Raw genomic sequence first — 55,166 nt, 5'->3', positions numbered from 1 at the left:
GGATTCGCCGTGGGGGCGGCGGTCGCCGGACCGCTCGCGGCCCGGTCCCTCCCGGGCGCCCTGGCACTCGCGTCGGGCGTGGCGGCCTCGGCGGCACTGGCCGCCCTCATCATCCCCTCGGCTCCGGTCAACTCCCGGAGGGAGGAACCAGCTGACCGTGTTCGGCGCTGAAGGGCCGCTGGCCTGGGCTGGGCCGGTCAGGGTCGGCGATCCTCCCGGGGCGGGAGGTAGGGGCGGAAGTGGTCGGCGACGATGTCGGCGACGGCGCCGGCGTCGCGGGTTCCGTCGACCTCGATGACGCGGATGCCGTGGCGCCGGGCGGAGCGGACGGCGTCGTCGGCGACGAGGCGGTCCCGTTCGAGCCGGTTGCGTTGGGCCCGGGCGGGGTCGCTGACACGGCCGCCGAAGGCGGCGGCTCGGGGGAGTTCGCGCAGTTGCCGGTCGCGGAACGCTTCGGTGGGAACCATGACGACCATCCGCCGGGGCGAGTCGATGAGGGGTGCGACCAGTTCGGGGCGCAGTCCCCAGCCTTCGGCGATGACGGGCCGTCCGGGGATCAGGGCGCGCAGGTCGTCCAGGGCCCACTCGAAGCGGGCCGGGAAGCCGGCGAGGGTGTCGGCGGCCATCTCCTGCGGGGTGGTGTTCACCCAGACGGCGTCGGGGTCCGGGGCGTCGGGCGGGTGGCCGAGCCTGATCCGGCGGGCGATCCGGCGGTCGTTGTGGCCGCGCGCGTCGTGGTAGTCGTAGTTGTAGGCGGTGAGCCCGTACCGGTCGGCCAGCAGCCGGGCCACGGTGGACTTGCCGGCCCACTGCCCGCCACCGATCCAAAGGACCCTGCGAAGCGTGCCGAACGGATCCCAGACCTCGCCGCCGTCGGCACCCATGTTCCCAGACCTCCTTCTCGAGTGCGGCTGATGCGATCAAACGCAATCGTCTGAAGGGTGCAGCACGCAAGCGGCAGGCGCATCGTCACCGCCTCCCGTTACCGGCCTGGGTGCTCGACCGCTCAGGGGGCGCCGGCCTTGGCTGCCCCGGGGACGTTTTGCGGGTGGTGCTGGGTGGGTGGCCGGTCCAGCGGATGCAGGCGCGGCGGAACTCGCGGGCGTCGCTGAAGCCGACCTCGTGGGCGATGGCGTCGACGGGGAGGGCGGTCTCGAGGAGGAGGAAGGTGGCGCGGCGTTCGCGTACGCGGTCGCGGATGGTGCTGTAGTGCTCGCCTGAGGCGGCGAGCTGGCGGCGCAGGGTGCGTTCGGTGATGTGGAGGTGCCGGGCCGCCTCGGCCATGGTGAGCGGGCGGCGGAGGTCCTGGTCGAGCAGGGTCTCGACGGTGACGGTGATGTCGGAGCGGGCGGTGCCGAGGTCGAGGAGGCCGCGGCAGGCGGCGATGGCGGCGGCACGGGTCGGTTCGCTGTGGGTGGGGAAGGCGAGCCCGAGCAGGGCGCCCGGGTAGACCATGCGGTTGGCGGCGGCGTCGAACAGGATGGGGCAGCGGAAGAAGCGCCGGTACTCCTCGGCGTAGGGCGGGGCGGGGTAGGCCAGCTCGATGCGGGTGGGCGACCAGTCCGCGCCCAGCATGGAGCGGAGGAGGACGAGAGTGCTGCACATCGCCTCCTCGCAGAGGAAGGCGATCAGTTCGGGGTCGGGGCGCCGCTCATGGAACCGGAGCGCGGCCGTGTCGCCGAAGGCCTCGGCCTCCACGTCGAGCAGGCTTCCCGCGGCCTGGTGCAGTTCGAGGGCCAGGGAGAGGGCTTCCTTCGCGGTGGAGCAGGAGCGCAGGGCGACGCCGAGCATGCCGAACGACAGCAGGACGTCCCGGCCGCCGACCCGCATGCCGAGCGGCTTGCCGGGCATCGCCCGCATGGCGCGCCGCAGGACGGTGCTCGCCTGCCGGAAGGAGACCTTCAGGGTGCCCGAGGTGAGCAGTACTGCCGGCTCCAGCCCGGTGCCGGCGAACCAGGAGACGATCGGAAGGCCCTCGCGCTGCCCGATCTCGACCAGCCCGACGAGGACGCTCGGGGGGATGACCGCCTCGTTGAGCCGTGCGTCGCCGCTCACACGTCCCCCTAGGTGTCCGGTCTGCCCCCCACGCTAGCCCGGATTCGCCCTCCCGGGCTCCCGAGCCTGGACGTTGGATCGAGCGTAGTCACACGTCCAGAGGAGTGTTCATGGCGGGGAACGGATCGGAACCCGAGAGGGTGTGCGTCGTCGGCGCCGGGCCGGCGGGCCTGTCGGCCGCCCGTGCCCTCCAGCGGCTCGGCATCGCCTACGACCAGTACGAGCGGCATAACGATGTCGGCGGCATCTGGAGTCTCGACAACCCGGGCACGCCGATGTACGAATCGGCGCACTTCATCTCCTCGCGGAAGACCTCCGGGTTCTTCGACTTCCCGATGCCCGAGGACTTTCCCGACTACCCCGGCCACCGGCTGATCCTGCAGTACACCCGGGACTTCGCCGACGCCTACGGCCTGCGCGAGGCGATCCGCTTCGGCACCGCCGTCAGCGCGGTGGAACGGTCCGGCGACGCATGGGCCGTGACCGCGGAGGACGGCTCGCGCCACCGCTACCGGGCGGTCGTGTGCGCGACCGGCGTGACCTGGACGCCGCGCATGCCGCGGCACCCCGGCACGTTCACCGGGGAGATCCGGCACTCGTCCTCCTACCGCAGCCCGGAGGAGTTCCGCGGCAAGCGCGTGCTGGTGGTGGGCCTGGGCAACTCTGGCGCCGACATCGCCTGCGACGCCGCCGCCAGCGCGGAGGCCGCCTTCGTCAGCGTCCGGCGCGGCTACCATCTGATCCCCAAGCACATCTTCGGCGTCCCCAGCGACGAGTTCGCCGCCAAAGGGCCGCGGTTGCCGCTGCGCTTGGAGCGCCCGCTGTTCGCCGCGACGCTCCGGCTCCTCCAAGGCGATCTCACCAGGTACGGGCTGCCCAAGCCCGACCACAAGCTGTTCGAGTCGCACCCGCTGCTCAACAGTCAGCTGATCCACCACCTCCAGCACGGCGACGTCGCGGTCCGGCCGGACATCGCGAGCCTGGACGGCGACCGGGTCCGCTTCACCGACGGCACCGGCGAGCGGATCGACCTGGTGCTCTACGCCACCGGCTACGACTGGGACATCCCGTACGCCGAGAAGTACTTCACCTGGAACGACGGCCGACCCGAGCTGTACCTGACCGCGTTCAGCCGCGAGCACCGCAACCTGTTCGGCCTCGGCTACCTGGAGATCAACTCCAGCGCGTACACCGTCTTCGACCACATCAGCAACATCCTGGCCCAGTACCTCCACGACCAGGAGCACGCGCCGGCCCGCGCGGCGCGGTTCGACCGCATGATCGCGAAGGACCGTCCCAGGCTCGACGGCGGAATCCGCTTCCTCGACTCGGCGCGTCACCGGTCCTACGTCGACGCCCACGCCTACCGCGGATACCTCGGCACGATAGGCGGACACATGGGCTGGACCGGCCTGACCCCCGGCATGTTCGACCGGCAGCGGAGGTCGGCATGAGGGTCGCCGTCGTCACCGGCGCGGCCGGAGCCATCGGAACCGCGATCACCCTCCGCCTCCAGGAGCGCGGCTTCCACGTCATCGCCGTCGACCTGGACGCCGCCGGGCTCGACCGGCTTCCCCGTCCCGTGACACGGCTGCGCCTCGATCTGACCGAACCCGGCTTCCACCAGGACGTCGTGGCGGCCGTCGAGGCCTCCGGCGGCCGGTGCGACCTGCTCGTCAACAACGCGGGGATCGTCGTCACCCGGCCGTTCGAGGAGGTGACCGTCGAGGACAGCCGCCGCGAGCAGCTGATCAACCTCCAGGCGCCCATGCAGCTCAGCCGCGCGCTCTACCCGGCCCTGCGCCGGGTCCCCGGCCGGATCGTCTCCGTCGTGTCGCTGGGCGCGATGATGCCGCTCGCGGAGAGCGCCGGCTACTGCGCGTCGAAGGCGGGGCTGCGGGCGTTCATGCTCGCGCTCGCGATGCTCGAACGTGAGACGGGCGTGCGCGTCGGCATGGTCCACCCCGGCGCCGTGGACACCCCGATGCTCCGCCACGAGGCCGCCAACGGAGGCTCCGCTCTCAACTTCCTCAGCGAACCGCTCAGCCCCGACGCCGTCGCCCGGGCGGTCGTCGCCAACCTGGACCGGCCCCGCCTGGAGACCAACCTGCCCCGGCACGACGGGTGGCTCCTCAAGACCGCCGGCCTGACCCCCGGCGTCCTCCCTCGCATCCGGCCGCTGCTCGAACGGCTCGCACAGCCCGGGCTCCGCAAGTACCGGCGGGACCACGGAATGTGATGAGGGCGGGGGCGGCTTAGCCAGGATTTGACGGTTTCGGTGACGACTCGATAGCGCCGGACGTGGCGTACTGCTGTGGCGACAATGGACGATTCCTTTGTCGTTCGGGCGGTGGCCACGGCCGGGCCCGTCCGCGCCGGAGGAAACGCGCACCGCCGGCTCGGGGGCAGAGGCAGTACCTGCGGCATGGAGGAATCCGAATGTCGGACCAAGGCGACCTTCCGGCGCCGAGCCAGGGGCTCGTGGTCACGCACTTCCTGACCGTCCGGGACGTGGCCGTCTCCAGGGAGTTCTACGCGAACGTCCTCGGCGGCAAGGTGGTGCTCCGTGAGAACCCGGCGATCGTGCAGGTGGCCAACACCTGGATCATCATGAACCCCGGCGGCGGCCCCACCCCGGACAAGCCCGACGTGGTCCTCAGGCCGCCCGAGCCCGGCGATCCGGTGTCGGCCTTCCTCAACGTCCGGGTGGCGGACATCGAAGCGTTCTACGCCGAGGCCACCGCCCAGGGTGCGGAGTTCCTGACCGAGCCCCTGGACCGCAAGGCGGAGATCCGCTGCTACATGCGCGACCCGGACGGATATCTCATCGAGGTCGGGCAGGCTACGGGCATGCTCCGCGGTGTCTTTGCCGACCGTTCGGCGCCCGATTAGCGGACATATTCGGCTGCCTGCCCCGCGTCGGGGGCAAGGAGGCGGCGGATGCGCTCATGCTCGGCGGCCATCTCCGGTGTGGCGAGGAAGTCGTCGAGATCGGCGGAGACCTGGTGGTCGACCTCCTCGATGGCGCGCATGGCGAGTTCGTAGAGCTCGGTGACCGTCTCCTCGCCGAAGGCGCGAGCGTCGTCGTCGGCGGCTCCGATGATCAGGCGGAGAACGTCCGCTTCGAGCTCACTGTGGTTCACCCCCGAAGCCTAGCGGTCGTCTCCGGAAGCGGACCATTCCTTCGGGAACGGCTCCGCCTTTCGGTATACCCGCGATTTCATGTGCCGGAATGGTTCCGCAGGGTGAGCGAGGCTCGCCGGCCGGCCATCTCATGCGTTCGTGTCATGCCTCGCCTCCATGGACCGGGGAGGGTGAGGGGGTGTCATCGACACCACCGCATTGAAGGCGTGCGGGTGCGTCGCACGTCCGCAATGGAGTCACCGGTCCAATGATCACGCAGAAGCCCCTCCACCCCGTCCGACGGGGACTGACATCAGACGAGGCCGCCGTACGGCTGCGGCGGGACGGGCCGAACCTGCTCCCGGCGGAGCGGCCGCCCTCTCCGCTGGTGTCGCTGGCGAGGCAGATGGTGCACTTCTTCGCGCTGCTGCTGTGGGCGGCCGCGGTCCTCGCCTATGTCGGCGGCCTGCCGGAGCTCGCGGCGGCCATCGTCGTGGTGGTCGTCCTCAACGGGGTCTTCGCGTTCGCCCAGGAGTACCGGGCCGAGCGGGCCGGCAGGCGGCTGCGGGAGCTGCTGCCGGCCCGGGTGACGGTCCGCCGGGACGGGCACCGCACGGTGATCGACACCAAGGACCTCGTGGCCGGGGACATCGTCCTGCTGGAGGCCGGCGACCGGGTCTCGGCCGACCTCGAACTCCTGGAGACGCACGCCCTGGCGGTCGACGAGTCGACGCTCACCGGCGAGAGCGTCCCGGCCCGGCCGGAGGCGGGCGGCCGCGCGCATGCGGGCACGTTCGTGACCGAGGGGGAGGCGGAGGCGAGGGTCACGGCCACGGGGGCGCGGACCCGGCTGGCGGGCATCGCCGCGCTGTCCCGCACCGCCGGGCGGCGCCCCAGCCCGCTGACGAGGCAGCTGCACCGGGTGGTGCGGGTCGTCGCGCTGACCGCGGTCGGCGTCGGCGCGGCGTTCTTCGGGGCCGCCGTGCTGCTCGGACTGCCGCCCGGCAAGGGCTTCCTGCTGGCCGTGGGCGTCACCGTCGCGCTGGTACCGGAAGGACTGCTGCCGACCGTCACGCTGTCGCTGGCCCGCGCCGCGCAGCGGATGGCCGGGAGCAAGGCCCTGGTGCGGCGGCTGGAGGCGGTGGAGACGCTCGGCTCCACCACGTTCATCTGCACCGACAAGACCGGCACGCTGACGTACAACGAGATGACTGCCGTCCAGGTCTGGACGCCGTCCGGAGAAGTGCGGATCGAGGGAAGCGGATACTCCCCGGACGGCCGGCTCATCGGCGGGCCGGACGCGGTGGAGGCCGTCCGGAGGCTCGCCGTCACCGCCTACCGCTGCTCCACCGGGCGGACGCGGCGCCAGGACGGCCGCTGGCGAGCGGTCGGGGACCCGATGGAGGCGGCCCTGCACGCGCTCGGGCTCCGGGCCGGGGCGGATCTGTCCGACGAGCCCGAGCGGCGCCGCTACCCCTTCGACGCGAAGCGGCGGCGCTCCTCCTCGCTCACCGCCAGCGGACTGCACCTGAAAGGCGCTCCCGACTCGGTGCTGCCGCGCTGCGCGCCGGTGCCGGGAGCCGAAGAGGCCCTCGCCGCCATGACCGGACGAGGCCTGCGCGTCCTCGCCGTCGCCGTCCGCCTGCCCGGCGACCTGCCGGACGACCTGCCCGCCGACCCCGACCAGGCCGAGCGCGGACTGGCGCTGCTCGGCCTGGTCGGCCTCCAGGACCCGCCCCGTGACGACGTCGCCGACGCGATCGCGTCCTGCCGCCGGGCGGGCATCCGGCTCGCCATGATCACGGGGGACCATCCGGCGACCGCCCACGCCATCGCCGCCGAGGTCGGGCTGTCCGAGCCGGGGAGCCCGGTGGTGACCGGGGCCGACCTGCCTCGGGACGAGGCCGAGCTCGGGCGGCTGCTGGACGGCGACGGCGTGGTCGTCGCCCGCGTCACCCCCGAGGACAAGCTGCGGATCGCCCGGGCCCTGCAGGGACGCGGGCACGTGGTGGCCATGACCGGCGACGGCGTCAACGACGGCCCGGCGCTGCGGCAGGCCGACATCGGCGTGGCGATGGGCGCGTCCGGCACCGACGTCGCCCGCGAGGCCGCCGACCTCGTCCTCCTGGACGACCACTTCGCCACGATCGTCGCGGCGGTGGAGCTGGGCCGGGCGACCTTCTCCAACATCCGCCGGTTCCTGACCTACCACCTCACCGACAATGTCGCCGAACTGGTGCCGTTCGCGGCGTGGGCGGTGACGGGCGGGCAGCTCCCGCTGGCGCTCGGCGTGCTGCAGATCCTCGCCCTGGACGTCGGCACCGACATCCTGCCCGCGCTCGCGCTCGGAGCCGAACCCGCCGGGCGGCACACCCTGGAGGGGCGCGCCCGCGACGACCGCCTCATCGACCGCCGCCTCCTCGGCCGGGTCTTCGGCGTCCTCGGGCCCGTCGAGGCCGCCGCGACCATGGCCGCCTTCGCCGCCGTCCTCGTCGCCGGAGGATGGAGCTGGGGCGAGACGCCCTCCGCCGCGCTGCTGTCCACGGCGTCCGGCACCGCGTTCGCCGCCATCATGCTCGGGCAGATGGCGACCGCGTTCTCGTGCCGCAGCGAATCGCGGTGGGCGGGCCGGCTCCGCTGGAACGGCAACCCGCTGCTGCTGTGGGCGGTCGCGACCGATCTGGTGCTGATGTTCGTCTTCCTCGGGGTTCCGCCGGTGGCCCATCTGCTCGGCGGCGGCCTCCCGTCCGCGCTCGGCTGGGCGGTCGCCCTCACCGCCGTGCCGGCCGTCCTGCTGGCCGACGCGGCCGCCAAGGCCGTCCGGGGACGCGGAGCCGCAGCGGCGGGCCGGACCAGGCCAAGCCGGAGCGTGCTCGACCGGCTGACGATGAGAAAGCGCGGAACCCAGCCGCGGTGAAGAAGGCTGCCATGAGCGTGCCCCCCGGCCCAACAGGGGCCGGGGGGCGGACGGCGGTCGGTGCACGCCCCGCTACGGACTGCCTCCCCGCCAACTGATGAGCTCGTCCTTGGTGACGCCGTACCGGGCGAGGAAGCTCTCCGCGAGGTCGTATTCGACAGGGTCCGGCAGTACTCGCTCGGCTTCGTCCGCCACGCCAGGCAGGCCCGCTGTCAGGAGCATCTGAACGACGTGCCGCTTGGGGACTTCCAGTTCTTCCACCGCATCTCCTTTCCTGCGCGGTCCCGCCCTTCCATGGGGAACCGCTTGCCCTCGTCAGTGAGGGGGTGTCGACGCCGGTGGTCGGCGACGCCGCCACTGCCGAGTGGCCCTGCTCGCCGGGGCCTCCATCGCTCCTCGGTCACCAGTTACGACAGGGCGGCCTTGCGTCCTGTGACAACTCCGGCCCGCGCCGGTGCCTGTCACAGATGCGGGGGCGGCCCTGTCTTAGCTGGCGGACCCCCTCCTGGACGAGGCCGGTCCGGGTTCATCGTGGAGGTGCGGCGCAATGGAGAGTGTGATCATCGGCGCGGGGCCCGGCGATTCCGATCGCCGGCTGACGACATGAGCATCCGGTACGCGACGGCGCAGGGGCGGTGGGTGATCGCCGCGACCGTCCTCGGATCGGCGATCGCCTCGCTCGACGCGACCGTGGTGGGCATCGCGCTGCCCGCCATCGGCCGCGACTTCGGCACCGGCCTGGCCGCCCTGCAGTGGATCGTCACCGCCTACACCCTCACCCTCGCGGGTCTGCTCCTGGTCGCGGGCGCCCTCGGCGACCACTACGGCCGCCGCCGCGTCTTCCTCGCCGGGGTCGTCTGGTTCGCGCTCGCGTCCACCCTCTGCGCGTTCGCGCCGACCCCCGGCACCCTCGTCGCCGCACGTGCCCTGCAGGGCGTCGGCGCGGCGCTGCTCACTCCCGGCAGCCTCGCGATCCTGGAGGCCTCGTTCCATCCCGACGACCGCTCCCGGGCGATCGGCGCGTGGTCCGGGCTGAGCGGCGTCGCCTCCGCGGCCGGCCCGTTCGTCGGCGGCTGGCTCGTCCAGGCGGCGAGCTGGCGGCTCATCTTCCTGATCAACCTGCCGGTGGCCGCGGTGGTCATCGTCCTGGCCGTGCGGCACGTCCCCGAGTCCCGCGACCCGGACGCGGCAGGCCGGATCGACATCGCCGGCGGCGCCCTGGCCACCCTGGGCCTGGTCGGCCTGACCTACGGACTGATCACAGGCGCGGCCGGGATCCCGGCGATCATCGCGGGGACGGTCCTGCTCGCCGGCTTCGTGCTGCTGGAAGGCCGGATCCGGCACCCGATGCTGCCGCTCGGCCTCTTCCGCTCCCGGCAGTTCAGCGTGACGAACATCGTCACCTTCGTCGTGTACGGGGCGCTGGGCGGCGCCTTGTTCCTGCTGCCCATCCAGTTGCAGCAGGTCTCCGGCTACACCGCTTTCGAGGCGGGCGTCTCCCTCCTGCCGGTCACCGCGATCATGCTCGCCCTCTCGGCCCGTTCCGGCGCCCTCGCCGCCCGCATCGGACCCCGGCTACAGATGAGCCTGGGCCCGATCGTCATCGGCACCGGCTTCGGCCTGTTCGTCCGCATCGGCCCCTCGGGGGACTACCTCACCGAGTCCCTGCCCGCCGTCACCGCCCTGGGCCTCGGCCTGGCGATCACCGTCGCGCCGCTGACGGCCACGGTCCTGGCCGCCGTCCCCGCCGAGCACGCGGGCATGGCCTCGGCCGTGAACAACGACGTGGCCCGAGCCGCCTCGCTCGTCGCCGTCGCCGTCTTCCCGGCCCTCGCCGGGATCACCGGAGACGCCTACATGCATCCGGCGGCGTTCTCCACCGGCTTCCACACCGCCGCGCTCCTCGCCGCGGGCCTGTGCGTCTTCGCCGGGATCCTCGCGGCGGCCGCCGTCCGCAACCCGCCGGGACCGGCACAGGCCCCGGGCTTCCACTGCGCGGTGGACGCGCCACCGCTGCGCGAAGGTCGCGGCAGGTGGAGGGGACATCCCTCTGGCGCAGGGCTGCGCGACCGTTCCTGAGGCGCCGCGGCATCGCCTATCGAGGTCAGGGCGGGGGCGGGGTGGTGTGGTACAGGTGCAGCAGGCCGCGGGTCACGGCGGCCGACCATACGGTCGCGTGCTGCTCGCCTGGGATGATCTCGCTGCGCACGTCGATCTCCTCATGGTCGCGCAGCCGCTCGGTGAACGCGGCCAGATCGGCCACCATGTCGAGCCCCGACAGGGATCGCCGCATCGCGGCGGGCATGACGGGCCAATGCTCCATCCTGCGGGCCGGGTGGAGTCCCGGCCTGGCCGCCGGCGTCGCCGACCAGGACCGCCGGCCGTCCTGCCACCTCAGCCGAGCAGCCCGGCGATGAGCTCCTCGCGCGCGCGGACGCCGGTCTTGCGGTAGATCGATTTGAAGTGGTCGTTCAGGGTGTGGGGGGACATCTCCAGACGCCGGGCGATCTGCTTGGCGGCCATGCCCTGCAGCACGTGGCCGACGATCGCGCTCTCCCTGGGGGACAGGCCATGCCACAGTGCCATCGCCGGCAGCAGCTCGGTACCGGTCGCCGGTTGGATCGTCACCGCCACCGCGCCCGGTCCCGCACCGGTCATGGGCTGGGCGCGCAGGACGATCCATCCGCGGCGGGTGGGGACGCGGGTCAGGCAGGGCGCCCCGGTCCCGCGCGTCGCCTGGGTGAGGTTCCAGACGGTGCTCTCCAAGGGCGCGGCAGGTGCGGCGAGCGCGGCGGCGGAAACGCCGGCGGGAACGGTCCCCAACTCGGCGATCCGGTCGCGCACGGACGGAGTGGCGGCCACGACCGTCTCGTCGGCTCCGACCACGAGCACGCCCGGTGGCCGGTCCAGACTGCTGGGCTCCAGCGGCCCGCTGGAGACATAGCGCTTCATCGCGGCGACGACGGCCCGGCCGAGCCGCTGGGCATGCTCCGCCTCGACGGCCGAGAACGGCCGGCTCCCCCGTGCGCGTACGAGGACCAGGCCGCCCCAGGTGACCCCTGCACCGGCCAGTGCGACGCGCAGCTCACTGCCGACGCCTTCGCCGGCCATCACCGCGCGCATCGAGGGACTGCGGCAGGGCCCGGGGCCGTCGGTGTTGAGCACCATCGAACGGCGCGGGCCGTTGACCAGCTGTTCGAGCGTGACGGGATCGTCGCCTTCCGCCCGGGCGCCCAGAGTCAGCCGGCGGGCGGCCGCGGGGCTGTAGCCGTGCTCTCTGGCAAGGAAGGACCCGGCGCCGGTGACCGGGTCCACGGCCGCGAGCATGTACCCGTCGTGCGGCACCACTCGTCCGATCCACTGTGAGATCGCCGCGCCCAGTTCCGCGTTGGTGCCGGCCTCCGCCGCCGCCCCGATCAACGCGGCGCGGGCCCCGATCGCCACCCCGGTCACCCGGTCAGTATCACCCGAGAAGCCGATTCGCATCGCCGCCCGGGGACCCGTCTCTCCGGCAGGTGGCGGCAACGTCACCATGGCGATCGGACGGGTGCCGGACCCCGCGCCGGCCAATCAGAACAAACCGCGCGAACCGGGGGAGAAGTAGTCGACGCGTCATGGCAACCCCCTTGGTCAGGGGGCTGCTGCGGCCGTCCGGGGTGGGTGAACGTGGCAGTGCACGAAGCCTTTCACCGAACAGGAGGCATCATGATCATCAAACTCGCGGCCGCCGCACTCACCCTCGCGGGCGGTCTGGCCCTGGCCCCCGGCGCCGCCCTGGCCGCGCCCGCGGTGCCGGCGTCCGCGCAGAGCGCGGCGCTCGCCGCGCCCGGCTTCAACGCCGGCGGCACCTACCGGCTCTTCCAGAGCAACGGGGCCACCCCGCAGGTCAACGTGACGCAGGACGGCAGCGGCAGGCTCTTCGGGACCGCGTCCGGCGACAACGCGGTCGGGACGATCGAGGAAGGAGCGGTGGAGGGCACCAGCATCTCCTTCACCATCGGATGGTCCAACGGGTCCCGGGGACGCTACATCGGCTCGCTGGGCTCCGACAGGCGCCTGACGGGCACCACGTTCGACCTGGCCCACCCCACCAGTCAGGCGACCTGGTTCACCGACCGGACCTTCTGAGCCCGGTACCGGGCACACCGGGGTCCTGGACGAACGGGGTCCCGGACGGGCCAGAAGGACCTGCCAGCGGCCTACCGGGCCGGCGGAGCGGTTTGCCAACGCCCTGCTCCCGGTAGGCCGTCCGGCAGAGGGCCTTGCTGCCGGCCTCGCCCGCGGCGGGGTCCAGTGCTCGATCACGGGCCGTCCGGAATCGGACGGCCCGTCCTCGCACCGGGGCGGGCATGTGACGTAGGCATGGATTGAAGAATTATTCAATTTGCTATCCTTGCAAGGCAGGGTCGAGTCGTGCGGGGAGCGCGGTCGCGAGCGAGGGGAGCGGCGTCATGGGGCGTGGGCGGGCTAAGGCGAAGCAGACGAAGGTCGCGCGCCGGCTGAAGTACGGCGGCGCGGGCGGCGATCTGGAGCGGCTGCGGCGGGAGCTGGGGGTCGACGCCTCCACGGCGCAGAACGCCGACGCCCCCGAGGAGGCGCAGAGCGGTACCGACGACCAGGACGGGGAGCGCTGATGCCGGTTCCGCTCTACCAGGCCAAAGCCGAGCTGTTCAAGACGCTCGGGCATCCGGTGCGGGTGCGGGTGCTGGAGCTGCTGTGCGACCGGCCGATGCCGGTGCGGGACCTGCTGGCGGCGATCGAGGTCGAGGCGTCCAACCTGTCCCAGCAGCTGGCGGTGCTGCGCCGGGCCGGGATCGTCACCGCCCGCCGCGAAGGGGCGACGGTGACCTACGAGCTGGCCGGCGGGGACGTGTCGGAGCTGATGCGCGCGGCCCGCCGGATCCTCACCGACCTGCTGGCCGACCAGGGCCGGCTGCTGGCCGAGCTCAAGGCCGAGGCGCAGTGACCGCCGCCTCCATGGTCCGGCGGCTGGGCGGGCTGCTGCCCCGCCGGTCGGACTGGACGCCCGCGCGCCGCTCGCCGGGCCGGGACCTGACGGCCGGACTGATCGTGGCGGTGGTGGCGCTGCCGCTGGCGCTGGCGTTCGGGATCAGCTCCGGGCTCGGCGCCCAGGCAGGGCTGGTCACCGCGATCGTGGCGGGCACGCTGGCGGCGGTGTTCGGCGGCAGCAACCTGCAGGTGTCCGGGCCGACCGGCGCGATGACGGTCGTGCTCGCGCCGATCGTCGCCCGGCACGGGACCGACGGCGTGCTCATGGTCGGGCTGATGGCCGGGCTCATCCTGCTGGGGATGGCCGCGCTGCGCGCGGGCCGGTTCGCGGCGCTGCTGCCCACCCCCGTCATCGAGGGGTTCACCGCCGGCATCGCCGTGGTCATCGCCCTCCAGCAGGTGCCCGCCGCGCTCGGGGTGACCGGCCCGCACGCGGAGAAGGTGTGGCGGGCCGCGGGGCAGGCCGCCGTCGAATTCGCCCAGCACCCCACCGCCGCGGCCCCGGCCATGGCGGTGGCGGTCGCCGCGCTGATGCTCGTCGGCGCCCGGGTCCGTCCGGCGGTGCCGTTCTCGCTGATCGGCATCGTGGGCGCCACCCTGGTCGCCGAGGCCGCCTCCCTGGACGTCGCCCGCATCGGGTCGCTGCCGGCCGGGCTGCCCGCGCCGAGCCTGGGGTTCCTGGACGCCGGCGCGGCGATGGCGCTGCTGCCCTCGGCGATGGCGGTGGCGGCGCTGGCCGCGCTGGAGAGCCTGCTGTGCGCCACGGTCGCCGACGGCATGAGCGTCGGCGAGAAGCACGACCCCGACCGCGAGCTGTTCGGGCAGGGCGTGGCCAACCTGGCCGCGCCGCTGCTGGGCGGGGTGCCGGCGACCGCGGCGATCGCCCGCACCGCCGTCAACGTCCGGGCCGGCGCCCGGTCGAGGCTGGCCGCCCTCACCCACGCCGCCGTGCTGGCCGCGATCGTCCTCGCCGCCGGAAGCCTGGTCGGCCGCATCCCGCTGGCCGCGCTCGCCGGGGTGCTGCTGGCCACGACCGTCCGCATGGTGGAGGTCGGGTCGCTGCGCGCGATCGCGCGGGCCACCCGCGGCGACGCGGTCGTGCTGGTCCTGACCTTCGCGGTGACCGTGGTGTTCGACCTGATCACCGCGGTGGCCGTCGGGGTCGCGCTGGCCGTCGTGGTGGCGCTGCGCGCCGTCGCCGCCTCCGGCCGGCTCGACCAGGTCTCCCTCAAAGACGGCGACCGCGACGGCGACCACACCGCCGAGGAGCGGCGGCTCCTGGATGAGCACATCGTCGCCTACCGCTTCGACGGCCCGCTGTTCTTCGCCGCCGCGCACCGCTTCCTGCTGGAGCTGTCGGAGGTGAGCGACGTCCGGTTCGTCATCCTGCGGATGTCGCGGATCTCCGCGCTGGACGCGACCGGCGCCGGGGTGCTCGGCGACGCCATCACCCGGCTGGAGGACCGCGGCATCACCGTCCTGGTCTCCGGTGTCAGACCCGGCCACGACCAGATCCTGGCCGCCCTCGGCGTCGCCGAGCACCTGCGCCGCGACGGCCTGGTCTTCCCGACCACCCCCGAAGCGATCGCCCATGCCCGCGCCCGCCTCCGGGCCGCCGGGGTCCTGCCGCCCGACGGCCCCGCGGAACGGCCCAGCCTCACCCCTGAGCCGTCCACCTGACCCGGGCTTCGAACCCCTCGCCGGTGCTCGGGGTTCATCACCGGGAAGGGCGGTCCGCGCCTCCTGCCGGTCTGGTCCGGGCCCTGTACTCGGTCGGGGTCAGCCCGACGAGTTCACGGAAGCGCCGCGCGAAGTAGGTCGGGTTGTCCCATCCCACGGCCGCGCCGACGCGCGCGGCGGGGAGGTCGGAGCCGGCGAGCAGGTCGACGGCCCGTTCGGCCCTGATCCGGGCCAGGTGGTTCAGCGGGGACACCCCCACGTGCCGGACGAACAGCCGCCCCAGGTAGTCGGGATCGAGGCTGACGGCGCGCGCGAGGTCGTCCAGCCGCCAGGCTTCGGCCGGCGCCGCCTCCATCCGGGCGATGGAGGCGGCGACCGCCGGGTGCGGGGCGGGACCGGCGGCCTCCGGAACGCTCGCGTCGGCCAGGATGCCGAGCACGGTGACGAGCCTGCCCAGCGTGCGGCCCGCGTGCGGTCGCGCGCTGGACAGGTCCGCTTCGAGCCGCCGGATCTGGTCGATGGCCTCGTCGGCGGCGTCCGGCCCGAGGACGGTGACCGCCACGCCTCTGGAGCCGGGGGCGACGGGCTCGGTCCACAGCAGGCGACGCAGCACCGGGACCTGGTAGATGCCTCCCAGTTCGGAACGCAGCGCCTGCGCCGACAGGCAGCAGTTGGCGACGACGAGGTCCGCGCAGTCCTCGAAACCGTGCCACGCGCCCGGCCGGAGCACGACGGCCTGGCCATGCCGCAGCCGGTGCTCCCCTCGGGCGGTCACGTGCGTCCCCTGTCCGGGCCCGATGACGGCGATCTCGATGAAGTCGTGCGCGTGCGCTTCCACCTTCGAGGAGAGCCGGTGCAGGCCTCCCCAGATCGGCCCGTCCGCGAACAGCCCCTGCTCGTGCAGCACGGTCGCCATGTCGGAATCCTACGAGTACCGGACGGGATCGGCCTAGCCGCGGTTACGCGCCGTTGGAAGGCTGGCGGCATGAGCAGAAACTCAGACATCGGCCCGGACGGACGCCTGCCCGACGACCTCGTCAGCAGCTACCGAGAGCACGGTTTCGTACGAGTCCGCGGGGTGCTCGGGCCGGGGCAGGCCGACCGTTTCAGAGCCGCCGCGGAGGCGTACCTCGACACGCATCGCGGGGACAGCCTGGAGAAGGGCGGCACCTTCAGCCAGTTGGTCAACGTCTGGCAGCCCGACGAGACCCTGCGGGACCTCACGTTCGACCGGCGGCTCGGCCGGATCGCCGAGCAGCTGGCCGGATTCCCGCTGCGGCTGTGGCACGACCAGATGCTGGTGAAGGAACCGCACAGCAACACCGCCACCGAGTTCCACCAGGACCGCCCGTACTGGCCGCACGCCGATGACCGGCTCCCGCTCTCGGCGTGGATCGCGCTGGTCGACGTGCCGCCCGAACGGGGATGCATGACGTTCCTGCCCGGCACGCAGGACCGCAGCGGCCTGCGCGCCCAGGACCTCCATGACGCGGACGACCTGTTCGCGGCGGATCCCGAACTGCGATGGATCCCGCGCGTGACCGTCCCGCTCCGAGCGGGCGACTGCACCTTCCACAGCGGCTACACCGCCCATATGGCCCTGCCGAACTCCACCGATCTGGCGAGGCTCGCGCACGTCGTCATCTACATGGACGCGGACACCGTCTTCAGCGGCGACCCGCACCCCGTGACCGACTCCCTGGGCCTCGTCAAGGGAGCGCGGCTGGACGGCGACGCCTTTCCGCGCCCGTGGGCGTAGCCGCAACCGGCGCGGAGTGAACGGGCCGCCCCGGCGTCCGAGAAGCGGCCTTAGCGGCCGCCTTGGTGTTCCATCGTTCGTGCGATGTCCCGGGTCAGGGCCGCCGCGTCGTCGAGATCGTCCAGCCGGAGGCAGCGGTCGCGCCAGTCGGTGGGCACGCCTGCGGTCAGGGTGTCGAACTTCTTGAGCACCGCCTCCTCCGGGAGGGGGCGCGCCGGGGAGCCCAGGGCGTCGACCACGCGCCGGGAGACCTCCCCGGCGGGCGTTTCGACCGTCACCCGCGCGGCCCAGTGGTCGGGGAGGAGGGCGTCCAGGGCGGGGTCCGGGACCAGCGTCACGGGCGGGACATCGGCGGCGAGGCGGGCTCGGCGGAACGTCGACACGTCCTCGGTGGTACCGGAAAGGGCGGCGGCGACTGCGAAGGCCGCCCCGGCGGACGCCTCGGCCGGGCCCGGGACCTCCCTGTCCGCGTTGACAAACGGCATCAGAGCGGACGGAAGCGCCACCTCGACGTGGGTGGCGTCGCGGACGCCCAGTTCGAGCAGCGCGTCGATCACGGCGTGCAGGGGACGGGCACACGGATACGGCTTGAACCCGCAGTGCTCCAGATGGACACCCGCGACGGGAGAGGCCGGTGCGGGTGGGCGGGCGAGCGCGAGCGCGGCCGGGCGGTCCAGCAGGGCCGGGCTGCCCGTCGCTCCGGCGCGGGCCAGGTACGCCGCCTCGACGCCGTCCGCGGCGGCCCGGCCGGGGAGCAGGTAGTGCGCCTCGCCGAAGCGCCCGGACGAGAGCAGCCCGCCGAGCCCGGCCGCCGCAACCGCGAGCGCCGAGGCCGTCCGCTCCTCGTCCAGGTCCAGCAGGACGGCCGTCGCGGCGGCGGCGCCGAGCGGCCCGAACAGGGCCGTCGGCCACCAGCCGGACGCGTACAGCGCGGCGCCCCCGAACCGCAGGCCGGCCTCCACCACCGCCTCGTACCCGGCGAGCACCGCGTCGACGACCGCGGCGCCCGGCCGCCCTTCGCGCTCGGCGACCAGCAGTGCCGCGGGGACGACGACCGCCGCGGGGACGACGGCGGCTCCGGCGTGCAGCGCGTCGAACTCGTCCAGGTGCGCTTGGGCCGACCAGCGCAGCACACGGTCGCGCAGGGATTCGCCGAAGTGCGAGGCCAGGGGCCCGGCGATCGGGTGGGCGGCGCCGGAGACCACGCAGCCCGTCGTGTCCAGGACGTGCAGGGCCGCGAGCCGGCGGGCGTCCTCCGCCGCCGCCCGGGGAGCCCGCGCGGCCCGGGCGGCGAGGTCGCCGAGCGTGCTCACAGGCGGGGCAGGACGTCGCCGCCGACGGCCTCGATGAGGTCGTGCGGCGGATCGTAGGAGCCGACGTGCTGGAGGAACACGCCGGACGCCCCCGCCTCGAACGTCTCCCGGAGCCGGGCGGCGACCTCGTCGGCGGTGCCGACCAGGCAGAAGGCGCGGGCGAAGGCGAGCGCGTCGTCGTCGGACACCCAGCGGCCGGCGACCTTGACGGCGTGGTCCCAGTCCTCGGCGTGCCCGATGTCCGGGTAGACCTCGTCGATCCGGTCCGGGACGGACAGCCGGATCCCCGCGAGGGCGAGGAAGGGGGCGCCGCCGTTCTGCGCGATCGACGCGCAGATGGGCTTCAGCTTCCGCGCGGAGGCGAGGACGTCGTCGGTGACCTCGCAGAACGCCGACACCGTCAGCGGCACGTCGCCGGACCGGCCCGCCTCCCGCGCGCCCTCGCGGACCTGCGCCGCCGCGGCGGCGAGGGTCTCCGGCGAGACGCCGCTGAGCAGGACCACACCGTCCGCGACGGCGCCCGCCAGCCGCAGGTTGCGCGGCCCGCTCGCGGCGAGGTGGACGGGCACGGCCGGCGCGGGGTCGCGCAGCCGCGACCGCACCGTGCCGTAGTCCCACTCCTCCCCGGCGAGGAGCGCTCGCAGCTGGGCGAGCCCCTCGCTGAGCTCCGCGCGAGTGCTGGCGCGCAGCCCGATCGGCACGACGGAGCTGTTCCCGACGCCGAGGCCGAGGGTGAAGCGTCCGGGCGCCAGTTCCGCGACGGTCCGCGCCGCGGAGGCCACGACGGACGGGTGCCGGGTCGCGACGTTGGTGACGGCCGTCCCGAGCCCGATCCGCTCGGTGCGCAGCGCGGTCACCGACAGGACGGAGAAGACGTCCCGCCACAGCAGCTGCGAGTCGGGGAACCAGACCTCGTCGAACCCGAGGCTCTCGGCCCTCGCCGCGACGGACGCGAGCCGGTCCGGGCGGTCGCAGGCCGGGACGCGGATGCCGACCTTCACCGGGCCTCCCCGAGGAAGTCCAGGTTGAGGCGGTTGAAGCGGGCGGCGTGCTCGTGCTGGGGCCAGTGCCCGCACTCGCCGAAGACCTCCAGCCGGGAGCCGGGGATGCTCGCGTTCATCCGGTGCGCCTCCGGGACGTCGCCGAACGGGTTCTGCGCGCCCCACACGATCAGCGTGGGCGCGGTGATCCGCCCCATCTGCTCGGCGGTGAGGAGGTCGGGCTCGCGGTTCTCCATCTCCTGGAGGCAGAGCAGGTTGTCGACCCGCTTGACGAACTCGGGCCGGTGGTAGATCGCGTGCCGGACCTCGACCAGCTCCTCGGACACGTCCTTCGCCGGGTCGTGCATGAGCAGGTGGAGGCGCTTGCGGGTGAGGTCGATGTCGTCCTCGGCGACGGCCTTGCGGGTGCTGGTCTTGATGCGCTCCATGACGGCGGGGTTGGCGACGGTCCCGCCGGGGGCGACGAGCGTGAGCCGCCCGACGCGGTCGGGGTGGTCGGCGGCGAGGCGGCCCGCGACCCAGCCGCCCAGCGACTCGCCGACGAAGTGGGCGCGCTCGATGCCGCAGGCGTCCAGGTAGGCGAGGACGTGCTCGACGTAGCGGGGGATGCGGTACGGCTCGTCCACCCCCTCGGTGTAGCCGTGCCCGAGCATGTCCACGGCGTGGCAGGCGTACCGCTCGGCGTGCGCCGGGATGTTGCGGACGAACGCCTCGAGGTGGCCGCTGGTGCCGTGCAGGAACACGACGGCCTCTCCCGTCCCGGCCTGGAGCGCCCGGGTGCGGACGCCGCCGGCGTCGATGAAGCGGACGGCGTGGTCGACGCCGGTGAGGTCGGTCCAGATGCTCATGCGTTCTCCATGGTCGCTGTGGGCTCCTCGGTCGCTGCGGGCTCGACGACGGCGACGCCCATTCCGGTGAGCCATTGGGGGACGGCGGCGTAGGCGAGCGTCTCGCCGCGCGCGCCGGGTCCGAGGGCGGCGAGCATGGCGATCCAGGACCGGATCTCCTGCGCGCCGTTGCCGGCCTCCGCGTCGATGTCGGCGGCGGTCCGGTCGAGGACGGGGCCGAGGTCGCCGTGCTCGACGAGCTTCAGGAACGCCGCGTCGAACGAGGGGTTGACGTCGGCCTTGGCGGCGCGGATGATCTGCCGCCGCCGGACCTCGTAGTCGCCCCACGAGCCGCGCCCGTTCAGCCATGCCTCGACGAGGAAGCGGTCGTCGTCCGAGAGGGTCTCGAACCACTTCGGCCACGGCAGCCGGTGCGACAGCCCGCCGGACGCGACGACGGCGACGCGCTTGCCGGCGCCGTCAGCGGCGATGGCGCGGCCGAGCGCCGCGCCGAGGTCGTGGCAGCGCCGCAGGGACGGCAGCGGCGGCGCGAACATGTTGATCACGATCGGGACGATGGGCACGTCGATGCCGGGCACCAGGTGCTGGAGCCCGTGCGTGATGCCGTGGTCCACGGTGAGCCGCAGGGAGAAGGCCGGGTCGAAGCCGCCGTCCACGAGGGAGGCGGTCAGATGCCGCGCCAGCTCCGTGTCGGCGGGCAGCGGGCCGGCCGGCGTCCCGGCCTCGCCGGCTCCGAGCACCTCGCCGACGCCGATCGTGAACGCGGGCATCATGTCGAGGAAGAACCCGCGGAAGTGGTTCGACCCGATGACGACGACGGTGTCGGGGGCGGCGGCGAGCAGCCGGTCGCGGGCGCGCTCCAGCCCGTCCCGGAAGCGGTGGGCGTCCTCCAGGTGGTCGACCTTGTCCCAGTCGGTGTTCATCAGGGTGCTGTGGGAGGCACCCACGCCGAGCACGATGTCGCTCATCAGCTCCTCCAGCGCAGGACGGACGAGGCGACGGACCGCCCCGTCCTCGGGGTGGTCGTCGCCGCCCGCCCGCGGTGGGCGGCCGGAACGCGGGTCAGGGGCGCTCGGCCGCGAGCCCTCTCAGCAGGACGTCGAGTCCCGAGTGGAACTGCCGGTCCGTGGGCAGCCAGGCCAGCTCCGGGGACAGCTCGACCATGTTCGGGAACTCGCCGGCCGGCAGCGCCGAGTAGAAGTGGGCCCGCTGCCGGCGCAGCTCGGCGGCGTCCTCGTCGTCCCCGCCCCACGGCCGCGGCATCTGGTAGGCGGCGAAGCCGAGCGTGTACGTCAAGAGGAGCCCGTAGACGCAGACGGCGTCCGCCGGGGGCAGCCCGCTCCGCCGGAGCCGCGCCAGGACGCGTTCGAACGCGCCGCTCAGCGAGCCGCGGCTCGCCGTGGTCCGGGTGGACAGCAGCCGGACCACGCTCGGGTGCTCGCGCATCATGGCCAGCAGCGCCTCGGCGATGCGGCGCGCCTCGGTGACCGGGTCGGGCCCGATCTCCTCGGGCAGCCGCAGGTTGCCGAGCACCTGGTCCGCCATCGCGTCGAGGATGTCGTCCTTGTTCTTGAAGTGGCGGTACAGGGCCATCGTGCTGAAGCCGAGCTCGCCCGCGAGGCGCCGCATGGTGAGCCCGTCGAGGCTCTCCCGGTCGCCGATCTGGATGGCGGCGTCCACGATGTCCTGCGCCGTCAGCGCCTTGGCCGGACGGCGTCCTCGGGGCGGGGGCCGCCGTGTCGTCACTCTTCGCTCCGTCTCGCCCAAGATCCTGAACTCTTCTCCACTCGATCTTCTCCCGGATCACAGGCCCACGTCCGCCGTTGTCCGGGTACAGGTGTTGATCGTGGTGCGCATCACGTGCCGGGTGAGGCGGCACATCTCCCTGAGGTCGACCACGTTCATCCCCATGGGGAAGTCGACGGGCAGCGGCGCCTCCGCGCCCGCCCTGGTCATGCCGATCCGGGCCGTGGGCACGCCGCGGTTCCGCAGGATGTTGGCGTCGGTGGCGCCGCTGTTGCCGAGGATCGGCTCGTGCGCGCGCCCCTCCTCGGCCTCCCACGCCTCGACCGCCGCGCGGACGATCCACGAGCCGGGGTCGGTGGCCGTGCCGGGGATCGCGAGGGTCATGTCCCAGCCGATCTCCAGCCGCGGGTGCGCGGCGGCGATCCGCGCGACGGCGGCGGCGAACTCGCGCTTGACGCTCATCGGCGTGGACGCCGGGGACGTGCGCAGGTCGAGGACGAACCGGCAGGACGCGGGGGAGACGGCAGGCATCCGCATGAAGCCGCCCTCGATCGCGCCGATGTTGCCCTGGGGGGCGACGGTCCCGGACGTGTGCCGGGCGGTGTACTCGGCGAACCACTCCTCCAGGGCCGCGGCGACGGTGCCGGCGCCGAGGATCGCGTTGCGGTAGTCGATGCGGTGGCGGCTGCCCGCGTAGGAGTAGGTGCCGCCGACGGTGACCTCGAACCAGCACAGGCCGACCTCGTCCCACGACACGGCCCATCCGGGCTTGGCGATCAGCGCGTAGTCGGCCCACACGCCCTGCTCCAGCATGAACGAGCATCCGCTGCCCTGCCCCGCGTTGTACCGGCGGACGTGGGGGGCGGTGCGCTTGTTCGTCGGCATGCCGCCCGCGCCCAGCCCGAGGACGACGTCGCCGCGCAGCGGCGTGCCGGCCCGGTGCAGGATCTCCAGCGCGGCGACGAGGCACGCGGCGTGGCCCTTCGGGTTGCTCGCGCCGAGGCCGATGACGTAGTGGCCGTCCCGGACGGGTTCGGGAAGCATGTCGTAGCGCAGCGACGTGCCGACCCGGGGCAGGTCCTCTTCGGGGTTCCCGGTCGTCAGCGTGTCGATCGGGGCGTAGAGGAGCAGGTCGGGTCCCGTCCCGTCGCCGCGCAGCCGGGCGACGGCGTTGCCCTGGGCGTCGTCGATCGGCTGGTAGGCGGCGTCGATCCCGGAGGCGGCGAGGGTGTCGACCGCCCAGCGGGCCAGGGCGCCCTCCTCCCCGGTGGGGCTGGGGATGGCGGTCATGCCCGTGATGATCTCGGCGAGGCGCTCGGGGTCGACGAGCTTCTCGGCGTCGCGCAGCAGGGCCAGCCGCGCCTCGTCCAGCGCCGTCATGCGGACTCCTCCGTGTCGTGGGCGAGGCGTTCGGCGGCGCGTTCGGCGAGTCCGGCGGCGGCGTCGAGCTTCCACGCGTTGCCGGGCAGGGGGTGCCCGTACCGGGTGAGTTCGGCGTCCACGGCCTCGCGGAGCGCGGCGGGGGTGAACGGCCTTCCGTCGAGGGCGCGTTCGGCGCGGGCGGGACGCCACGGCGTGGGGGCCAGCGCGCCGAACACGATGCGGCAGTCGTCCCACCGGTCGGCCGACCGGCTGGACGCGGCGACGGACACCACGGCGAAGTCGCCCTGCCAGAGTGCGAGCTTCTCGAACACGCAGGCCTGGCGAGGCTCCGGGATCCGGACGGCGACGACCAGGTCCGTCTGCTCCAGGGCCGTCTCCCCGGGTCCCGTGTAGAGGTCGCCGATCGGGATGCGGCGTCCGTCCGACAGTTCGACGGAGGCGTCCAGCGCCGCGAACACCGTGGCCAGGTCGGACGGCGTGACCGCCTGGCAGCGGTGCCCGTCGACGGCCGCGTGGTAGAAGCGGTGGTCGCCGAGGATCGCGTAGCAGGGGCTGGTGGCGCCGTTGCGCTTGTAGCAGGGGAAGCCGTTGCGGAAGAACCAGCAGCGCTTGGCCTGCAGCAGGTTGCCCGCGACCGTCGCCGCGTTCCTGACCTGCGGCGACGCGATCGAGTCGGCGGCCTCCGCCAGCGCCGGGAGCGACTCGGCGAACCGGGCGGACACCTCGGCCAGCGTGGCGGCCGCGCCGATGACCACCGTCCCGTCCGGCTCCTCGGTGATGTCGCGCAGGCCCGGGAGCAGGGCGGTGGAGACGAGGCGGTCCGCTGTGCCCAGCCGCTGCCGGCGCTGGAGCAGCACGTCGGTGCCGCCGCCGATGGCGGTCCCGTGGCGCAGCGCGGCGCGCGCCTCCGCGATGCTCTCCGGACGGGCGATCTCGGCGATGTCCGGGACGGGCGGCGCCAGGTCCGGGTACCGGCCCTGCCGGCCGAGGCGCGTCCCCCACTGGTGGAGCAGCGCGTGGACGCCGCGCGGGTACGCGGCGCGCATCAGCGCGATCCACCAGCGCGAGGGCCGCCGCCGCAGCCGGTGGTCGCGGACCCGGCCCTCCTTCTCCGCCAGCGCCCGCAGCACCTTGTCCGGGGTGATCGGCAGGTCGCGGATGCGGACGCCGACCGCGTCGTGGACGGCGTTGGCGATCGCCGCGCCCGGCGGGATGATCGGGATCTCGCCGACGCTCTTGGCGCCGTAGGGCCCCGCGTCGTCACGGCCGTCGACGATGAACGGCCGGACGCTCGGGACGTCGGCGGCGCGCGGCATCGCGTAGTTGATGTAGGCGGGGTTGACGACGCGCCCCTCGGTGCGGATCAGCTCCTCGCCGAGCGCCGCTCCCAGCCCGTGCACGGCCCCGCCGATGATCTGGCCCTCGACCATGACGGGGTTGATCGCCCGCCCGACGTCGTGCGCGGCGACGTAGTCGAGCACGGTGACCTCGCCGGTCCGGAAGTCGACCTCGACCTCCGCCCCGTGCGCGGCGAAGGAGTAGGTGGGCGACAGGTTGGCCTTGTCCTCGCCGGGCGTGATCGTCTCGGTGCCCTCCAGCTCGTAGCGGGACTCCAGGCTGAGGCCGCCGTGCGCGCCGGCGAGGTCGCCGAAGCTCATCGAGTGGCCGCCGTGGCGGGCCTCGCCGTCGCGCAGTTCAACGTCCCTGGGGGCGCAGCCGAGCTTGTCCGCCGCGAGGCCGCGCAGCCGGCCGGCCATCTCCCGGGCGGCCTGGCCGGTGGCCATGCCCGACATGTGCGTGGCGCGGGACGACCAGGCGCCGAGGTCCAGCGGCGTCAGCTCGCCGTCCATCGACAGCACGTCGACGTCCTCGGGGGCGACGCCGAGCTCCTCCGCGGCGATCTGGGCGAGGATCGTCTTCTGGCCGGTGCCCGCGTCCGCCCCCCCGAACCGGACCCGCACGCGGCCGTCGCCGTCGACGTCCACGCCCGCCTCACTGACGTTCGACAGCGGGTAGGCGTAGGCACCGGACCCGTGCGCCGCGCTCGACACGCCGAGGCCGCGGCCGGGGGTTCGCGCGGCCCGCTTGGCGTCCCAGTCCAGCTCCCGCCGGACGGTCTCCAGGCAGTCGACGAGCCGAGCCGTCGTGACCCGGTACCCGCACAGCGTCTCGGTGTCCGGCTCGACGGCGTTGCGGACGCGCAGGTCGATCGGGTCCATCCCGAGCCGCTCGGCGATCTCGTCGAGCTGGGACTCCATGGCGAGCGCCACCTGCGGCGTCCCGTACCCGCGGTACTGCCCGCCGGGCTGCGTCGCGGTGTCGACGAGCCGCGCGTCGTACCGGACGCCGTCCGCCCGGTACACCGACCCCAGGGCGATGACGCCGACGCGCATCACCGACGAGCCCATGTGGGAGTAGGCGCCGTTGTCGACGTTCACCTCGGTCTCGAAGGCGCGCAGGTTGCCGTCCGCGTCGGCGTAGGTGCGCAGCCGCGTCTCGAAGCGGTGCCGGGGCTTGTTGGAGGCGAACTCCTCCTCCCGCGTGAGCGAGATCAGCACGGGCGTCCCGGTCTTGCGGGCCAGCGCCGCCGCCAGGATCTCGTGCTCGGACGCCTTGGACTTGGAGCCGAAGCTCCCGCCGGTGGCGACCTCGCGGCACACCACCTGGCGGTGCTCCAGCCCCAGCAGGTGCGAGACCTCCTTGGCGATGAAGTAGGGCGCGTGCGTGGAGGTCCACAGCTCCATCACCTCGCGGCCGGCGTCCCACCGGGCGAGCGTGACGTTGGGCTCCATGCAGGCATGCGCGACGCTCGGGTAGACGAAGTCGCCCTCGACCATCACGTCCGACGCCGCGATCCCGGCGTCCGGGTCGCCCCACACGCTGTTCCACCGGATCGCGACGTTGCGTTCCGAGGGGCGTCCGTGGAGGGCGCGGGCCCGCGGCGCGAGGGCCTCCGCGATGGTGAGCGGCGCCCGGAGCGGGCGGATGCGCAGCCCGATCGCCGCGACCGCCGCCCTGGCCTGCTCGACGGTGTCGGCCGCGACGGCCGCGATCTCCTGCCCGACGTAGCGGACCACGCCAGTCGCCAGCGGCGGCCGGTCGGACATGTGCCCGCCGCGGTGCAGGTACGTGATGCCGGCCGGGAAGTCGTCCGCGGTGATGACGCCGCGCACCCCCGGCATCCGCAGCGCGGGCGCCGTGTCCAGGCGGGTGATCCGCCCGTAGGGGACGGGGGAGCGCAGCACCGCGGCGTGCAGGTGCGGCGGCCCGGCCAGGTCGTTGACGTAGGGGACGCGTCCGAGGGACCGGTCCCGCCAGTCCAGCGGCCGGACGCTGCGCCCGATCCGGTCCGTCATTCCGCCTCCCTCCGCGCCTCTGCCCGCGCGCGGGCCGTCGCGCACACCGCCTCGACGATCGCCGCGTAGCCGGTGCACCGGCAGATGTTGCCGGACAGCTCCCTGCGGACCCTGGCCCGCGCCTGCTCCGCGTCGGCGGGGAGGCCGGAGCGGAGCAGGGCGGTGGCGTGGACGACCTGGCCGGGCGTGCAGAAGCCGCACTGGAACGCGCCCAGGTCGGCGAAGGCCGCGCGCAGGTCCTCGGACTCCTCCGCGAGGCCCTCCGCCGTCGTGACCTCGCCGTCGACCAGTTCGACGGGCGTCACGCAGGACAGCCTGGGGCGTCCGGCGACGAGCACGGTGCAGGCGCCGCACTCGCCGCGCTCGCACGCGAGCTTGACGGACGCCGCCCCGAACCGCTCCCGGAGGACGGCGGCGAGGACGGTCCCGGGAGGCGCGGCGGCGTCGCCGGCCCGCCCGTTGACGGTGATGTTCATGAAGGACCCCAGACGGTGGAGGTGCGGACGGACGGCGTGCTACTCCAGGTCGGCCTCGGTGAGGTCGCCGGCGTCGCTCTTGTCGAACGGGCGGGTCTCGATGTTGACCACGCTGGGGGTGTCCTTCCCGTCCAGCTCGCCGACCATCGTCTGGAGGGCCGTGGCGCCCCACTTCTTCGGCTGGAGCGCGATCTCGTAGCCGACCCGCCCGTCCCGCACCATCGCGAGGGTGGCGGGGATGCCGTCGAAGCCCGTCACGGTGATCTGGCCGGTCTTGCCGGCCTCGTTGATCGCCTGGACGACCCCGGTGAGGAAGTCGTCGAGGTTGGCGTAGACGACCTTGGCGTCCGGCACCGCCGACAGCGACGCCTTGGCGGCCTTCAGGCCCTCCTCGGAGGTGAGGGCGGTGACGTTGACCTCGTGGGCGACCGTCATGTCCGGGCAGGAGGCCGAGCCGACGACGGCCTTGTAGGCCTTCGTCATCTCCTGGACGTAGGGCGCCGCGGACGGCCCCTTGATCATGATGATCTTGCCCTTGCCGACGTTCTTGCACGTCCACTCGGCGATCTGCGTACCGGACTTGCCCCAGTCGTTGCCGATGTAGGACGCGCGGCTGGACTTGTCCTCGACGTCGCGGGCGACGGTCATGACCGGGATGTGCGCCGCCTTCGCCGCGTTGAGCGGCGCGACGACGGCCTTGGAGTCGATCGCGGAGACGAGGATGCCGTCCACGCGCTTGGCGATGAGGTCGTTGATGTCGTTGGCCTGCTTCAGCGGGTCGCCGCCGGCGTCGGTGAAGACGACGTCGACGCCGAGCTTCTTCGCCTCGGCCTGGATGCCCTTCTGGATCCCGGCGTACAGGGCGATCCGCGGCGCGGCGAAGCTCACGCCGATGGTCCTCCTGCCCTTCTCGGACGCGTCCGAGCCGGTGCATCCGGTGGCGGCCAGGCCGATGCATAGCGCCGCCGCGGCGATCCCGCGAAGTCGGGTCATGCGCATGGTGGGTCTCCTCGTGCGGATCTTGCGGGGTTCGGTGGGAGGCGGGGGGCCGGGGGCGGTCGGGTGGCGGCGGCGCGGTCAGGTGACGGTCGCCTTGGCCGGGACGTCCGCGGCGCTCGGGCGCGGCGGTGCCTCCTTTCTCCCGGTGCGCAGGCGGGAGAACCGGCGCAGCAGCTCGGCCGACATCGCGAGGATGAACACGACCCCGACCGCGACCTCCTGCCAGGCGTCGCCGACGCCGTTGAGGTTGAGGCCGTTCTGGATGACGGAGATGACCAGGACGCCGAGCAGGGTCCGCCACATCGCGGCCCGCCCGCCGTGCAGGGCGCTGCCGCCGAGCACGACCGCGGCGACCGAGAACAGCTCCAGGCCCTCGCCGACGGTCGGCTGCGCCGACTGGAGCCGCGCGGTCGTCGCCATGCCGGCCACGGCGGCGAACGTCCCGGCGAGCACGAAGGTGGCGACGATCGTCCGCTCGACGCGCAGGCCCGCGAGCCGTGCCGCCTCCCGGTTGCCGCCGCTGGACAGCACGCGCAGCCCGAACGGGCTCACGCTCAGCAGGAACGCCGAGACGGCGAAGCAGACGATCATCACCCAGACGATCCACGGGACGCCCAGCGGGCGCCCGACGCCGAACCCGGCGATGCTCGCGGGCAGCCCGCCGACCGACTCGGCGTGGGTGAGGATGAGCGTGGCGCCCACCCCGATCACCGACGTGCCCAGCGTGATCATGAACGGGTGGACCTTGAGGGCGATCACGAGCATCCCGTTGAGCAGCCCGAACACGATCCCCGACAGCACCGCCGCGGCGAGGCCGAGCGCGACGCTCTGCGTCTCCCGCATGACGATCGCGCCGACCGCGCCGTGCAGCGCGACCTGCGCGCCCACCGACAGGTCGAACCCGCCGCCGGCGATGACGAAGGTCTGCCCGAACGCGACGATCGCGAGGATCGCCATCGAGCTCAGGACGTTGAGGATGTTGCCGCTGCTGAGGAACGAGTCCGTCGAGAACGTCAGGACGATGGCGAGGACGACCAGCAGCAGCGGGACGAATGCGTCCTCCAGCGCGGGGGCGGTTCTCTTCATGAGGCAAGACCTTCCGGGTGTTCGCCCAGGCACGCCGTCATCAGTTCGGCGTGCGTGGCGTCGGCCGTGAGTTCGGCCACGAGGCGTCCCCGCCGGAACGCCAGGTAGCGGTCGGTGATGGAGCGGAACTCCTCGCTCTCCAGCGCCACGACGACGACGCAGCCGCGCTCGTCCGCGAACGCGCGGAGCTGCCGCAGCACGTGCTCCTTGGCCCCGATGTCGATGCCGTGCGTCGGCTCCTCCACGACCAGGACCTTGGCGCCCGCCGCGAGCCACCGCGCGATGAGGACCTTCTGCTGGTTGCCGCCGGAGAGCAGCCCGGCGGGGAACGCCGGGTCGGCCGGGCGGATGTCCAGGTCCTCGATCAGCCGGAGCGCCGTCGCGCGCATCCTCCGCCGGTCCAGGACGCCGAACCGGCTGAACGCCGCCACGTCGCCGAGGGCGATGTTCCGCTCGATGCTGAGCAGCGGCTGCACGCCGTCGCGCTTGCGCTCCTCGGGCACGAACCCGATCGCGGCGGCGACGGCCGCGACGCGGTTGAGCGGACTGACCCGCCGGCCGCCGACCGCGACCTCGGCGCGCTCGCGCCCGGGCGGCCGGCCCGCCCCGGCGAGGGTGCGCGCGAAGCGGCCCGCGCCCGAGCCGAGGAGGCCGGTCATCGTGACGACCTCGCGGTGCCGCAGGTCCAGCTCGGGCGCGCCCGGCAGGTCCGCGTGGACGAGCACGTCACCGGGCTCGTGCGGCGCGCGGTCCGGGGCGTTGGCGAGGGTCCGGCCCGCGACCAGCTCGACCAGCCCGTGGGGGGTGGCCTCGCCGCGGCCGAGGCGGGCGACGATCCGGCCGTCCCGCAGCGCGGTGATCCGGTCGCAGAGCAGCCGGACCTCGTCGAGGTCGTGGCTGACGAACAGGACCGCGAGGCCGTCGCCGGCGAGCCGCCGCACCAGGTCGGTGATGAGCCGGGACTGCCGCGGCTCCAGCGCCGCCGTGGGCTCGTCGAGGATCAGCAGCTTCGGCCGGGCGCGCAGCGCCCGCGCCACCTGCAGCAGCTTCTTCTCGGCGAGGTCGAGGGTGCCCGCCCGGCGCGCGGGTTCGAGGTCGACGCCGAGCGTGCCGAGCAGCTGCGCCGTCTCGGCGTGGTCGGCGCGGCGGTCCCGCAGCAGCCGGCCGCGCCGGTTCGGGGCGGCGACGACGATGTTGTCGGCGACCGTCAGCTCGGGGAACAGCTGCGTCTCCTGGTGGACGACGGTGATGCCGGCGCGTTCGGCCTGCGCGGGCGTCGCGTTGCCGACCCTCCGGCCCTCGACCTCCAGGCGCCCGCCGTCCGGCGCGTACGCGCCGCACAGGACCTTGATCAGGGTCGACTTGCCGGCGCCGTTGGAGCCGATCAGCCCGTGGACCTCCCCGGCCGCGAGGTCGAGGTCCACCCCGTCCAGCGCGGTGAACGCGCCGAACCGCTTGGTGACGCCGTGCGCGGCGACGGCGGGCGCCGTCACGAGGCGGGCTCCGTCCGCACCGCCGTTCCGGTGCCGCGCACGAACGCGGCCAGGGCGCGGCGCCGCAGCGGCGGGACGCCGAAGACGGCGGCCAGCAGGACGGCGAGGGTGATCAGGATTCGCATCGGGCGGCCTCCACAGGTGCGAGCCGGGGGTCGGGGGAAGGGCGGTCGGCGGGTCGGTGGTCCGTGGGGCGGGGGTCGAGCAGGAACGCGTCGGCGAGCCGCGCGTAGTCGCGGGGCCGCTCCTCCTGGGGGTGGTGCGCCGTGTCCGGCAGCACCTCCAGGACGGCGGCGGGCAGTGCCGCGGCCAGGCGGGCCGCGTAGTCGACGCCGGCGAACGGGTCGGCGGAGCCCCACAGCAGCAGGACGGGGGCGGCGACCTCCGGCAGCAGGGGGCCGAGATCCTCGGGCCGGCCGCGCCCCTCCATATCCGTTCCGAGAGCAAGGGCGTCGAGCTTGACGCTGTTGCGGAAGCGTTCGAAGACAGTCGCCTCCGGAAGCATCGTGGGATCGTTCCACTCGTAGTGGCGGATGAGATCGCGCATCTTGTCCGGGGTCGGGCCGTCCCCGCCGTAGTAGGCCGCGCGGACCTCCGCACCGCTCGCCCCGGGCGCCCCGCCGAGGTCGGCGGGGCGGCTGCCGGTGAGGACGACGCGGCCGACCCGGTGCGGCGCGCGCGCCGCGATCAGCAGGGCGACCGCCCCGCCGAGGGACTGGCAGACGAAGTCGGCGCGGCGAATGCCCAGGTCATCGAGCAGGGCCATGACGTAGCGTGCGTGGAAGGAGAACAGGGGGCGGTCGGCCCGGGGCGCATCGGAGTCGCCGTACTGCGGCAGGTCCACCAGGACGAGCCGGCGGCCGGGCAGTTCCGGCACGAGGGCGGCGAAGTCGGTCCAGGCCGAGCAGCCGGGGCCGCCGCCGTGCAGCAGGACGGTGGGTGCCCCCTCGCCGATCGTGCGGACCCGCAGCGCGGACCCGAGCACGGTGTGCCAGGTGCCGGCGATCGATGCGGTCATGGAGGGTTCTCCGGTTCTTCCGGCCTCCTCGCGGAGGCCTCCGGCGGCCTTTCGAGCAGGGCCGCGGTCCGAGAAAGTCGAGCTGAAGCCGTGGATAACGGGTGATGCGTACTATGTACACTACTTAGGTCCGGAGTCAATGCCCCGGATCGGATCGCGGGTCAGAGATCCAGCACGAGGCGGTCCGAGAGGCAGCGCGAGACGCAGGGCATCATCGCCCTTCCGGCCGCCCGCTCAGCGTCGGTCAGCAGGCCGTCCCGGTGGTCGGGAACCCCTGCCAGGACGGGCGTCTCGCAGCTTCCGCAGATGCCCTCGCGGCACGCGTTCGGGACCTGGATCCCGGCCTGCTCCAGCGCGTCCATCACCGTCTCGAAGGAACCCACCTCGACGGTCACCCCGGATCGCGCGCACTCCACCTCGAAGGCGGTGTCCTCGCCGTCCAGCGCCTGATCGCGCGGCGCGGCGAACCGCTCGACGTGCAGGCTCCCCGCCGGCCACGCCTCGCACCGCTGCTCCACCGCCGCGATCAGGCCCTCCGGCCCGCAGCAGTAGACCGCCGTGCCGGGCTCGGGAACGCCGAGCAGTGCGTCGAGGTCCGGCCGGCCGTCGCCGTCCTCGGGGACGACGGTCACCGCGTCTCCGTACCTGGCGAGTTCGGGCAGGAAGGCCATGGAGCTCCGGCTCCGCCCCCCGTAGACCAGGCGCCAGGGGACGCCGCTCTCCGCCGCCTGGGCGATCATCGGCAGCAGCGGTGTGATCCCGATGCCGCCCGCCAGGAACAGGTAGCGCGGCGCGTCCTCCAGCGGGAACCGGTTGCGCGGGCCGCGCACCCGCACCGTGTGGCCGGGCCGCAGCTCCTCGTGCACGTACGCCGACCCGCCCCGGCCGTCGGGCTCGTACAGGACGGCGATCCGGTAGGTCCCGGGCTCGCCGCACAGCGAGTACTGGCGGACCCATTTGCCCAGGTCGAGCTCCAGATGGGCGCCCGGTTCCCAGGGCGGCAGCGGGGCGCCGCCGGGGTCGGCCAGCGTGACCGACAGGACTCCGGCGGCCTCCCAGGCCATCGAGCGGACGATCAGGTCGCGTTCGTTGTCCAACATGGCTCGTACTATGTACGGTACTTTGCAAACACGTCAAGACCCGGGGGTTGACAGGGCGGAACTTCGCCGTACAAAGTACGTAACATTGTTAAGGAGGCACCGTTGACCACCAATGCCACGTCCCCGGGCCGCGCCCGGCCCGAGCGGCGCCGGCCGGGCCAGGACTGGTCGTCCTGGCCGACCTACGAGAGCGCCGTGCTCGGGTTCCGCGACCACTGGTACCCGGTCCTGTGGACCGAGCAGGTCGGCAGGAAGCCCGTCGCCGTGACCCTGCTCGGCGAGAAGATCGCCCTCGTCCGGGAGGGCGACGAGATCCACGCCCTGCACGACCGGTGCCCCCACCGCGGCGTGCCCCTCTCCCTGGGCCGCCGCCAGTTTCCCGGCACGGTGTCCTGCCCCTACCACGGGTGGACCTACGACCTGAAGGACGGCAACCTCTGCGGCGTCCTCACCGACGGCCCGGACTCGCCGATCAAGGGCCGCGTGAAGGTCCGCACCTACCCCGTCCGGCAGCGCTTCGGCCTGGTGTGGGTCTACATCGGCGACGGCGACCCCCACCCGCTGGACGACGACCTGCCCGAGGAACTGCGCCGCAACGCCCTCGTCATCGGCGGCCGCACCGACATCCGCAAGGGCAACTGGCGGTTCGCCGCCGAGAACGGCTTCGACGAGGGCCACGCCAAGTACCTGCACAACACGGCGCTGTGGCGGCTGTTCAAGGTCATGCCCGCGTGGAACAAGACCCGCATCGTCGAACGCGGCGAATGGCTCGTCCGCGTCCAGGACGAGGTGCACTGGGAGGCCGACATGCCCGGCCTCGGCCTGTGGACCAACAAGCGCTGGTGGAAGCGCATGCCGCTGCCCGACGCCCCCGGCAAGGCCCAGAAGGCCAACCCCGTGATCAAGGGCCTCGACCTGCCCGGCTTCGTCTCGATCCGGATGCCCGGCATCCTCCGCGTCGCCTACCCGCAGTTCATTCACTACGAGTGGTACGTCCCGGTCGATGCGGACAACGTCAGGTACGTCCAGCTCATGGTGCGGTTCGAGACCGGCGCCCGCGCCGGCCTCTTCAAGCTCAAGTACCTCGCGGCCGTCCGCTGGCTGTTCCACGGCCAGTTCACCGCGCAGGACGCCTGGATGGTCGACGTGATGGACGCTCCGCCGGAGAAGCTCTACCGCCCCGACCTGTCGCTCACCGCTTGGCGGCGCAAGGTCGAGCAGAGCAGGCCGAACGTCCAGCCGTACAAGCGCTGAGCGCTACCCTCGCTCGGGAAAACCGACGAGACACGGAGCGGCATGGCCAAGAAGGACACGCGGACGCTGACCCGCGAACGCATCGTCGAGACCGCCGTGCGCATCGGTGACTCCGAAAGTCTGGACACCCTGACCGTCCGCCGCCTGGCAGGCGAGCTCGGTGTCGGCGCGATGACCCTGTACAGCTACTTCCGCAACAAGGAAGAGATCCTCGACGCGATGGCCGACCACGTCCTCGGCGGGATGGAGGTCCCGCCCGCCGAAACGGACGACCCGGTCGACATCCTCGTGGGGTGCGGGCGGGCCTTCCGCGCGATGATGCTCGCCCACCCCTGCGTCGTCCGGCTGCTCTCCACCCGCGTCTCCGACAGCATCGACGCCCTGGACGGCGCCATGGAGGCCGTCCTCGCCCGCCTGGAGTCCGCGGGGCTCAAGGGCGCGGACGCCACCCGCGCCTACGGCGTCCTCATCACCTACGCGCTCGGCTTCTCCGGCTACCAGACGCCCCGCACCTGGGGCGACGACCCGGAGGCCAGGCGCCAGCGCCGCCACTTCTACGCCGGCCTGCCCGCCGACCGCTTCCCGAGCACGGTGCGGCTCTCCTCCGACCTCCCGATGCTCGCATCCTCGGAGCAGTTCGAGTTCGGCCTCCACCTGATCGCGCGGGGGCTGGCCGCCGCCGCGGACTGACGGTCCCGTTCGTCGGGCGCGGGAAGCCGGTTCCGGGCGGATGTCCGGCAGAATGTGGGCGGGACGGAGGTGACCCGATGTCCGCACTTGGAGGCTCGCTCGAACGCTCCATCATGGACGTGCTCTGGGCCGCGCCCGGTCCGCTGCGCGTCCGCGAGCTGCTGGCCGAGCTGAACCGGAACACGGAGAGGACGCTGGCCTACAACACCGTGCAGACCGTGGCCGAGCGCCTGGCTCAGAAGGGGCTCCTGCGGCGCACCCAGGACGGGACGGCCTTCCGCTACAGCCCGACGCGGGCGCGGGAGGAGTACGCGGTCGAGCTGATGATGGACGCGCTGAGCGAGTCCGCGGACCACGGCGCCATCCTGGCGCGGTTCGCCGAGAGCGTCCCGCCGGAGGACGCGCGGCACCTCCTGGACGCGCTGCGGCGGCGGACCGCCGGCGAGGACGCGTGATCCCGTGACCTACGTGGTGGCCGGCCTGGTCGTTTCGGTGGTCCTGCTCGGATGCGCGGCGGGGCCCGCGCTGGACCTCCTCAGGCGCTCGGCCGTCGGCCCGGGGACGGCCGTCGCCTGCTGGACGGCGGCCCTCGCCGGGACGTCCATCGCCGCCGCCGGCGCCGCCGCGGCGGCGCTGCTCGCGCCGCCCGGGCCGGGCCACGGATTCCTGTCCTGGCTGCGCGACTGCCTGCCCCACCACGGCCGCCTCGCCACCGCCGCCGCTGCCGCCGCGAGCGCCGTCCTCGCCGCGGCCTGCGGCGCCGTGCTCGCCCGCGGCCTGCCGAGGCTCGGCCGGGCCGTGCGGCGCCGCAGGCGGCACCGGGAGACGCTGCGGCTGGTCGCCCGCGCGGACGGCCGCCACCCGGACGTCCTCGTCCTCGACCACCCCGTGCCCGCGGCGTACTCGCTGCCGTCCCGGCGCCGCGCGATCGTGGTCAGCACCGGGGCCCTGGAGGCGCTCAGCGCCGAGGAGCTCGACGCCGTCCTGGCGCACGAGCGGGCGCACCTGCGCCAGCGGCACCACGTGCTCCTGCTGGCGCTCGACCTGCTCCACGCGATGCTGCCGTGGCTGCCGACCGTCCGGCGCGCGAAGGCGCGGCTGCCGCTGCTGCTGGAGATGGCCGCGGACGACGCCGCGGCCCGCGCTCACGGCAGGAGGGCGCTCGTGGCCGCGCTGTGCCGGCTCTCGGCGGGGCCCGCCGTCGCGGGAGCGCTCGGGGCGGCCGGTGCGCCGGCCGCCGGTGCGCTGCTGGAGCGGGTGCTGCGGCTGGAGGGCGGCGCTCCGGAGAAGCCGCGCCGCGCCGCCCGCCTCGCGGCGGCCCTGTTCGTGGTGGCGGCGGTCGCCGTGCCGCTCCTGGCCGGGGCCGTGGCGGTCGCCGAGCTGGCGCGGACGTGCTGAGACGGGCTCGGAGGTGTGGCGAAATGCGGGATGATGTGGCGAATCGCCCCATGATCTCCTACGCTCCGTAGGAGGTCGCGGTCCGACGTCCCCGCCGGGGACGGCCGGCGACCACGCCGAATCCCGCGGACGGCTCCGTCCCGGGAACCGGGGACCCGATCTCCAGGGGTGAATCCGTCCAGCGGGACGGTAGGGCGACTCCGGCCCGAACCCGGCAGCTGACCCGGTAGGCGGTACAGGAGAGGACGCCGCATGCAGCCACGCGCTGCCAGCACCCGAAGGACGGCCCGGCGACGGGCCGTCACCGGCACGGCATGGACGACCGCCATCGTGCTGTCCACCGGGCTTTTCACGCCTGCGCCCGTCCACGCCGAGCCCAAGCCGACGCGCAAGCAGCTGACCGCCCAGCAGGAGAAGCTCGCCGACGAGGCCGAGAAGCTCAGCGAGCAGTACAACGGTCTGCGCGAACGGCTCAAGCAGGCCGAGCACGCCGCGAAGACCGCCAGGGCCGGCGCGCTGCGCCAGCAGAAGGCCCTGGACGAGGCGCGCGAGCGCATGGCGAAGATCGCCGCCGACAGCTACAAGAACGGCCCGGTGGACCCGGCCATCGCCTTCGCCTCGTCCTCCGACCCGCAGGCCGTCCTGGACCAGTCGGCGACCCTCAACTACTTCGCCAAGCAGAACGACGTCCGCATCACGCAGATGCTCCAGGTGATGCAAGGCGCGGACCGCTCCCGCAAGGCCGCCGAGCAGCGCGCCGCCCAGGTGCGCGCGCTCACCGGCGAGGCGAAGAAGAAGCGCCGCGAACTGCAGATCAAGCTCAAGAAGGTCGAGAAGCAGCTCGGCACCTACAACAGCGCGGGCTCACGGCCCGGCTCCATCCCCAACGTCGGCTCCGGCGGAGCGTCGGCGAAGGCGATGACGGCCGTCCGGGCCGCCCTGAGCCAGCTCGGCGTGCCCTACTCCTGGGGCGGCGGCAATGCTTCTGGACCGTCCTACGGCACCGCGCAGGGCGCCAACATCAAGGGCTTCGACTGCTCCGGCCTGACCCTGTACGCCTACGCGCAGGTCGGCATCACCCTGGGCCACTACACCGGCAGCCAGTACAACGCCGGAACCCACGTGAGCATGAGCCAGCTCAAGCCCGGCGACCTGGTGTTCTTCCACAGCGACCTGCACCACATGGGCATGTACATCGGCAACGGCAACATGGTCCACGCGCCGCAGACCGGCGACGTCGTCAAGATCGCCCCGATCGCCGGCCGCCCCTTCGCCGGCGGGGTCCGCGTCGCCTGACGCCGGGCGCGGCCTTGCGCGCCGCGCCGTCCCGGGCCTCCTACACTGCCGCGACGTGCTCGTCGAGGTACCAGCCGTAGGGGCCCGGGGCCGTACCGGCCGCCGCGCGGGGAGCGTAGTGCCGGGAGTAGAGCGCCGCTACGAGTTCGCCTCGGCTGCGCACGCCGGTCTTGCCGAACACCGCCTTGAGGTGGTCCTGCACCGTGAACGGTGAGATCCCCAGGGCGGCGGCCATCTGCCTGGTGCTCTGCCCCTGGGCGGCGAGCCCGGTGATCTGCCGTTCCCGGGGCGTCAGCCCGTAGGCGCCCGCGATCACCTCGCTGAGCACCGCGGGCCTGGCCCCCTCGATGATGACCGCCACGCGGTCCGCGGCACCCTCCCCGCCGGACGCCGGGGAACCGTGCAGCACCACCCAGCGCCCGTCCCTGGCCGGCAGGGCCGCCCTGGCCAGCCCGTCACCGGAGGAGGCGGCCGCCGCGACGGCGCGCAGCGCGCTCGGCAGGCGCCCCCGGTCGTCGACGGCCTCCAGCCAGGCCCGCGCGTCCGCGCTGCTGACCTCGACCTCGCCCGCCGCGGTCACCAGCAGCATGCCGGGCGGATGGTCGAGGCCGTCCGGGGCGGCGAGCGCGGCGCGCAGCAGCGTGAGCCGGAACAGGTCGGCGATCGGCGTGGAGGCCGCCGCCAGCAGCGCCAGCTCGTCGTCGGTGAACGGCGTCGCGGGCGCGCGCCGGTACAGGGTGAGCGAGCCCCAGCAGCCCTCCCGCGAGCGCAGGACCACCCGCGCCTCGTCGACGACGTCCAGCCCGCGCAGCAGGAGCCGGTAGCGCCGGGCGCGGGACAGGTCCCCGCCGGTGGCGCGGTGCAGGCTCGCGACGGGCGAGGGGGCCGCCGCGAGCTCGGCGTAGCCGTTGGGGTCGCCGCCCTCGAACTCCAGGCCGAACAGGACCCGCTCGCGCTCGGCCGACCCCTGCGGGTCGAGCCCGCTGACGAAGCAGCTCGTCCACAGCAGCGTCGCCGGGTCGACCGTGGAGACGGCCGCGATGTCGTACCCGACCGCGCGGCGCAGCAGGCGGTCGACCTCGGCGCGCACCCGGGTCAGATCGTCACCGCGCGCGGCCAGCCGGTGGATCCGGTCCAGGAGTTCCATGCCTCAAGCATCGCGGCCGAAGGCCCGGATCGCCACCCCCAGATTCCAGGGATACGCAGGTCAACGCTCTCCGCCCTACGTTCGAGACGCGCGCCGAGCCTGATTCCGGCCCGGTGCGCGACAGGACACGAGAGGAAGGACCACCATGGACGACGAGCGTCCCGAGGGCCGCGACGACCTGTTCACCCACATCCACAAGGCGCTGCGCAACGGGCTGTTCGCGGTCACCGTCCAGGCCGGCGCCACCGACTGGGCCGACGCCGCCGAGGTCGCCGCGCTGGGGGAGCGGTGGCGGCGGCTGCTGGCGCTGCTGCGCAGCCACACCGAGCACGAGGACCAGCACATCCTGCGGCTGCTGGACCCGCACGAGCCCGGTTCCGCCGAGCCGACCGAGGAGCAGCACCGGGACCTCGACGACCTGCTCGACGACCTCGCCGGGCGGTTCGAGGCCGTGCTGGCGGCCCCGGGGGCGGCCGCCGGCCTGGACCTCTACCGGGACCTGGCCCGCTTCACCGCCGCCTACCTCCCGCACCTGCACGAGGAGGAGACGCTGATCATGCCGCGGATCTGGGCGCACTGCGACGACGCCGAGATCGGCGCCGCCCGCGTCGCGTTCATGGCCGCCACCCCGCCGGAGATCACCGCCACCACCCTGGAACTGCTGCTGCCGGCGCTGGACCGCCCCACCCGGGAAGGCCTGGTCGCCGGGATGGCCCGGACGGCCCCGCCCCAGGTCCTTGCGGGCGTACTGGCCATCGCCGACCGCGTGCTGCCCGCCCAGGCCGCGACCTCCCTGCGCCACGCCGCCACCACGGCCACCATGGCCGGCTGACCAGCCGGCCGGCAGCGGCCCGCACCCGTCGGAACCCCGGCCTTGCGGGGGCAGAGCCGGGGTCCGAAGGGGACGAGGCCGACCCGGGGTCTCGGGCGGGCCAGTCCCGGCGTCCGGGAGGAGCCGGAAGCCGTCGTGTTCCAGCAGGTGGCAGGAGCACGCGGCCTCCGGCCCCTGGGCCGATCCCGAGCAGCCGGCGACGGCCGGATCAGGGGAGGACGCGGGCGACGAGGTCGGCGACGGCGCCCTCGGCGCAGGGGGCGACGACCACGTCGGCGGCGGCGCGGACCGACTCGGCCCCGTCGCCGACGGCGGCGCCGAGGCCGGCGGCCTGGATCATGTCCAGGTCGTTCGGGTTGTCGCCGATCGCCGCGATGTCGCTCAGGGCCACGCCCTGGGACGCGGCCAGCTCGCGCAGCGCCGCGCCCTTGGTCGCGCCCGTGGGCAGCACCTCCAGGTAGGTGCTCTCCGATCTGACGAGGGTGACGCCGGAAACGGCCGCCGACACCGTCTCCTCGGCCGGGTCCATCAACTCGGGGCGGTCGCAGATGAGCATGACCTTGACGATGTCGTCGAACGGCAGGTCGCCCCACGAGCCGATCCGGGCGAGCTCGATCCCGTCGCGGCGGGCGTACTGCAGCAGCGCCGGCGAGGAGCCCGTGGTGTGTGCGCGGCCCCTGCTGAAGGCGACCGGCCACACTCCGGCGGGCAGTTCGGCGAACAGCATCGTGAGCTTCGCCCAGGCTGCCACGCCGAGGCAGCGCCGGTGCAGGACGGCGCCGGTGGCGAGGTCGACCACGCGCGCCCCGTTGTAGAGGATCGCCGGGGTCGTCAGGCCGAGCGTCCGGTAGTACGGCAGCGCGGCCTCCTCGCTGCGCCCGGTGGCTATGACGACGGTGCCGCCGGCGGCGATGAAGCGGCGCAGCGCGGCCAGGCTCGGCTCGACGATCTTCAGGTCGCGTCCGACGAGGGTGCCGTCCAGGTCCGTGACGATCCAGTCGACGGTGCGCACCTCGGTGGCGCTCATGCCGGCCCACCCAGCCCGGCGATCCCGGCGATGACGGAGCCGGCCAGGTCGAAGCCGCCGACGCAGGCCAGGTAGCCGGGGGCCTCCCAGTCGCGGCCCCCGGTCTCCCCGTTCAGCGGCAGGTACGTGCCGCCGGCCTGCCTGACCAGCAGCACGGCCGCCGCGACGTCCCACGCGTTGACCGACGTGCCGTACGCCACGTCCGCCCACCCGGCGGCGACGTGCGCGAGGCTGAGGGCGGCGCTGCCCGGGCGGCGGACGGTGGCGAACGCGTCCACCATCCGGCCGAAACTGCGCAGCGACTCCTCGCCGCGGCGGTGCATCTCCCGCGCGTTGGGATAGCCGGTGACGAGCACCGCGGTCTCGTCGCGGGCCGCGCCGCGGCTGCGGATCGGCTCGCCGTTGCAGGTCGCGCCGTCGAGCGAGGCGGTGAACATGTCCTCGCGGACCGGGTCGTACACCACGCCCGCCACCAGCTCGTCGCCGATGGCGGCGCCGATGGACACGCAGAAGAACGGCAGGCCGACGGCGAAGTTGGCCGTCCCGTCGATGGGGTCGACGAACCAGCGCAGGTCGCCGTCCCCGCCGCCCACGCCGCCCTCCTCGCCGACGACCGCGCTGCCGGGGGTGTGCTCGGCCAGCACCTTCCGGATCGTCTCCTCCGCCGCCCGGTCGTGCTCGGTGACCGGGTCGTGGAAGTCGCGCTTCAGATCGATCTCGGGGCGCGAGCGGAACGCCGTCCGCAGGCGGTCCCCGGTGGCGCGGGCGGCGAGTTCGGCGATCCCGGCGAGCTCCCGCGAGGCGGGGACATCGGCGCTCATCCTTCTCCTTCGATCGTGGCCTTGAGCAGGTCGAGCAGTCCGTGCCCGTCGTCGACGACGGCGTCGGGGCGGCACCGGACCTCGTACGGGACGTCGTGGGTGCCCTTGGCGACCATCAGCACGTTCCCGCCGACGCCGGCGCGGTGCCCGCACAGGACGTCCCGGTCGAAGTTGTCGCCGACGTACCACGCGTCCGAGGGCTCGACGCCGAGGGCGCGGGTCGCGATCCAGATCATCTCCGGGTTGGGTTTGCGGACCCCGGCCTCGTCGCTGTAGACCTCCAGGGCCAGCTTGCCCGCCAGCCCTGTCGAGGCCGTGTAGTCCCGGTGCACGGCGCCGGACAGCGCGTTGCTGACGATCGCGCAGGGGATGCCGGACCCGGCGGCGGCGTCGAGCAGTTCGGGGATGCCGGGACGGGTGCGGCGGTCCTGCCGCAGTTCCCCCATCCGCTTGCACAGCGGGGCGGCGTGCGCGACGACGAGCTGCCGCGCGGGCACGGGCCAGTCGGCCGCGACGAAGTCGCCCCAGAAGCGGGCGTGGGTCATCTCCGCCGGCGCGAACGGGCGGGACATCGCGTCCTTCCAGCACTTGTCCGCGGCCGCGCCCGCCCTGATGTCGGTCTCGATCGCGGCGGCGTCCAGGTCGCGGCATCCGGCGCCGAGGAGGGCCGCGTGCACCTCCTCGGCCAGGGCCGCCTGCCATCCGTCCCGCTTGGAGGTCTCGACCAGCACGCCGCCGAAGTCCAGCAGCAGCGCCCGCGGCCGGCGCAGGGGCGCGGTCACGAGGCGGCCTTCTGGACGGGGGCGACGGCGTCGTCCCAGGCGCCGATCCGGGAACCGTCTCCGGCGAACACGTGGAGCCGCTCGGGGCGCGTCCAGCAGTGGAGCCGGTCGCCCGGCGCCGCTTCGGGGTCCTCGTGGGTGACGGCGAACAGGTCGGTGTCCATGACGCGCAGCTGCACGGTCCAGCTCGACCCGGTCGGCAGGACGGTCTCGACGACGGCCTCGTCCGCCCAGGCCGTGTCGGGCACGTCGTCCCGCGACCGCGCCAGCCTCAGCGCCTCGGGCCGGACGCCCGCGCACGCGGCCCCGCCCAGGGCGGCGCGCTTCTCCACAAAGCGCAGCAGCGACCCGGCGAGCCCGTCGGGCTCCGCGTCCAGAGGGACGATGTTCATCGGCGGGCTCCCCACGAACTCGGCGACGAACCGGTTGGCGGGCCGCTCGTACATCTCCATCGGCGGCGCCACCTGCTGCAGCTCTCCCTCCGACATGACCGCGATGTGCGTGGCCATCGTCATGGCCTCCATCTGGTCGTGGGTGACGAACACGACCGTCGCTCCCGTCTCCTCGTGGATGCGCTTCAGCTCCGTCCGCATCTCCAGCCGCAGCCGCGCGTCGAGGTTGGACAGCGGCTCGTCCAGGAGCAGGACGTCGGGGTCGACGGCGAGCATCCGCGCCAGCGCGACGCGCTGCTGCTGGCCGCCCGACAGCTGGGACGGGTACCGGTCCATGCAGTCGGCGACGCGCACCTTCTCCAGGGCCTCCTTCGCGCGGGCCTTGCGGCGCTCGGCAGGCACCTTGCGCATCCGGAGCCCGAACTCGGTGTTGCCGCGGACGGTGAGGTGCGGCCAGAGCGCGTAGTTCTGGAACACGAGGCCCATGTCCCGCTTCTCCGGGGGGACGTAGACGCCGCGCTCGACCGAGTCCAGGACCCGGTCGCCCACGCTGATCTCGCCGCGGGTCGGCTGCTCCAGCCCGGCGATCATGCGCAGGGTGGTGGTCTTGCCGCAGCCGGACGGCCCGAGCAGGCAGGTGAAGGACCCGTCCGGGATGACGAGGTCGAGGTCGCGCACCGCGGCGCGGCCGCCGCCGACGTAGTTCTTGACCACTCCGCTGAGGGTGATGGCCGGCATGGTCAACCTCCGATGCCCGAGGCCAGGCTGCTCTTGGTGAGCCGCTGGGCCAGGTAGGTCATGGTGAACGAGAGCAGGGCGATGACGAGCACGACGCCGTTGGCGAGCTGGGTGTAGCCGTAGTCGACGAGCCCGATGGACAGGGTGGTGAGCAGCTGCGTCCCGGACGTGGTCAGCATGATGACGATGCTGAGCTCCTTCAGCCCGGAGATGAAGGGCAGGACGACGCCCGTGACGAGCGCGCCCCGCTGGATCGGGATGATGATCCGGACCATCCGGACCGGCCAGCGCGCGCCGCTGATCTGCGCGGCCTCCTCCGGTTCCCGGCCGAGCTGCATCATGGCCGAGATGCCCGACCGGGACGAGTACGGCAGGTGCGTCACCACCATCACCAGGACGAGCAGCGTGATCGTCCCGTAGAGGGCGGGCACGGGGCCGCGCCGCACCGCGAACAGCGACAGGCACGCGGCGGCGAACGCGATGCCGGGGACCAGGTACGGCAGGAACGACACCTGCCGCAGGAACGCCGAGACGCGGCTTCCGGCGCCGCGCACCACCACGTACCCGATGAGCAGGCCGACGAAGCCGCAGACCAGCGCGGCGAGCCCGACGATCCGCAGGCTGTTCCAGGCGGCCTCCCACATCTCGCCTCCGCGGAGCACGCCGTGCGGGAACCCGACCGCGCCCTCGATATGGGACCCGAACCAGTACTTCAGCGTGAAGTTGCCGGGGTTGAACACGCCGGGCGTCTTGGTGACCGTGGACAGCAGCAGCGTCAGCACCGGGACGACGACGCTCGCGGCGAAGACCGCCATGGCCAGCCCGAACGCGGGCCACCGCCACCGGCGCAGGTCGCCGCGCCGGTCCATGGCGCCCTTCCCGCCGACCGTGACGAACCGGCGCTGCTCGCGCACCAGCCGGGTGTCGACCACGACGACGAGCACCCCGACCAGCACGATCACGCCGGCGATCGTCGAGGCGACGCCGGTGCTGCGGTCGCGGATCGCGTGGTACAGGCTCGTGGACAGGACGTTGTAGTCGCTGGGCAGGCCGAGGATGTAGGGGGTGCCGAACGTGCCGAGGACCCGGCCGAGGACGAGCAGCACCGCCGACGACAGCGCCGGCAGCATCAGCGGCAGCGTGATGCGGCGCAGGACCGTCCGGCCGCCGGCGCCGAGGATGCGCGCCGAGTCCTCCAACTGCGAGTCGATGCGGCGCAGCGCGTTGCCGAACAGCAGCAGCACGAACGGGTAGTAGTGCAGCCCGAGCGTCACGATGATCGGCACCGGCCCGTACGCGAGCCAGTCGGGGGTGTGGATCCCGGCCCCCTGCAGGTAGCCGACCTGGCCGCCGGACCGCTCGTTCTTGAACAGCGACAGCCACGCCAGCGCGAACGTCCAGGACGGCAGCATGTACGGCACCACCAGCGCGCCGGCGAGGAACTTGCGGCCCGGGACGTTCGTGCGCGTCACGAGCCACGCCATCGACCCGCCGACGGCGAGCGCGAACGCGATGACGCCGACCGCGACCGTGAGGGTGTGCAGGAGCGGCTCCCAGAACAGCAGCCTGCTGACGGGGGAGCGGAACACCCGCCACAGGTAGTAGCCCGTCCACGATCCGGCCCCCTGTCCGGAGCGGGCCTCGTCGCCGTACTGGACGCGGGCGGCGTCCGAGACGACCGAGACGAGCGGGGCGATGACGAGGTAGAGCAGCGCGGCGCTCAGCACCAGGCCGAGCAGCACGGTGGGGTTGCGCAGCAGGACGCGGGACCGGTACAGCACGCGCCGGCCGCGTGACACGGGCCGTGCGGGGGCGGCGACCGCCATGGGCTTCCTCCGAGGTGGAGCCCGGCGGGCCGCTTCGGCGGCCCGCCGGGGGTCGGGCAGTGCTCAGGAGTGGTTGACGCGCCAGAAGTCCTTGATGTCCTGGCGGTTGCGGAAGTCGGCGATCAGCTGGTCGGAGGAGAACCAGTACAGCTGGGTGTTCCAGTCGGTCAGGCCGGGCGGGTTGTGGGGGCTGACCCCGACCGCGTCGTTGCCGGACACGCCGCCGGAGTGGGCCTCGAGGTCGAAGCCCTCCTTCGACATCGCGAAGTGGACGAACAGCTTGGCGGCGTTGGGGTGCCTGGACTTCGCCGCGATCGTCGCGAACTTCGGGTAGGCGAAGCCGGTCCAGGGGCTCAGGCCCTCGCAGACCTTCATGTTGAAGCCCTTGCCCTCCAGGTCGCGGAACTTGGCGATCGAGAACAGCCCGATCGTCGTCCGGGTCTGGTTGGGCGCGCCGACGGCGGTCGCGACGTCCTCGTCCTCGGTGGTCAGCACCGGGTCGTTCTTCGCCAGCCGCTTCACCCACTCGTAGGCGGCGTCCTTCTCGCCGGTCTTGAGCCTGCCCTTGCCGAGCTGCTCGTAGGCGGCCGCGAGCTTGCCCGCGCTCCGCTCCGACAGCTGGGTGAACCACTGGGTGAAGACCTCCTTGCCCAGCGGGTCCTGCATCATGACCTTGCCCTTCCACTCGGGGTCGGTCAGGTCCCAGACGTTCTTCACCGGGCAGCCGGCGGGATTGAGCTTGGGGTTGTAGGCGAACACGTACGCCTTCGAGATCATCATCAGCGGGTTCCGGTTCTTCTCGCCGATGGTCTTGGCGAGGTCCGGCGGGATCCAGGTGGTGACGATCTTCTGGGGGAGGAGCTGGCCGACGAGCATCGGGCCGTCCTCGAACAGGCTGACGTCGATGGTGACGTTGCCGGCCTGCGCCTCGCGCGTCATCTTCTCCGCGGTCGCGGCGGCCTTGGACTTCTCGCCCTCGGCCTTGATGCCGTACTTCTTCTCGAACGCGGCGGCCATGTCCTTGACGTCGCCGCTGCCGTCGTAGGCGAGGACGCTGCCCTCCTTCTTCGCGGCGGCGATCAGCGCGTTCAGGTCGAAGGACGCCGCGTCCTCCACGGTCACGGTCGGGAGGGGCTGGTCGGCCCCCGCCTGACCGCCGCTGGACGGCGCGCACGCGCCCAGCGCCGCCGTGGCGAGGGCCGCTGCGACGGCGGCGCCGGCCCGTGCCCGGCGCCCTCTCATCATGGTGCGGATCATGGTGGGTTCTCTCCTTGCCCTCTGCCCGCAGCCCCGACCTGCGGCTTCATCGGTTCCTGATCAGTGACTGCGTTTGAGCATCGCGTCCGAGAGCGCGTCGGCCGCCTCGCCGAGGCGCCGCCCCACCGCGTCCAGGCGGTCGAGCAGCTCGCGCCTGCGCAGGACGTCGATGTCGAGCGGCCCGGCGAACAGCCGGGTCAGCGCCGCCTGCCGGGTCTCCCGGACGCGGTTGCCGGCCTTGCGCGCGCCGAGCGCCGCGACGGTGACCGCGGCGGGCTCGGCGAGGACCTTCCGGACGGCGGCGTCGAGGGAGGTCAGCCCCTCCAGCACCGCGTCCAGCGGCGGGACCGCGAAGCCGAGCCCGGGCGGCCCGAACAGGTCGGCCTCGCGGACGAAGTCGCGGAGGTTGTCCAGGACGTCGTCGACGGAGCGGGAGAGCCGGTAGAGGTCCTCCCGGTCGATGGGGGTGGCGAGGACGCCGCGCAGCATCGCGGCGAGCGCGGCGCGCTCGGCGTCCCCGGCGTGCTCGATCTCGGCCATCCGGGCGCGGGCCGCCCCGGAGGGGACCCGCCCGGCGGCCATCTCCCGGGCCAGTTCGGCGCCGTCGCGGGCGGCGCGGATCTGCCGGGCGACCTGGCCGACGACCCGGTCCCCGGAGCGGCCGCGCAGGTCGTCCCACACGAGCCGGATCCGGCGGACGGGCCGGACGGCGGCGCTCACAGCGCCCTCGCCGCGACGCCGCCGAGCGTGCCGCCGGCGAACGCGAGCGGCAGCGTGAACAGCCACGCGGCGCCGATGCCGACGACGTTCTGCCAGCGCACCCGGGAGGCGCCCTCGCTGGCGGCGACGCCGACGACCCCGGCGGTGACCGACTGCGTCATGCTGACCGGCGCGCCCGCGATCGAGCTGGCCGCCACCGACGCGGCCGCCGCCGCCTCCGTGGACACCACGTGCAGCGGCCTGGCCAGCACGAGCCCGCGGCCGAGCCGGTCCCCGACCCGGTGGACGGCGCTCAGCGCGCCGGCGCAGAAGACGACGGCGATCGCGATGAGCACCGCCGGGGTCGGCTGGACGGGGCCGACCGCGCCGAGCCGCCGCGTGGACACGACGTGCCGCGCCACGCTGACGACGGCGAGCATCTTCTGCCCGTCGTTGGCGGCGTAGGCGGCGCACTGGGCGGTGTAGGCCAGGACGTGGGCGGCCCGGACGGTGCCGGGCATCCCGGTGAAGGACGGCACGCGCCGCGACGCGAGCCCGAGCGCGAACCCGACGGACGTGCCGACCAGCGGGGCGGCGGCGCCGATGAGCAGGACGAGGCCGAGCCCGCCCCAGGCCACGTCCAGGCCCATGCCGAGCCCGGCGCCGCCGATGCCGCCGACGATCGCCAGGGTCAGGCTCGTCGGCAGGCCGCGCCCGGTGAGGGCGGCGACGACGGCGAGCGCGACGGTGACGCCGAGCAGGAAGGCGAGCGCGCCGCGCCGGTCGCCGAGGTCGGTGAGGCCCTCGGTGAACGTCCGCGCGACGGCGACCGTCACCTGCGGGACGAGGACGAGCGGCACGAGCACCAGCGCGGTCAGCAGCAGCCCGGACGAGCGGGGGTAGCGCCCGCTGAGGCCGAGCAGGGCCGCGCCGTCGTTGACGCCGGTCACCCACACGAAGGCGAGCGCGACCGCGCCGAACGCCACCGCCCAGATCACCGGAGCTCCGCGAGCGGGACGCGGCGGCCCTCGCGCAGCGACAGCGCGGCGGCCTCGGCGACGAGGAGCGCCTCCAGCGCGTCGTCCACCGTGCAGGGGCTGCCCGCGCGGCCCCTGGCCATTTCGAGGAACGTTCCAATCTCGTTCGCGTACGCGGGTTCGAAGCGCTCCTGGAAGTCCGTCCACGGGTCGCCGGGAGGCCAGTCCACGCCGGGTTCGGCCGACCGGAGCGGGGCGCGCTCGTCGAGCCCGACCACCCAGGTGCCTGCGGTGCCCGACAGCTCCATGCGCACGTCGTAGCCGGCGCCGTTGTACCGGGAGCCCTGCAGGGTGGCGAGCGTCCCGTCGTCCATGACCAGGACGGCGGCGCTGATGTCGACGTCGCCGGCGTCCGAGAAGTAGGCGTCGCCGCGGTTGGCGCCGACGGCGGTGACCGAGTCGACCTCCCGCCCGGTGACCCAGCGCAGCATGTCGAAGTCGTGGATGTGGCAGTCGCGGAAGATCCCCCCGGACGAGCGGACGTACTCGGCCGGGGGCGGCGCCGGGTCGGCGGTGACCAGGTGGACTCGGTGGAGCGTTCCCAGCCGTCCGTCGAGCACGGCCTGCCGCGCCGCCGCGTATCCGGCGTCGAACCGGCGCTGGAAGCCCACGTGCACGGGGACCCCCGTCTTGGCGGCGCGGTCGCGGACCTCCAGCGTCGTGCGGAGGTCGGGCGCGACCGGCTTCTCGCAGAACACGGGCACGCCCGAGTCGCAGGCCCGGACGAGCAGCTCGGCGTGCGTGGAGGTCGGCGTGGCGATGACGACGGCGTCGAGCCCGGCGGCGAGCACGGTGTCCGGGTCCCCGGCCCGGGCGCCGATCGGGCCCGCCAGCGCCTCGGCGCGGCGGACGTCGGCGTCTCCGATCAGCAGGGCGTCGACCTGGGGATGCCCTCCCAGGAACCGGGCGTGCGACGCCCCGATCCGTCCCGCGCCCAGCAGTCCGACCCGCATGGTGCCTCCCATGGCCGTCCGATCGGATGGCGAGTTCATCTGATGGACCGGCATTGAGCACCGGTTGTTCATCTGCTCGTCATCTTCGTGTGGTTCGGGCCACATTTGTAGCCCGCGCCGGAACGCCCGTCAATACTTTGTTCTTACATCTTGACGTTCTGACCTAGACGGGCGTCCCATGCCGCTCGCCGGCAGGCCGGGGCCGACCTGCGGGAACGGCGGTACGCGGCGCCGCCCCCGGTCGGCCGGGTGCGGCCAAAGCGTTGCGCAGGCCGCGGGCACGGCGGAGCGGCGCGCCGAAGGCATGGCTGACGCGCGCGCCGCTCGACCGGAGCCCAGAGGGCTCTTTTGGATTCCCTGGAGGGGCGCCGTCCAGGCCGGACAGGGCTACCGGGTGGTGCCGCGCTCGGTGAGGAGGGGCGGGACGGTGATGCGCCGCGTGCGCGCGGACGCGCCGTCGCCGATCCGGTCGAGCAGGACGGCCGCGGCCTCGCGGCCCAGTTCCGCCGGCGGGGAGGCGACCGTCGTCACCCCGGCGTCCCGCGCCCCCGGCGGGTCGCCGTGGACGATCAGCGAGATCTCCTCCGGCACGCGCCTCCCGGCGCGCAGCAGCGCGGTGAGCGCGGCGGTGCCCGTCGTGTCGCCGAGCGCGAGGACGGCCGTCGGCGCCTCGGCCGGCCGCCACAGCTCGTCGGGGCCGGCGACGACGGCGCCGTCCGGGCACGCGCGGCGCAGGGGCGAGGGGCGGGGGCCGACGTCGAGGCAGGCGACGCGCCGGTGGCCGAGGTCCGACAGGTACCCGAGCGCCCGCTCGACGGCCGCGGCGCCGTCGCCGGTCACGCAGTCGACGCGGTCGGAGCGGACCTGGCGCCCGACCACGGTCACGGGGCACCCGGCGGCGGCGCGCTCGATGTCGGCGGCGGACGTCTTCGGCCCGGCCAGGACGACCCCGTCCGGCCGCAGGTCGAGCAGGTCGTCCAGGGCGGCCCGTTCGCGCGCCGGGCCGCCGCGCCCGGTGGCCAGCAGGAGCCGGACGCCGCGCCGGGCGGCCTCGTCGGCGAGCCCGTCGTGGACCGCGGCGAACCAGGGGTCGTGGAGGTCGGAGAGGAGAACGCCGATCATGCCCGTCCGGCCGGACGCGAGGCCCCGGGCCATCATGTTGGGCCGGTAGCCGAGCTCCCGGGCCGCCCGGAGCACCGCCTCCCGGCGCTCCGGCCCGACCTTGGGGGAGCCGCGCATCACCAGCGACACGAGCGCGCGCGACACTCCGGCTCGCGCTGCCACGTCCTCCAGGGTCGGGTGGGCCATGCGGTCTTCTCCCGGGTACGGCGAGTCGCCGCCGGGGTGCGGCGGCGACTCGCGTCGGTGCTGTTCGTGCTAGTCGCGCGGGTCCCAGTCGCCGGGCGTGACGTCCAGGTCCAGCGGGTCCGCCACATCCTCCCAGTCGACGAGCTTGAAGTCGGTGTTCTCCCGGACCTCGCCGTTCCCGTCCGTGACCTCGGGGGTGTTGACGCCGTCGTGGACGACGAGGAGGCCGTTCTCGAAGCCGCCCGTGGGGGCGCTGGTCACCATCGCCCCGTCGCAGACCTCGGAGCCGTCCACCGTCGTGCCCGGGGCGACCCGGAAGTGGCCGAGGTACTGGCGCGGGTCCTCGCGGTCGTAGACGACGAAGGTGTTGTCACCCTGGCTGGAGGCGAGCAGATAGCCCTCTCCGCCGTCCTGCCGGTAGATGGACAGGCCCTCGGCGTCGGCGGTGAGGTGCGTTCCCCCGACGCCGGGGTCGGGTCCGCTCGGGTTGCACTCCTCGGTCTCGGGGTCGTACGCGGCGGGGACGCCGAACTCCTTGACCTTGTCGATGAGCTGGGGCGAGCCGCTGCCCAGCGGGATGCGCCAGATGCCGACGTCCTCCTGCGCCGCGTAGAGCGCCCCGTTCTCGGGGTCGGCGACCATGCCCTCGACCTGCGGCCCCTCGCCGGGGTCCTCGCACGGCGTCCAGGTGCCGCCGCCGGGCAGCGCGAACGACGCGGGCAGGTCGAGGTCGCGGACGTGCCGGTAGGTGACGGTGCCCGCCGCGGTGGCCTCCAGCCGGACGGTGCCGATCCGGGAGGTGTGCCGGCGGCTGAGCGCGACGTAGGCCGTCCCGCGCGAGTCCTTCCAGGACGCCAGCCCGTACGCCGTCGCCTGCTCGTTGACCTCGTCGAGGGAGGACGAGAAGACGGGCGCGACCCCGGGGTCGGTGACGTCGGTGAGCGGGGCCCGGTGGTCCTCGGCCTTGCCGGGGTCGATCGCGTAGGTGCGGACGGTGTCCCGGCCCCGGTCGGACACGACCGCCAGGTCGACCTTGCGGCGGCCGAGCTGGAACCCGTAGACCAGATCGACGTTGTTGAACCGTCCGGGCTCGTCGCCGGCCCGGGGCGGGGCCGGCGCGGCGATCCGCTGGATCTGCCGCCCCGCGGCGTCGTAGACGGCGAGGCCGCCTTCCTTGAGGGTGGCCACGATCAGGTCGCCGTCGCGGTCGTCGGGGTGGCTCCAGATCGCCGGGTCGTCGGCGTTGGCGTTGCCGCCCGCGTCGTCGTCGAAGTTGGCCGGGGTCTCCAGCGCGGCGCGGACCTCGGCGAGCTCGTCGCCGTCGGCGGACGCGGGCGCGGCGGACAGGAAGGCCGCGGCGAGCGCGGCGGTGGTCGCGGCGGCCGCGAGGCGGACGCCCTGGGGGGTGGGTCGCAACGGCATCGGGTTCCTCCTGATGCGTGGGGGGATGCCTGCACCGTAGGCATTGGAGCGCTCTAATTCAATAGAGCGCTCTAATTGATCAAGAGATTTTCATCGGGGGTTCGCCGTTTTGTCCCCGAGGGTCCGGTCAGCGCTCGACGAGGGTGAGGGCGAAGGAGTAGCGGTCGGCGCGGTAGACGTGGCAGCCGTACTCGATCGCGCCGCCCTTGTCGTCGTAGGCGGTGCGGGTCATGGTCAGCAGCGGGACGCCGCGCCGCTCGTCCAGCAGCCGGGCCTCGGCCGCCGTCGCGCCGCGGGCGCCGATCGTCTGGTTCGCGATGCGCAGGTTGACGCCCTTGGACCGGAGCAGCTCGTACAGGCCGTGCTCGGCGAGGTCGGCCTCGGTGATCCTCAGCAGGTCGACCGGCAGGTAGTTGGTGAGCAGGGCGAGCGGCTCGTCGCCGGTGAACCGGACGCGGCGCATCCGGGTGACCTCGGTGCCGGGCGGGACGCCGAGCTCCTTGGCCACCTGGTCCTCGGCGGGGACGCGGCCCAGCTCCAGGACCTCGGTGCGCGGGTCGCGGCCGGCCGCCGCCAGGTCGTCGTGCAGGCTGGTCAGCTCGATCGGCCGGCGGATCTCCGACTGCACCACCTGCGTGCCGACGCCGCGCTTGCGCACCAGCAGCCCCCGGTCGACCAGGTGCTGGATCGCCTGCCGGACCGTCGGGCGCGACAGCCCGCACCGGTCGGCCAGCTCGACCTCGTTCTCCAGACGGGTGCCCGGGGACAGCTCACCCGCCCGTATCGCCGCCTCCAGCTGCTGGGCGAGCTGGTAGTACAGCGGCACGGGGCTGCTGCGGTCCACGGTCACGCGCGGTCGGTACACCCGGCGCCTCCTCTCCTCCGGGTCGATCGTACCCGCCGCCGCCCGCTAGCTTATTACCTCATAATGTCATAACAAACTATTGACATACCTTCCCGGCCTTCAGCAGACTCGGCGCCGATGCCGAGTACGGAGCCGGGCGCGTCCCAGGGAGATGGTGAGCCGATGATCAACGACCGCGTCGCGGGAGCCCCGATCTCGTGGGGGGTGTGCGAGGTCCCGGGCTGGGGGCACCAGATGGACCCCGGGCGGGTGCTGGCGGAGATGCGCGACCTCGGGCTGGCCGCCGCGGAGTTCGGGCCGGACGGCTTCCTGCCCGCCGGGGCGGAGGAGCGCGCCGCGCTGCTCGCCGAGTACGGCCTCCGCCCGGTGGGCGGCTTCGCGCCCGTCGTGCTGCACGACCCGGACCGCGACCCGCTGCCCGAGGTCCGCCGGATCCTGGCCGGCTTCGGTGTGGAACGCTCCAATTCGGAACAGACGCTGGTGCTGGCCGCCGTCCACGGGCTGCGCGGCTACGACGAGCGCCCCTCCCTGGACACCGTCGGCTGGACGGCGCTGCTCACCAACCTCGACCGGATCGCCTCGCTTGCCGCGGAGGCCGGGGTCCGGGCCGTCCTTCATCCGCACGCCGGGACGATGGTGGAACGATCCAACGAAGTGCTGCGCGTCCTCGACGGATCGGCCGTCCCGCTGTGCCTGGACACCGGCCACCTGCTGGTCGGCGGCACCGATCCGGTCGACCTGGCGGCGAGCGCCGCCGGGCGGATCGCGCACGTCCACCTCAAGGACGTCGACGCCGACCTCGCCGAGAGCGTGCGGCACGGCCGGACGTCCTACACCGACGCCGTCCGCGCCGGCCTCTACCGCCCGCTCGGCGCGGGGGACATCGACATCGCCGCCATCGTCGGCTCTCTCGAAGGCGCCGGATACGACGGCTGGTATGTCCTGGAGCAGGACACCGTCCTCGACCGCGAGCCCGCCCCCGGCGAAGGCCCGCTGGCCGACGTCCGCGCCTGTGTCGAGTTCCTCGCCGGGATCGGCGCATGAGCGGCGCCGCGTCCTTCGACGTCATCACCATGGGCCGCGTCGGCGTGGACCTCTACCCGCTCACGTCGGGTGTCGGACTGGACGAGGTCGAGACGTTCGCGCGGTTCCTCGGCGGCAGCGCCACCAACGTCGCGGTCGCCGCCGCCCGGCACGGCCGCCGGACCGCCGTGGTCACCCGGACCGGCGCCGACCCGTTCGGCCGCTTCGTCCGCCGGGCGCTCGCCGAGTACGGCGTCGACGACCGGTACGTCGCCGACGTCCCCGGCCTGCCGACCCCGGTGACCTTCTGCGAGCTGTTCCCGCCGGACGACTTCCCGCTGTACTTCTACCGCTTCCCGAAGGCCCCCGACCTGGAGATCCGCGCGGACGAGCTGGACCGGTCCGCGATCGAGGCCGCAGGGGTGCTGTGGGTCACGATGACCGGGCTCTGCGCCGAACCGTCCCGGACGGCGACGCTGGCCGCGCTCGGCACCCGCCGTCGCGGCGCCCTCACCGTCCTCGACCTCGACCACCGGCCCGTGTTCTGGGAGTCGCGGGACGAGGCGCGGCGCTGGGCGGGCGAGGCACTCGAACACGCCACCGTCGCCGTCGGGAACACCGCCGAATGCGAGGTGGCGGTGGGGGAGAGCGACCCCCTCGCCGCCGCCCGCGCGCTGCTCGACCGGGGCGTCCGGCTCGCCGTCGTCAAGCGCGGGCCGGACGGCGTCCTCGCCGTCGACGCCGAGGGCCGGACCGCCGAGGCGCCGCCGGTGCCGGTCGAGGTCGTCAACGGCCTCGGCGCGGGCGACGCCTTCGGCGGCGCCCTCTGCCACGGCCTGCTGAGCGGCTGGGACCTGCCGCGCGTCCTCGGCTTCGCCAACGCGGCAGGCGCGATCGTCGCGTCCCGGCTGGCGTGCTCGGCGGCGATGCCCACGACGGACGAGGTGCTCTCGCTGGCCGGGCGGGTGGCCGCATGACGCTCGACATTCCGGTGCCGCCCGCCGACGCGCGGGCGGAGAGGATCGCGGGGCTGACCGAGGCGCGGGTGATGCGTCCGGAGTCGGTCGCCGAGGCGGCGGAGCGCAGGACCAGGCGGGAATCGCTGGTCGGGGAGTCGGGGCGGTTGATGCTGCTGGCCGCTGATCATCCGGCGCGTGGCGCCCTGGCGGCCGGTGGTGATCCGCTGGCGATGGGCGATCGGGGTGAGTTGCTGGATCGGTTGTGCGTGGCGTTGGAGCGGCCGGGTGTGGACGGTGTGCTGGGCACGGCGGATGTGATCGAGGATCTGCTGCTGCTGGGCGTGCTGGAGGGCAAGGTCGTGGTCGGTTCGATGAACCGGGGCGGGCTGGCGGGGTCGTCGTTTGAGATCGATGACCGTTTCACGGCCTACAGTGCGGCTGCGATCGCGGCGTCGGGGTTGGACGGCGGGAAGATGCTGCTGCGGGTGGACGATGAGGACCCGGCGACTGTTCGCACGTTGGAGGCGTGTGCTCGGGCGGTGTCGGAGTTGGCCGGGCGTGGGTTGATGGCGATGGTGGAGCCGTTCATCTCGCGTCGGGTGGACGGCCGGGTCCGCAACGACCTGTCGCCGGAGGCGATGACGCGTGCGGTCGCGATCGCGTCGGGGCTGGGCACGACCTCGGCGTACACGTGGTTGAAGGTGCCGGTGGTGGCGGACATGGAGCGGGTGATGGCGGCGTCGACGCTGCCCGCGCTGCTGCTGGGCGGGGAGGTGGCCGCCGATCCCCAGGCGGCGCGGGAGGGGTGGCGGCGTGCGCTGCGTCTTCCCACGGTCCGGGGCCTGGTGGTCGGCCGGTCCCTGCTGTATCCGCCGGACGGCAACGTCGCCGCGGCCGTGGACGCCGCAGTGGAACTCCTGTGAACGAGGAACCGAGGGCAGTGCCGGGTGACGACCGGCACTCCCCGCCTGTGCCGGCCGGGCCGGCGCATATCCGGAACAGCCGGAAGGGGCAGCCGGCGGGGCCGCGGCTGCCCTCGCCCCCGGCACGCGGTGTGGAGGAGCGGTCATGAGGTTG

At 73.7% G+C, this 55,166-nt stretch carries 54 protein-coding genes and 1 riboswitch (1 of these 55 running past the window's edge); of the genes, 20 read left to right on the top strand and 34 right to left on the bottom strand.

The genetic code is table 11. The features are described from left to right. Positions 1-171, top strand: partial view of an MFS transporter gene (locus tag K4S16_RS38000; protein ID WP_149263936.1) — the end only. The gene continues 1,041 nt to the left of window position 1, outside the view; 171 of the gene's 1,212 nt are visible here — the last part of the coding sequence; the start codon falls outside the window, past its left edge; its stop codon occupies positions 169-171. 26 nt (positions 172-197) lie between these two features. Here the strand turns inward: K4S16_RS38000 and K4S16_RS37995 are convergent, their stop codons facing one another. Beyond that, positions 198-884: a hypothetical protein gene (locus K4S16_RS37995; protein WP_149263935.1), complete on the bottom strand. Its 687-nt coding sequence runs from the start codon at positions 882-884 to the stop codon at positions 198-200. A gap of 85 nt (positions 885-969) precedes the next feature. Next, a complete protein-coding gene (locus K4S16_RS37990; protein ID WP_200842349.1) occupies positions 970-2,055 on the bottom strand; it encodes an AraC family transcriptional regulator in 1,086 nt (361 codons plus the stop codon). Between the two features lie 110 nt (positions 2,056-2,165). On the opposite strand from K4S16_RS37990, the gene K4S16_RS37985 reads away from it, so the two are divergent. The 3 genes from K4S16_RS37985 to K4S16_RS37975 all read left to right on the top strand — a co-directional run bounded on the left by K4S16_RS37985 (position 2,166) and on the right by K4S16_RS37975 (position 4,947). Next, a complete protein-coding gene (locus K4S16_RS37985) occupies positions 2,166-3,509 on the top strand; it encodes an NAD(P)/FAD-dependent oxidoreductase (RefSeq protein ID WP_149263934.1) in 1,344 nt (447 codons plus the stop codon). After that, the gene (locus K4S16_RS37980) at positions 3,506-4,294 is read left to right on the top strand and encodes an SDR family oxidoreductase (protein ID WP_149263933.1); all 789 of its coding nucleotides are present in this window, start codon (positions 3,506-3,508) and stop codon (positions 4,292-4,294) included. Before K4S16_RS37985 ends, K4S16_RS37980 begins: the two co-directional genes overlap by 4 nt. 200 nt (positions 4,295-4,494) lie before the next feature. Beyond that, positions 4,495-4,947 (top strand): VOC family protein, encoded by a 453-nt coding sequence (locus K4S16_RS37975; protein ID WP_149263932.1) that lies wholly within the window; start codon positions 4,495-4,497, stop codon positions 4,945-4,947. Here the strand turns inward: K4S16_RS37975 and K4S16_RS37970 are convergent. After that, positions 4,944-5,198, bottom strand: coding sequence for a hypothetical protein (locus K4S16_RS37970; protein ID WP_149263931.1), 255 nt, complete (start codon positions 5,196-5,198; stop codon positions 4,944-4,946). The genes K4S16_RS37975 and K4S16_RS37970 overlap by 4 nt on opposite strands. Positions 5,199-5,446: 248 nt before the next feature. On the opposite strand from K4S16_RS37970, the gene K4S16_RS37965 reads away from it, so the two are divergent. Then, entirely contained in the window at positions 5,447-8,095 is a 2,649-nt protein-coding gene (locus tag K4S16_RS37965) for a cation-transporting P-type ATPase (protein ID WP_149263930.1), read from the top strand. A gap of 72 nt (positions 8,096-8,167) precedes the next feature. Here K4S16_RS37965 and K4S16_RS37960 read toward each other — a convergent pair whose 3' ends face one another. Continuing rightward, positions 8,168-8,356 (bottom strand): hypothetical protein, encoded by a 189-nt coding sequence (locus K4S16_RS37960; protein WP_149263929.1) that lies wholly within the window; start codon positions 8,354-8,356, stop codon positions 8,168-8,170. A gap of 342 nt (positions 8,357-8,698) precedes the next feature. Here K4S16_RS37960 and K4S16_RS37955 point away from each other — a divergent pair, with 342 nt between their 5' ends. Beyond that, positions 8,699-10,174: an MFS transporter gene (locus K4S16_RS37955; RefSeq protein WP_149263928.1), complete on the top strand. Its 1,476-nt coding sequence runs from the start codon at positions 8,699-8,701 to the stop codon at positions 10,172-10,174. 25 nt (positions 10,175-10,199) lie between these two features. Here K4S16_RS37955 and K4S16_RS37950 read toward each other — a convergent pair whose 3' ends face one another. Further along, complete coding sequence (locus K4S16_RS37950; protein ID WP_149263927.1) at positions 10,200-10,400, bottom strand: hypothetical protein; 201 nt, start codon at positions 10,398-10,400, stop codon at positions 10,200-10,202. An 89-nt stretch (positions 10,401-10,489) separates the two neighbouring features. Next, positions 10,490-11,548 carry a helix-turn-helix transcriptional regulator gene (locus K4S16_RS37945; protein WP_160161164.1) on the bottom strand — a complete coding sequence of 353 codons (1,059 nt, stop codon included), beginning with the start codon at positions 11,546-11,548 and terminating at the stop codon, positions 10,490-10,492. Positions 11,549-11,800: 252 nt separating this feature from the next. Between K4S16_RS37945 and K4S16_RS37940 the strand changes: the two genes are divergently transcribed. From K4S16_RS37940 to K4S16_RS37925, 4 genes are all read left to right on the top strand, one after another. After that, positions 11,801-12,223 carry a hypothetical protein gene (locus tag K4S16_RS37940; protein ID WP_149263925.1) on the top strand — a complete coding sequence of 141 codons (423 nt, stop codon included), beginning with the start codon at positions 11,801-11,803 and terminating at the stop codon, positions 12,221-12,223. Positions 12,224-12,546: 323 nt separating this feature from the next. Then, the gene (locus K4S16_RS37935) at positions 12,547-12,729 is read left to right on the top strand and encodes a DUF3073 family protein (protein ID WP_149263924.1); all 183 of its coding nucleotides are present in this window, start codon (positions 12,547-12,549) and stop codon (positions 12,727-12,729) included. Next, a complete protein-coding gene (locus tag K4S16_RS37930) occupies positions 12,729-13,061 on the top strand; it encodes a helix-turn-helix transcriptional regulator (protein ID WP_149263923.1) in 333 nt (110 codons plus the stop codon). Before K4S16_RS37935 ends, K4S16_RS37930 begins: the two co-directional genes overlap by 1 nt. A gap of 11 nt (positions 13,062-13,072) precedes the next feature. Further along, the gene (locus K4S16_RS37925; RefSeq protein ID WP_149264045.1) at positions 13,073-14,785 is read left to right on the top strand and encodes a SulP family inorganic anion transporter; all 1,713 of its coding nucleotides are present in this window, start codon (positions 13,073-13,075) and stop codon (positions 14,783-14,785) included. Between the two features lie 37 nt (positions 14,786-14,822). Here the strand turns inward: K4S16_RS37925 and K4S16_RS37920 are convergent, their stop codons facing one another. After that, positions 14,823-15,701, bottom strand: a complete 879-nt coding sequence (locus K4S16_RS37920) for an AraC family transcriptional regulator (RefSeq protein WP_149263922.1) — start codon at positions 15,699-15,701, stop codon at positions 14,823-14,825. Between the two features lie 69 nt (positions 15,702-15,770). Between K4S16_RS37920 and K4S16_RS37915 the strand changes: the two genes are divergently transcribed. After that, the gene (locus K4S16_RS37915) at positions 15,771-16,544 is read left to right on the top strand and encodes a phytanoyl-CoA dioxygenase family protein (RefSeq protein WP_149263921.1); all 774 of its coding nucleotides are present in this window, start codon (positions 15,771-15,773) and stop codon (positions 16,542-16,544) included. A gap of 50 nt (positions 16,545-16,594) precedes the next feature. Here K4S16_RS37915 and K4S16_RS37910 read toward each other — a convergent pair whose 3' ends face one another. From K4S16_RS37910 to K4S16_RS37850, 14 genes are all read right to left on the bottom strand, one after another. Continuing rightward, positions 16,595-17,857 carry an MmgE/PrpD family protein gene (locus K4S16_RS37910; RefSeq protein ID WP_149263920.1) on the bottom strand — a complete coding sequence of 421 codons (1,263 nt, stop codon included), beginning with the start codon at positions 17,855-17,857 and terminating at the stop codon, positions 16,595-16,597. Continuing rightward, the gene (locus K4S16_RS37905) at positions 17,854-18,858 is read right to left on the bottom strand and encodes an LLM class flavin-dependent oxidoreductase (protein ID WP_149263919.1); all 1,005 of its coding nucleotides are present in this window, start codon (positions 18,856-18,858) and stop codon (positions 17,854-17,856) included. Before K4S16_RS37905 ends, K4S16_RS37910 begins: the two co-directional genes overlap by 4 nt. Then, a complete protein-coding gene (locus K4S16_RS37900) occupies positions 18,855-19,706 on the bottom strand; it encodes an alpha/beta fold hydrolase (RefSeq protein WP_149263918.1) in 852 nt (283 codons plus the stop codon). The genes K4S16_RS37905 and K4S16_RS37900 overlap by 4 nt, the downstream gene beginning before the upstream one ends. Next, positions 19,703-20,674: a catechol 1,2-dioxygenase gene (locus K4S16_RS37895; RefSeq protein WP_149263917.1), complete on the bottom strand. Its 972-nt coding sequence runs from the start codon at positions 20,672-20,674 to the stop codon at positions 19,703-19,705. The genes K4S16_RS37900 and K4S16_RS37895 overlap by 4 nt, the downstream gene beginning before the upstream one ends. Before the next feature lie 94 nt (positions 20,675-20,768). Further along, on the bottom strand, positions 20,769-21,452 hold the full coding sequence (locus K4S16_RS46110) for a TetR/AcrR family transcriptional regulator (protein WP_235037340.1): 684 nt from the start codon (positions 21,450-21,452) through the stop codon (positions 20,769-20,771). Between the two features lie 57 nt (positions 21,453-21,509). Continuing rightward, the gene (locus K4S16_RS37885; RefSeq protein ID WP_149263916.1) at positions 21,510-22,832 is read right to left on the bottom strand and encodes a M20 family metallopeptidase; all 1,323 of its coding nucleotides are present in this window, start codon (positions 22,830-22,832) and stop codon (positions 21,510-21,512) included. Then, positions 22,829-26,191, bottom strand: a complete 3,363-nt coding sequence (locus tag K4S16_RS37880; RefSeq protein WP_149263915.1) for a molybdopterin cofactor-binding domain-containing protein — start codon at positions 26,189-26,191, stop codon at positions 22,829-22,831. The genes K4S16_RS37885 and K4S16_RS37880 overlap by 4 nt, the downstream gene beginning before the upstream one ends. Then, entirely contained in the window at positions 26,188-26,667 is a 480-nt protein-coding gene (locus K4S16_RS37875) for a (2Fe-2S)-binding protein (protein WP_149263914.1), read from the bottom strand. Before K4S16_RS37875 ends, K4S16_RS37880 begins: the two co-directional genes overlap by 4 nt. Positions 26,668-26,706: 39 nt before the next feature. Continuing rightward, complete coding sequence (locus K4S16_RS37870; RefSeq protein ID WP_149263913.1) at positions 26,707-27,666, bottom strand: substrate-binding domain-containing protein; 960 nt, start codon at positions 27,664-27,666, stop codon at positions 26,707-26,709. Positions 27,667-27,744: 78 nt separating this feature from the next. After that, positions 27,745-28,752 (bottom strand): ABC transporter permease, encoded by a 1,008-nt coding sequence (locus tag K4S16_RS37865; protein ID WP_149263912.1) that lies wholly within the window; start codon positions 28,750-28,752, stop codon positions 27,745-27,747. Beyond that, on the bottom strand, positions 28,749-30,245 hold the full coding sequence (locus K4S16_RS37860) for a sugar ABC transporter ATP-binding protein (RefSeq protein WP_160161163.1): 1,497 nt from the start codon (positions 30,243-30,245) through the stop codon (positions 28,749-28,751). Before K4S16_RS37860 ends, K4S16_RS37865 begins: the two co-directional genes overlap by 4 nt. Then, positions 30,242-30,370 carry a hypothetical protein gene (locus K4S16_RS46620; RefSeq protein WP_268843301.1) on the bottom strand — a complete coding sequence of 43 codons (129 nt, stop codon included), beginning with the start codon at positions 30,368-30,370 and terminating at the stop codon, positions 30,242-30,244. The genes K4S16_RS37860 and K4S16_RS46620 overlap by 4 nt, the downstream gene beginning before the upstream one ends. Then, entirely contained in the window at positions 30,358-31,263 is a 906-nt protein-coding gene (locus tag K4S16_RS37855; RefSeq protein ID WP_149263910.1) for an alpha/beta fold hydrolase, read from the bottom strand. The genes K4S16_RS46620 and K4S16_RS37855 overlap by 13 nt, the downstream gene beginning before the upstream one ends. A gap of 161 nt (positions 31,264-31,424) precedes the next feature. Further along, positions 31,425-32,363 carry a PDR/VanB family oxidoreductase gene (locus K4S16_RS37850; RefSeq protein ID WP_149263909.1) on the bottom strand — a complete coding sequence of 313 codons (939 nt, stop codon included), beginning with the start codon at positions 32,361-32,363 and terminating at the stop codon, positions 31,425-31,427. A 102-nt stretch (positions 32,364-32,465) separates the two neighbouring features. On the opposite strand from K4S16_RS37850, the gene K4S16_RS37845 reads away from it, so the two are divergent. The 5 genes from K4S16_RS37845 (at position 32,466) to K4S16_RS37825 (ending at position 37,001) form a co-directional block, all read left to right on the top strand. Continuing rightward, positions 32,466-33,617 carry a Rieske 2Fe-2S domain-containing protein gene (locus tag K4S16_RS37845; protein WP_149263908.1) on the top strand — a complete coding sequence of 384 codons (1,152 nt, stop codon included), beginning with the start codon at positions 32,466-32,468 and terminating at the stop codon, positions 33,615-33,617. A gap of 42 nt (positions 33,618-33,659) precedes the next feature. Further along, positions 33,660-34,307 (top strand): TetR/AcrR family transcriptional regulator, encoded by a 648-nt coding sequence (locus K4S16_RS37840; RefSeq protein WP_149263907.1) that lies wholly within the window; start codon positions 33,660-33,662, stop codon positions 34,305-34,307. A 77-nt stretch (positions 34,308-34,384) separates the two neighbouring features. Beyond that, a complete protein-coding gene (locus K4S16_RS37835) occupies positions 34,385-34,762 on the top strand; it encodes a BlaI/MecI/CopY family transcriptional regulator (RefSeq protein ID WP_149263906.1) in 378 nt (125 codons plus the stop codon). Positions 34,763-34,766: 4 nt separating this feature from the next. Next, positions 34,767-35,705 carry a M56 family metallopeptidase gene (locus tag K4S16_RS37830; protein WP_149263905.1) on the top strand — a complete coding sequence of 313 codons (939 nt, stop codon included), beginning with the start codon at positions 34,767-34,769 and terminating at the stop codon, positions 35,703-35,705. 104 nt (positions 35,706-35,809) lie between these two features. Next, positions 35,810-35,954, top strand: a riboswitch (cyclic di-AMP (ydaO/yuaA leader). 3 nt (positions 35,955-35,957) lie between these two features. Continuing rightward, complete coding sequence (locus tag K4S16_RS37825; protein WP_149263904.1) at positions 35,958-37,001, top strand: NlpC/P60 family protein; 1,044 nt, start codon at positions 35,958-35,960, stop codon at positions 36,999-37,001. A gap of 40 nt (positions 37,002-37,041) precedes the next feature. Here K4S16_RS37825 and K4S16_RS37820 read toward each other — a convergent pair whose 3' ends face one another. Next, positions 37,042-38,148 (bottom strand): response regulator transcription factor, encoded by a 1,107-nt coding sequence (locus K4S16_RS37820; protein WP_149263903.1) that lies wholly within the window; start codon positions 38,146-38,148, stop codon positions 37,042-37,044. Positions 38,149-38,293: 145 nt separating this feature from the next. Between K4S16_RS37820 and K4S16_RS37815 the strand changes: the two genes are divergently transcribed. Beyond that, entirely contained in the window at positions 38,294-38,980 is a 687-nt protein-coding gene (locus tag K4S16_RS37815) for a hemerythrin domain-containing protein (RefSeq protein WP_149263902.1), read from the top strand. Between the two features lie 208 nt (positions 38,981-39,188). Here the strand turns inward: K4S16_RS37815 and K4S16_RS37810 are convergent, their stop codons facing one another. The 12 genes from K4S16_RS37810 to K4S16_RS37755 form a co-directional block, all read right to left on the bottom strand. Further along, positions 39,189-40,007: a Cof-type HAD-IIB family hydrolase gene (locus tag K4S16_RS37810; protein WP_149263901.1), complete on the bottom strand. Its 819-nt coding sequence runs from the start codon at positions 40,005-40,007 to the stop codon at positions 39,189-39,191. Then, complete coding sequence (locus K4S16_RS37805; protein WP_149263900.1) at positions 40,004-40,828, bottom strand: inositol monophosphatase family protein; 825 nt, start codon at positions 40,826-40,828, stop codon at positions 40,004-40,006. Before K4S16_RS37805 ends, K4S16_RS37810 begins: the two co-directional genes overlap by 4 nt. Then, complete coding sequence (locus K4S16_RS37800) at positions 40,825-41,610, bottom strand: HAD family hydrolase (RefSeq protein ID WP_235037339.1); 786 nt, start codon at positions 41,608-41,610, stop codon at positions 40,825-40,827. Before K4S16_RS37800 ends, K4S16_RS37805 begins: the two co-directional genes overlap by 4 nt. Beyond that, positions 41,607-42,740, bottom strand: coding sequence for an ABC transporter ATP-binding protein (locus tag K4S16_RS37795; RefSeq protein WP_149263899.1), 1,134 nt, complete (start codon positions 42,738-42,740; stop codon positions 41,607-41,609). The genes K4S16_RS37800 and K4S16_RS37795 overlap by 4 nt, the downstream gene beginning before the upstream one ends. A gap of 2 nt (positions 42,741-42,742) precedes the next feature. Next, positions 42,743-44,566: an iron ABC transporter permease gene (locus K4S16_RS37790; protein ID WP_149263898.1), complete on the bottom strand. Its 1,824-nt coding sequence runs from the start codon at positions 44,564-44,566 to the stop codon at positions 42,743-42,745. A 63-nt stretch (positions 44,567-44,629) separates the two neighbouring features. Next, complete coding sequence (locus tag K4S16_RS37785; protein WP_149263897.1) at positions 44,630-45,823, bottom strand: ABC transporter substrate-binding protein; 1,194 nt, start codon at positions 45,821-45,823, stop codon at positions 44,630-44,632. 60 nt (positions 45,824-45,883) lie between these two features. Continuing rightward, the gene (locus tag K4S16_RS37780) at positions 45,884-46,543 is read right to left on the bottom strand and encodes a DUF47 domain-containing protein (RefSeq protein ID WP_200842348.1); all 660 of its coding nucleotides are present in this window, start codon (positions 46,541-46,543) and stop codon (positions 45,884-45,886) included. Next, a complete protein-coding gene (locus K4S16_RS37775; protein WP_160161162.1) occupies positions 46,540-47,520 on the bottom strand; it encodes an inorganic phosphate transporter in 981 nt (326 codons plus the stop codon). Before K4S16_RS37775 ends, K4S16_RS37780 begins: the two co-directional genes overlap by 4 nt. Next, positions 47,517-48,512 (bottom strand): Gfo/Idh/MocA family oxidoreductase, encoded by a 996-nt coding sequence (locus K4S16_RS37770; protein ID WP_149263895.1) that lies wholly within the window; start codon positions 48,510-48,512, stop codon positions 47,517-47,519. Before K4S16_RS37770 ends, K4S16_RS37775 begins: the two co-directional genes overlap by 4 nt. A gap of 387 nt (positions 48,513-48,899) precedes the next feature. Then, positions 48,900-49,820 (bottom strand): LacI family DNA-binding transcriptional regulator, encoded by a 921-nt coding sequence (locus K4S16_RS37765; RefSeq protein WP_149263894.1) that lies wholly within the window; start codon positions 49,818-49,820, stop codon positions 48,900-48,902. A 69-nt stretch (positions 49,821-49,889) separates the two neighbouring features. Next, the gene (locus K4S16_RS37760; RefSeq protein ID WP_149263893.1) at positions 49,890-51,242 is read right to left on the bottom strand and encodes a phytase; all 1,353 of its coding nucleotides are present in this window, start codon (positions 51,240-51,242) and stop codon (positions 49,890-49,892) included. Between the two features lie 127 nt (positions 51,243-51,369). Next, positions 51,370-52,107, bottom strand: a complete 738-nt coding sequence (locus tag K4S16_RS37755; RefSeq protein WP_235037338.1) for a GntR family transcriptional regulator — start codon at positions 52,105-52,107, stop codon at positions 51,370-51,372. Positions 52,108-52,224: 117 nt separating this feature from the next. Between K4S16_RS37755 and K4S16_RS37750 the strand changes: the two genes are divergently transcribed. From K4S16_RS37750 to K4S16_RS37740, 3 genes are read left to right on the top strand one after another with little or no spacing between them, the layout of a single operon-like run. After that, positions 52,225-53,151, top strand: coding sequence for a TIM barrel protein (locus K4S16_RS37750; RefSeq protein WP_235037337.1), 927 nt, complete (start codon positions 52,225-52,227; stop codon positions 53,149-53,151). After that, positions 53,148-54,107 (top strand): 5-dehydro-2-deoxygluconokinase, encoded by a 960-nt coding sequence (iolC, locus tag K4S16_RS37745; protein WP_149263892.1) that lies wholly within the window; start codon positions 53,148-53,150, stop codon positions 54,105-54,107. Before K4S16_RS37750 ends, iolC begins: the two co-directional genes overlap by 4 nt. Continuing rightward, on the top strand, positions 54,104-55,012 hold the full coding sequence (locus K4S16_RS37740) for an aldolase (protein WP_235037336.1): 909 nt from the start codon (positions 54,104-54,106) through the stop codon (positions 55,010-55,012). Before iolC ends, K4S16_RS37740 begins: the two co-directional genes overlap by 4 nt. The last annotated feature ends 154 nt before the right edge of the window (positions 55,013-55,166 follow it).

It is taken from the genome of Actinomadura sp. K4S16 (assembly GCF_008327685.1).
Classification (GTDB): Bacteria; Actinomycetota; Actinomycetes; order Streptosporangiales; family Streptosporangiaceae; genus Spirillospora.
The sequence above is the reverse complement of the archived record's forward strand: the minus strand, read 5'-3'. Positions and strand labels throughout refer to the sequence as shown.

Bases quoted from the DNA above. Each gene is read 5' to 3' on its own strand.
- K4S16_RS37995 (WP_149263935.1), bottom strand. From the start codon at position 884: ATGGGTGCCGACGGCGGCGAGGTCTGGGATCCGTTCGGCACGCTTCGC.
- K4S16_RS37985 (WP_149263934.1), top strand. From the start codon at position 2,166: ATGGCGGGGAACGGATCGGAACCCGAGAGGGTGTGCGTCGTCGGCGCC.
- K4S16_RS37980 (WP_149263933.1), top strand. From the start codon at position 3,506: ATGAGGGTCGCCGTCGTCACCGGCGCGGCCGGAGCCATCGGAACCGCG.
- K4S16_RS37975 (WP_149263932.1), top strand. From the start codon at position 4,495: ATGTCGGACCAAGGCGACCTTCCGGCGCCGAGCCAGGGGCTCGTGGTC.
- K4S16_RS37965 (WP_149263930.1), top strand. From the start codon at position 5,447: ATGATCACGCAGAAGCCCCTCCACCCCGTCCGACGGGGACTGACATCA.
- K4S16_RS37955 (WP_149263928.1), top strand. From the start codon at position 8,699: ATGAGCATCCGGTACGCGACGGCGCAGGGGCGGTGGGTGATCGCCGCG.
- K4S16_RS37950 (WP_149263927.1), bottom strand. From the start codon at position 10,400: ATGCCCGCCGCGATGCGGCGATCCCTGTCGGGGCTCGACATGGTGGCC.
- K4S16_RS37940 (WP_149263925.1), top strand. From the start codon at position 11,801: ATGATCATCAAACTCGCGGCCGCCGCACTCACCCTCGCGGGCGGTCTG.
- K4S16_RS37935 (WP_149263924.1), top strand. From the start codon at position 12,547: ATGGGGCGTGGGCGGGCTAAGGCGAAGCAGACGAAGGTCGCGCGCCGG.
- K4S16_RS37930 (WP_149263923.1), top strand. From the start codon at position 12,729: ATGCCGGTTCCGCTCTACCAGGCCAAAGCCGAGCTGTTCAAGACGCTC.
- K4S16_RS37925 (WP_149264045.1), top strand. From the start codon at position 13,073: ATGGTCCGGCGGCTGGGCGGGCTGCTGCCCCGCCGGTCGGACTGGACG.
- K4S16_RS37920 (WP_149263922.1), bottom strand. From the start codon at position 15,701: ATGGCGACCGTGCTGCACGAGCAGGGGCTGTTCGCGGACGGGCCGATC.
- K4S16_RS37915 (WP_149263921.1), top strand. From the start codon at position 15,771: ATGAGCAGAAACTCAGACATCGGCCCGGACGGACGCCTGCCCGACGAC.
- K4S16_RS37900 (WP_149263918.1), bottom strand. From the start codon at position 19,706: ATGAGCATCTGGACCGACCTCACCGGCGTCGACCACGCCGTCCGCTTC.
- K4S16_RS37895 (WP_149263917.1), bottom strand. From the start codon at position 20,674: ATGAGCGACATCGTGCTCGGCGTGGGTGCCTCCCACAGCACCCTGATG.
- K4S16_RS37885 (WP_149263916.1), bottom strand. From the start codon at position 22,832: ATGACGGCGCTGGACGAGGCGCGGCTGGCCCTGCTGCGCGACGCCGAG.
- K4S16_RS37880 (WP_149263915.1), bottom strand. From the start codon at position 26,191: ATGACGGACCGGATCGGGCGCAGCGTCCGGCCGCTGGACTGGCGGGAC.
- K4S16_RS37875 (WP_149263914.1), bottom strand. From the start codon at position 26,667: ATGAACATCACCGTCAACGGGCGGGCCGGCGACGCCGCCGCGCCTCCC.
- K4S16_RS37870 (WP_149263913.1), bottom strand. From the start codon at position 27,666: ATGCGCATGACCCGACTTCGCGGGATCGCCGCGGCGGCGCTATGCATC.
- K4S16_RS37865 (WP_149263912.1), bottom strand. From the start codon at position 28,752: ATGAAGAGAACCGCCCCCGCGCTGGAGGACGCATTCGTCCCGCTGCTG.
- K4S16_RS46620 (WP_268843301.1), bottom strand. From the start codon at position 30,370: ATGCGAATCCTGATCACCCTCGCCGTCCTGCTGGCCGCCGTCTTCGGC.
- K4S16_RS37855 (WP_149263910.1), bottom strand. From the start codon at position 31,263: ATGACCGCATCGATCGCCGGCACCTGGCACACCGTGCTCGGGTCCGCG.
- K4S16_RS37850 (WP_149263909.1), bottom strand. From the start codon at position 32,363: ATGTTGGACAACGAACGCGACCTGATCGTCCGCTCGATGGCCTGGGAG.
- K4S16_RS37840 (WP_149263907.1), top strand. From the start codon at position 33,660: ATGGCCAAGAAGGACACGCGGACGCTGACCCGCGAACGCATCGTCGAG.
- K4S16_RS37835 (WP_149263906.1), top strand. From the start codon at position 34,385: ATGTCCGCACTTGGAGGCTCGCTCGAACGCTCCATCATGGACGTGCTC.
- K4S16_RS37825 (WP_149263904.1), top strand. From the start codon at position 35,958: ATGCAGCCACGCGCTGCCAGCACCCGAAGGACGGCCCGGCGACGGGCC.
- K4S16_RS37820 (WP_149263903.1), bottom strand. From the start codon at position 38,148: ATGGAACTCCTGGACCGGATCCACCGGCTGGCCGCGCGCGGTGACGAT.
- K4S16_RS37815 (WP_149263902.1), top strand. From the start codon at position 38,294: ATGGACGACGAGCGTCCCGAGGGCCGCGACGACCTGTTCACCCACATC.
- K4S16_RS37810 (WP_149263901.1), bottom strand. From the start codon at position 40,007: ATGAGCGCCACCGAGGTGCGCACCGTCGACTGGATCGTCACGGACCTG.
- K4S16_RS37805 (WP_149263900.1), bottom strand. From the start codon at position 40,828: ATGAGCGCCGATGTCCCCGCCTCGCGGGAGCTCGCCGGGATCGCCGAA.
- K4S16_RS37795 (WP_149263899.1), bottom strand. From the start codon at position 42,740: ATGCCGGCCATCACCCTCAGCGGAGTGGTCAAGAACTACGTCGGCGGC.
- K4S16_RS37790 (WP_149263898.1), bottom strand. From the start codon at position 44,566: ATGGCGGTCGCCGCCCCCGCACGGCCCGTGTCACGCGGCCGGCGCGTG.
- K4S16_RS37785 (WP_149263897.1), bottom strand. From the start codon at position 45,823: ATGATCCGCACCATGATGAGAGGGCGCCGGGCACGGGCCGGCGCCGCC.
- K4S16_RS37770 (WP_149263895.1), bottom strand. From the start codon at position 48,512: ATGCGGGTCGGACTGCTGGGCGCGGGACGGATCGGGGCGTCGCACGCC.
- K4S16_RS37765 (WP_149263894.1), bottom strand. From the start codon at position 49,820: ATGGCCCACCCGACCCTGGAGGACGTGGCAGCGCGAGCCGGAGTGTCG.
- K4S16_RS37760 (WP_149263893.1), bottom strand. From the start codon at position 51,242: ATGCCGTTGCGACCCACCCCCCAGGGCGTCCGCCTCGCGGCCGCCGCG.
- K4S16_RS37750 (WP_235037337.1), top strand. From the start codon at position 52,225: ATGCCGAGTACGGAGCCGGGCGCGTCCCAGGGAGATGGTGAGCCGATG.
- iolC (WP_149263892.1), top strand. From the start codon at position 53,148: ATGAGCGGCGCCGCGTCCTTCGACGTCATCACCATGGGCCGCGTCGGC.
- K4S16_RS37740 (WP_235037336.1), top strand. From the start codon at position 54,104: ATGACGCTCGACATTCCGGTGCCGCCCGCCGACGCGCGGGCGGAGAGG.